Source organism: Halorubrum tebenquichense DSM 14210 (genome assembly GCF_000337415.1).
GTDB lineage: Archaea > Halobacteriota > Halobacteria > Halobacteriales > Haloferacaceae > Halorubrum > Halorubrum tebenquichense.
On the sequence record NZ_AOJD01000045.1, the window covers coordinates 56,475 to 112,488 of the forward strand.

General features: G+C 69.6%; 54 protein-coding genes and 3 tRNA genes (2 of these 57 only partly in view). 32 read left to right on the forward strand and 25 right to left on the reverse strand.

What is annotated here, in order from left to right; all coding sequences use genetic code 11:
- Nucleotides 1-790 carry the 3' portion of a phosphatase PAP2 family protein gene (locus tag C472_RS07720; protein ID WP_006629258.1) on the forward strand. 74 nt of this gene lie to the left of the window's left edge, so only the last 790 of its 864 coding nucleotides appear in the window; its start codon lies off the left edge, out of view; its stop codon occupies nt 788-790.
- Between the two features lie 46 nt (nt 791-836).
- Here C472_RS07720 and C472_RS07725 read toward each other — a convergent pair whose 3' ends face one another.
- Nucleotides 837-1,493 carry a DsbA family oxidoreductase gene (locus C472_RS07725; RefSeq protein ID WP_006629259.1) on the reverse strand — a complete coding sequence of 219 codons (657 nt, stop codon included), beginning with the start codon at nt 1,491-1,493 and terminating at the stop codon, nt 837-839.
- Nucleotides 1,494-1,637: 144 nt separating this feature from the next.
- Between C472_RS07725 and thiD the strand changes: the two genes are divergently transcribed.
- Entirely contained in the window at nt 1,638-2,474 is an 837-nt protein-coding gene (thiD, locus tag C472_RS07730; protein ID WP_006629260.1) for a bifunctional hydroxymethylpyrimidine kinase/phosphomethylpyrimidine kinase, read from the forward strand.
- Between the two features lie 367 nt (nt 2,475-2,841).
- Here the strand turns inward: thiD and C472_RS07735 are convergent, their stop codons facing one another.
- The 7 genes from C472_RS07735 to C472_RS07765 form a co-directional block, all read right to left on the reverse strand.
- Nucleotides 2,842-3,639 carry a ZIP family metal transporter gene (locus C472_RS07735; protein ID WP_006629261.1) on the reverse strand — a complete coding sequence of 266 codons (798 nt, stop codon included), beginning with the start codon at nt 3,637-3,639 and terminating at the stop codon, nt 2,842-2,844.
- Between the two features lie 252 nt (nt 3,640-3,891).
- Nucleotides 3,892-4,656: a hypothetical protein gene (locus C472_RS07740; protein ID WP_006629262.1), complete on the reverse strand. Its 765-nt coding sequence runs from the start codon at nt 4,654-4,656 to the stop codon at nt 3,892-3,894.
- Nucleotides 4,656-5,723 (reverse strand): signal peptidase I, encoded by a 1,068-nt coding sequence (locus tag C472_RS07745; RefSeq protein WP_006629263.1) that lies wholly within the window; start codon nt 5,721-5,723, stop codon nt 4,656-4,658. Before C472_RS07745 ends, C472_RS07740 begins: the two co-directional genes overlap by 1 nt.
- Nucleotides 5,723-6,865 carry a hypothetical protein gene (locus C472_RS07750; RefSeq protein ID WP_006629264.1) on the reverse strand — a complete coding sequence of 381 codons (1,143 nt, stop codon included), beginning with the start codon at nt 6,863-6,865 and terminating at the stop codon, nt 5,723-5,725. The genes C472_RS07745 and C472_RS07750 overlap by 1 nt, the downstream gene beginning before the upstream one ends.
- Entirely contained in the window at nt 6,862-7,629 is a 768-nt protein-coding gene (locus tag C472_RS07755) for a hypothetical protein (RefSeq protein WP_006629265.1), read from the reverse strand. The genes C472_RS07750 and C472_RS07755 overlap by 4 nt, the downstream gene beginning before the upstream one ends.
- Nucleotides 7,630-7,844: 215 nt before the next feature.
- Nucleotides 7,845-9,584 carry a SipW-dependent-type signal peptide-containing protein gene (locus C472_RS07760; protein ID WP_006629266.1) on the reverse strand — a complete coding sequence of 580 codons (1,740 nt, stop codon included), beginning with the start codon at nt 9,582-9,584 and terminating at the stop codon, nt 7,845-7,847.
- 93 nt (nt 9,585-9,677) lie between these two features.
- On the reverse strand, nt 9,678-10,538 hold the full coding sequence (locus C472_RS07765; RefSeq protein ID WP_006629267.1) for a SipW-dependent-type signal peptide-containing protein: 861 nt from the start codon (nt 10,536-10,538) through the stop codon (nt 9,678-9,680).
- A 392-nt stretch (nt 10,539-10,930) separates the two neighbouring features.
- On the opposite strand from C472_RS07765, the gene C472_RS07770 reads away from it, so the two are divergent.
- Nucleotides 10,931-11,461, forward strand: coding sequence for a DUF7344 domain-containing protein (locus tag C472_RS07770; RefSeq protein WP_049906430.1), 531 nt, complete (start codon nt 10,931-10,933; stop codon nt 11,459-11,461).
- A gap of 64 nt (nt 11,462-11,525) precedes the next feature.
- On the opposite strand, the gene C472_RS07775 is transcribed toward C472_RS07770, so the two are convergent.
- Entirely contained in the window at nt 11,526-12,422 is an 897-nt protein-coding gene (locus C472_RS07775; RefSeq protein ID WP_006629269.1) for a hypothetical protein, read from the reverse strand.
- Between the two features lie 225 nt (nt 12,423-12,647).
- Between C472_RS07775 and C472_RS07780 the strand changes: the two genes are divergently transcribed.
- Nucleotides 12,648-13,196 carry a DUF7344 domain-containing protein gene (locus C472_RS07780; protein WP_006629270.1) on the forward strand — a complete coding sequence of 183 codons (549 nt, stop codon included), beginning with the start codon at nt 12,648-12,650 and terminating at the stop codon, nt 13,194-13,196.
- 42 nt (nt 13,197-13,238) lie between these two features.
- On the opposite strand, the gene C472_RS07785 is transcribed toward C472_RS07780, so the two are convergent.
- Nucleotides 13,239-14,120 (reverse strand): methyl-accepting chemotaxis protein, encoded by an 882-nt coding sequence (locus C472_RS07785; RefSeq protein ID WP_006629271.1) that lies wholly within the window; start codon nt 14,118-14,120, stop codon nt 13,239-13,241.
- 216 nt (nt 14,121-14,336) lie between these two features.
- Between C472_RS07785 and C472_RS07790 the strand changes: the two genes are divergently transcribed.
- From C472_RS07790 to azf, 4 genes are all read left to right on the forward strand, one after another.
- A complete protein-coding gene (locus tag C472_RS07790; protein WP_239638704.1) occupies nt 14,337-14,750 on the forward strand; it encodes a hypothetical protein in 414 nt (137 codons plus the stop codon).
- 111 nt (nt 14,751-14,861) lie between these two features.
- Complete coding sequence (gene mutS, locus C472_RS07795; protein WP_006629273.1) at nt 14,862-17,669, forward strand: DNA mismatch repair protein MutS; 2,808 nt, start codon at nt 14,862-14,864, stop codon at nt 17,667-17,669.
- Nucleotides 17,670-17,746: 77 nt separating this feature from the next.
- The gene (locus tag C472_RS07800; protein WP_006629274.1) at nt 17,747-18,097 is read left to right on the forward strand and encodes a cell division protein SepF; all 351 of its coding nucleotides are present in this window, start codon (nt 17,747-17,749) and stop codon (nt 18,095-18,097) included.
- Nucleotides 18,098-18,239: 142 nt separating this feature from the next.
- On the forward strand, nt 18,240-19,124 hold the full coding sequence (gene azf, locus C472_RS07805) for an NAD-dependent glucose-6-phosphate dehydrogenase Azf (protein ID WP_006629275.1): 885 nt from the start codon (nt 18,240-18,242) through the stop codon (nt 19,122-19,124).
- A 32-nt stretch (nt 19,125-19,156) separates the two neighbouring features.
- Here azf and C472_RS07810 read toward each other — a convergent pair whose 3' ends face one another.
- Nucleotides 19,157-19,837 (reverse strand): hypothetical protein, encoded by a 681-nt coding sequence (locus C472_RS07810; RefSeq protein ID WP_006629276.1) that lies wholly within the window; start codon nt 19,835-19,837, stop codon nt 19,157-19,159.
- A gap of 159 nt (nt 19,838-19,996) precedes the next feature.
- Nucleotides 19,997-20,293, reverse strand: a complete 297-nt coding sequence (locus tag C472_RS17365) for a hypothetical protein (protein WP_152420618.1) — start codon at nt 20,291-20,293, stop codon at nt 19,997-19,999.
- Between the two features lie 479 nt (nt 20,294-20,772).
- On the opposite strand from C472_RS17365, the gene C472_RS07815 reads away from it, so the two are divergent.
- Nucleotides 20,773-22,608, forward strand: a complete 1,836-nt coding sequence (locus tag C472_RS07815; protein WP_006629278.1) for a cation:proton antiporter — start codon at nt 20,773-20,775, stop codon at nt 22,606-22,608.
- Nucleotides 22,609-23,260: 652 nt separating this feature from the next.
- Here C472_RS07815 and C472_RS07820 read toward each other — a convergent pair.
- Nucleotides 23,261-23,333, reverse strand: a tRNA-Arg gene (locus tag C472_RS07820).
- Nucleotides 23,334-23,583: 250 nt separating this feature from the next.
- On the opposite strand from C472_RS07820, the gene C472_RS07825 reads away from it, so the two are divergent.
- The 3 genes from C472_RS07825 to C472_RS07835 all read left to right on the forward strand — a co-directional run bounded on the left by C472_RS07825 (nt 23,584) and on the right by C472_RS07835 (nt 26,576).
- Nucleotides 23,584-25,065: a single-stranded DNA binding protein gene (locus C472_RS07825; protein ID WP_006629279.1), complete on the forward strand. Its 1,482-nt coding sequence runs from the start codon at nt 23,584-23,586 to the stop codon at nt 25,063-25,065.
- Nucleotides 25,066-25,139: 74 nt separating this feature from the next.
- On the forward strand, nt 25,140-25,571 hold the full coding sequence (locus tag C472_RS07830; RefSeq protein WP_006629280.1) for a histone family protein: 432 nt from the start codon (nt 25,140-25,142) through the stop codon (nt 25,569-25,571).
- A complete protein-coding gene (locus tag C472_RS07835; RefSeq protein ID WP_006629281.1) occupies nt 25,572-26,576 on the forward strand; it encodes a histone deacetylase family protein in 1,005 nt (334 codons plus the stop codon). It abuts the gene before it with no gap.
- Between the two features lie 201 nt (nt 26,577-26,777).
- Here C472_RS07835 and C472_RS07840 read toward each other — a convergent pair.
- Both C472_RS07840 and C472_RS07845 read right to left on the reverse strand, forming a co-directional pair.
- Nucleotides 26,778-26,850, reverse strand: a tRNA-Asp gene (locus C472_RS07840).
- A 29-nt stretch (nt 26,851-26,879) separates the two neighbouring features.
- Nucleotides 26,880-26,952 (reverse strand) — tRNA-Asp (locus tag C472_RS07845).
- 266 nt (nt 26,953-27,218) lie between these two features.
- Between C472_RS07845 and C472_RS07850 the strand changes: the two genes are divergently transcribed.
- From C472_RS07850 to C472_RS07890, 9 genes are all read left to right on the forward strand, one after another.
- Entirely contained in the window at nt 27,219-27,449 is a 231-nt protein-coding gene (locus C472_RS07850) for a DNA-directed RNA polymerase subunit H (protein WP_006629282.1), read from the forward strand.
- Entirely contained in the window at nt 27,446-29,011 is a 1,566-nt protein-coding gene (locus tag C472_RS07855) for a DNA-directed RNA polymerase subunit B'' (RefSeq protein ID WP_006629283.1), read from the forward strand. Before C472_RS07850 ends, C472_RS07855 begins: the two co-directional genes overlap by 4 nt.
- 1 nt (nt 29,012) lies before the next feature.
- Entirely contained in the window at nt 29,013-30,842 is a 1,830-nt protein-coding gene (gene rpoB, locus C472_RS07860; RefSeq protein ID WP_006629284.1) for a DNA-directed RNA polymerase subunit B, read from the forward strand.
- Nucleotides 30,843-30,848: 6 nt separating this feature from the next.
- Nucleotides 30,849-33,776 carry a DNA-directed RNA polymerase subunit A' gene (locus C472_RS07865; protein ID WP_049906434.1) on the forward strand — a complete coding sequence of 976 codons (2,928 nt, stop codon included), beginning with the start codon at nt 30,849-30,851 and terminating at the stop codon, nt 33,774-33,776.
- Nucleotides 33,769-34,983: a DNA-directed RNA polymerase subunit A'' gene (rpoA2, locus tag C472_RS07870; protein WP_006629286.1), complete on the forward strand. Its 1,215-nt coding sequence runs from the start codon at nt 33,769-33,771 to the stop codon at nt 34,981-34,983. Before C472_RS07865 ends, rpoA2 begins: the two co-directional genes overlap by 8 nt.
- Complete coding sequence (locus tag C472_RS07875; protein WP_006629287.1) at nt 34,983-35,402, forward strand: NusA-like transcription termination signal-binding factor; 420 nt, start codon at nt 34,983-34,985, stop codon at nt 35,400-35,402. The genes rpoA2 and C472_RS07875 overlap by 1 nt, the downstream gene beginning before the upstream one ends.
- 266 nt (nt 35,403-35,668) lie before the next feature.
- Complete coding sequence (locus C472_RS07880) at nt 35,669-36,097, forward strand: 30S ribosomal protein S12 (protein ID WP_004599087.1); 429 nt, start codon at nt 35,669-35,671, stop codon at nt 36,095-36,097.
- Entirely contained in the window at nt 36,094-36,747 is a 654-nt protein-coding gene (locus C472_RS07885; protein ID WP_006629288.1) for a 30S ribosomal protein S7, read from the forward strand. The genes C472_RS07880 and C472_RS07885 overlap by 4 nt, the downstream gene beginning before the upstream one ends.
- Before the next feature lie 177 nt (nt 36,748-36,924).
- On the forward strand, nt 36,925-38,232 hold the full coding sequence (locus C472_RS07890) for a dicarboxylate/amino acid:cation symporter (RefSeq protein WP_006629289.1): 1,308 nt from the start codon (nt 36,925-36,927) through the stop codon (nt 38,230-38,232).
- A gap of 50 nt (nt 38,233-38,282) precedes the next feature.
- Here C472_RS07890 and C472_RS07895 read toward each other — a convergent pair whose 3' ends face one another.
- Nucleotides 38,283-40,268, reverse strand: coding sequence for an aconitate hydratase (locus C472_RS07895; RefSeq protein ID WP_006629290.1), 1,986 nt, complete (start codon nt 40,266-40,268; stop codon nt 38,283-38,285).
- Nucleotides 40,269-40,543: 275 nt separating this feature from the next.
- Here C472_RS07895 and C472_RS07900 point away from each other — a divergent pair, with 275 nt between their 5' ends.
- Nucleotides 40,544-41,017 (forward strand): deoxyuridine 5'-triphosphate nucleotidohydrolase, encoded by a 474-nt coding sequence (locus C472_RS07900; protein ID WP_006629291.1) that lies wholly within the window; start codon nt 40,544-40,546, stop codon nt 41,015-41,017.
- A 323-nt stretch (nt 41,018-41,340) separates the two neighbouring features.
- Here C472_RS07900 and C472_RS07905 read toward each other — a convergent pair whose 3' ends face one another.
- The 3 genes from C472_RS07905 to C472_RS07915 all read right to left on the reverse strand — a co-directional run bounded on the left by C472_RS07905 (nt 41,341) and on the right by C472_RS07915 (nt 44,282).
- Nucleotides 41,341-42,705 (reverse strand): LLM class flavin-dependent oxidoreductase, encoded by a 1,365-nt coding sequence (locus tag C472_RS07905; RefSeq protein WP_049906437.1) that lies wholly within the window; start codon nt 42,703-42,705, stop codon nt 41,341-41,343.
- A gap of 174 nt (nt 42,706-42,879) precedes the next feature.
- The gene (locus C472_RS07910; RefSeq protein WP_006629293.1) at nt 42,880-43,290 is read right to left on the reverse strand and encodes a CBS domain-containing protein; all 411 of its coding nucleotides are present in this window, start codon (nt 43,288-43,290) and stop codon (nt 42,880-42,882) included.
- Nucleotides 43,291-43,325: 35 nt separating this feature from the next.
- Nucleotides 43,326-44,282, reverse strand: a complete 957-nt coding sequence (locus C472_RS07915) for a DUF5787 family protein (protein ID WP_006629294.1) — start codon at nt 44,280-44,282, stop codon at nt 43,326-43,328.
- A gap of 129 nt (nt 44,283-44,411) precedes the next feature.
- On the opposite strand from C472_RS07915, the gene C472_RS07920 reads away from it, so the two are divergent.
- The 3 genes from C472_RS07920 to C472_RS07930 all read left to right on the forward strand — a co-directional run bounded on the left by C472_RS07920 (nt 44,412) and on the right by C472_RS07930 (nt 46,378).
- A complete protein-coding gene (locus C472_RS07920) occupies nt 44,412-44,795 on the forward strand; it encodes a hypothetical protein (protein ID WP_006629295.1) in 384 nt (127 codons plus the stop codon).
- Complete coding sequence (locus C472_RS07925) at nt 44,792-45,442, forward strand: NUDIX hydrolase (protein ID WP_006629296.1); 651 nt, start codon at nt 44,792-44,794, stop codon at nt 45,440-45,442. The genes C472_RS07920 and C472_RS07925 overlap by 4 nt, the downstream gene beginning before the upstream one ends.
- Before the next feature lie 96 nt (nt 45,443-45,538).
- Nucleotides 45,539-46,378, forward strand: coding sequence for an NAD+ synthase (locus tag C472_RS07930; RefSeq protein ID WP_006629297.1), 840 nt, complete (start codon nt 45,539-45,541; stop codon nt 46,376-46,378).
- A gap of 155 nt (nt 46,379-46,533) precedes the next feature.
- On the opposite strand, the gene C472_RS07935 is transcribed toward C472_RS07930, so the two are convergent.
- Nucleotides 46,534-47,634, reverse strand: coding sequence for an anthranilate phosphoribosyltransferase (locus C472_RS07935; RefSeq protein WP_006629298.1), 1,101 nt, complete (start codon nt 47,632-47,634; stop codon nt 46,534-46,536).
- A gap of 119 nt (nt 47,635-47,753) precedes the next feature.
- Between C472_RS07935 and C472_RS07940 the strand changes: the two genes are divergently transcribed.
- The 3 genes from C472_RS07940 to ahbB all read left to right on the forward strand — a co-directional run bounded on the left by C472_RS07940 (nt 47,754) and on the right by ahbB (nt 49,825).
- Nucleotides 47,754-48,242 carry a hypothetical protein gene (locus C472_RS07940; RefSeq protein ID WP_082238245.1) on the forward strand — a complete coding sequence of 163 codons (489 nt, stop codon included), beginning with the start codon at nt 47,754-47,756 and terminating at the stop codon, nt 48,240-48,242.
- A 220-nt stretch (nt 48,243-48,462) separates the two neighbouring features.
- Nucleotides 48,463-48,615, forward strand: a complete 153-nt coding sequence (locus C472_RS17510) for a DUF7317 family protein (protein WP_162832663.1) — start codon at nt 48,463-48,465, stop codon at nt 48,613-48,615.
- 151 nt (nt 48,616-48,766) lie between these two features.
- Complete coding sequence (gene ahbB, locus C472_RS07945) at nt 48,767-49,825, forward strand: siroheme decarboxylase subunit beta (protein WP_006629301.1); 1,059 nt, start codon at nt 48,767-48,769, stop codon at nt 49,823-49,825.
- A 113-nt stretch (nt 49,826-49,938) separates the two neighbouring features.
- On the opposite strand, the gene C472_RS07950 is transcribed toward ahbB, so the two are convergent.
- The 3 genes from C472_RS07950 to C472_RS07960 all read right to left on the reverse strand — a co-directional run bounded on the left by C472_RS07950 (nt 49,939) and on the right by C472_RS07960 (nt 52,741).
- The gene (locus C472_RS07950; protein WP_006629302.1) at nt 49,939-50,124 is read right to left on the reverse strand and encodes a hypothetical protein; all 186 of its coding nucleotides are present in this window, start codon (nt 50,122-50,124) and stop codon (nt 49,939-49,941) included.
- A 212-nt stretch (nt 50,125-50,336) separates the two neighbouring features.
- Entirely contained in the window at nt 50,337-51,089 is a 753-nt protein-coding gene (locus C472_RS07955) for a bacteriorhodopsin (protein WP_006629303.1), read from the reverse strand.
- Entirely contained in the window at nt 51,086-52,741 is a 1,656-nt protein-coding gene (locus C472_RS07960; protein ID WP_049906444.1) for a methyl-accepting chemotaxis protein, read from the reverse strand. Before C472_RS07960 ends, C472_RS07955 begins: the two co-directional genes overlap by 4 nt.
- Nucleotides 52,742-52,860: 119 nt before the next feature.
- Here C472_RS07960 and C472_RS07965 point away from each other — a divergent pair, with 119 nt between their 5' ends.
- From C472_RS07965 to C472_RS07975, 3 genes are all read left to right on the forward strand, one after another.
- Nucleotides 52,861-53,667, forward strand: coding sequence for an aldo/keto reductase (locus C472_RS07965; RefSeq protein WP_006629305.1), 807 nt, complete (start codon nt 52,861-52,863; stop codon nt 53,665-53,667).
- Between the two features lie 73 nt (nt 53,668-53,740).
- Complete coding sequence (locus tag C472_RS07970; RefSeq protein ID WP_006629306.1) at nt 53,741-53,971, forward strand: hypothetical protein; 231 nt, start codon at nt 53,741-53,743, stop codon at nt 53,969-53,971.
- 129 nt (nt 53,972-54,100) lie between these two features.
- On the forward strand, nt 54,101-54,502 hold the full coding sequence (locus C472_RS07975; RefSeq protein ID WP_006629307.1) for a DUF5790 family protein: 402 nt from the start codon (nt 54,101-54,103) through the stop codon (nt 54,500-54,502).
- Between the two features lie 16 nt (nt 54,503-54,518).
- Here the strand turns inward: C472_RS07975 and C472_RS07980 are convergent, their stop codons facing one another.
- The gene (locus C472_RS07980) at nt 54,519-55,295 is read right to left on the reverse strand and encodes a creatininase family protein (RefSeq protein ID WP_006629308.1); all 777 of its coding nucleotides are present in this window, start codon (nt 55,293-55,295) and stop codon (nt 54,519-54,521) included.
- A 116-nt stretch (nt 55,296-55,411) separates the two neighbouring features.
- On the opposite strand from C472_RS07980, the gene C472_RS07985 reads away from it, so the two are divergent.
- Nucleotides 55,412-55,720 carry a DUF5789 family protein gene (locus C472_RS07985; protein WP_006629309.1) on the forward strand — a complete coding sequence of 103 codons (309 nt, stop codon included), beginning with the start codon at nt 55,412-55,414 and terminating at the stop codon, nt 55,718-55,720.
- 46 nt (nt 55,721-55,766) lie between these two features.
- On the opposite strand, the gene C472_RS07990 is transcribed toward C472_RS07985, so the two are convergent.
- Nucleotides 55,767-56,014 carry the 3' portion of an ABC transporter ATP-binding protein gene (locus C472_RS07990; RefSeq protein WP_006629310.1) on the reverse strand. Its footprint extends 1,723 nt past the window's final position, so 248 of the gene's 1,971 nt are visible here — the last part of the coding sequence; its start codon lies off the right edge, out of view; the stop codon is at nt 55,767-55,769.

The window sequence follows — 56,014 nt, forward strand, 5'->3', positions numbered from 1 at the left end:
GGTCGTCGGCCCGGCCCGACTCCGCGCGGCGTGGGGTGGGGTCCGCGCCCGGCTGTGGGACTCGCGTCGTGCGATCGCGGTCCTCTGTACCGTGTTGCTCGCCAGCGCGGTCGGAAGGTCGTGGCTGCTGGACGTCTCCAGGCTGTTCGGCGTTCAGGCGACGGCGCTCATCTACAAGCTGGAGGGCGGGTTCGTCGCGTGGGTTCAGGCGACGTTCGCCGGCCCCGCGCTGACCGCGTACTTCTCGTGGGTGTACGTGTACGGCTACGCGTTCCTCCTCGCGTTCCCGGTGGTCGCGTACCTCGCGCTCCCCCGGACGGTGACCCTGAGGCGACTGTTCGTCGCGTACGCGCTCAACTACGGGATCGGGCTGGCGCTGTACACGCTGATATTCGCCCACGGCCCGCGAAACGTGATGCCGGAAATGGTGACGCCGCTGCTGTTCGCCAACCAGCCCGACGTGATGGCGCTGACGAGCGAGGTGAACGTGAACTCGAACGTGTTCCCGTCGCTTCACACCTCGCTGGCCGTCTCCGTGGGGACGTTCGCGGTCCTGACCCGCGAGGAGTATCCGCGGTGGACGCCCGTCGGGGTCACGCTCTCGCTGTCGGTCGTCGTCGCGACGATGTACCTCGGCATCCACTGGCTCACCGACGTGATCGCCGGCTTCGCGCTCGCGTTCGGCTCCGTCTACCTCGCGCACCGGTTCGTGGAGCCCCGCGGCGAGGGCCTCTCACCGGGCGACGACGCGGGCGAACGTCCCGGCTCCGGAACCGGCGCGGACGACTGACCGGACGCCCGGCGGCCGTCGCCGTCGCCCCCCGTCCGCTCCGGCCTCAGACCCCTTCGACGAGGCGTTCGAGCTGTTCCGGCGGGACCGCGCCGCGGGCGGCGTGGCCGTCGTACGCGAACGTCGGGACGCCGGTGACCCCCTGCCGCCGCGCGGCGTCGAACAGGTCCGTCACGCGCTCCCGGAGGTCGCCGTCCGCGAGCGCCCCGTCGACGACGCCGGCGTCGAGCCCGTCGACGTCGGCCGCGATGTCGGCGAGCACGTCGCGGTCGCCGATGTCGCGCCCGTCGACCCAGAGCGCGTCGAAGACGGCCTCGTCGAACGCGAGCCACGCGTCGGGCGCGGTCTCGCGCACGCGAACCGAGACGATCTGGGCGGGCAGCGAGTCCACGTCCCCGCGGAGTTCCTCGGTCATCTCCGCGTCGTACTCCTCTTGGAGGCGGCGGACGTTCTCTCTCGCCTGCTCGTAGTACGCCTCGTCTTTGCCGTCGTCGGCGTCGTGGTCGATCTCCCCGTCCGGGCCGCGCTTGCCCGCGCGGAGGTCGAACGGGTGCCAGTCGATCTCCAGCGGCTCCTCGCGCGTCTCCTGATACTGCGCGAGCGACTGCCGCCCGAGGTAACAGAACGGACAGACGTAATCGGAGTAGATCGTGATCGCGTCGGGATCGTCGGTGCCGGATGCCGCGTCGGAGTCGGTCGCCATGCCCGCGGTACGCCGCGGAGGGGAAAAGGTCGTTCGGCGACGGCAGGCCCCGGACCCGCGCCGCCGGACGGCCGGCGAGACGCGGACCGCACGACCGCTCGCCGAACCATTACCAATTAATACAACTACATTGTACACTCGCCCATGTCCGATTACGACCCGGTTCACCCGCCGGTCGCGCTGACGGTCGCCGGCAGCGACAGCGGCGGCGGCGCGGGGATCCAGGCGGACCTGTCCGCGATGACCGCGCACGGCGTCTTCGGCACCGCGGTGGTGACCGCGACGACCGCGCAGAACACGCGGGGCGTCGAGGACGTCCACCCGGTCCCCGCCGACCACGTCGCGAGCCAGTACGCGGCTGTCGCCGACGACTTCGACGTCGCCGCGATCAAGACAGGAATGTTAGCGACCGCCGAGATCGTCGAGACGGTGACCGACGCGCTCGCGGATAGCGGCGTCCCGCTCGTCGTCGACCCCGTGATGGTCGCGGCGACCGGCGACCGGCTGCTCTCGCCAGCCGCCGAAGAGGCCTACGAGGCCCTGATCGCGGCCGCGACGCTCGCGACGCCGAACGCCGACGAGGCCGAAGTCCTGACCGACGAGCCGGTCGAGACGCCGGCCGACGCGGAGCGCGCCGGCCGGGAACTCGTCGCGCTCGGCGCGGACGCGGCGCTGGTGAAGGGCGGCCACCTCGACGGCGAGTCGGTCGACGAGGGCGTCGTCGACACGCTCGTCCGCGCGGGAGACGAGGCCGACGGCGTTGAGGTCGACCGCTTCGAGTCGCCGCGGATCGACACCGACGCCACCCACGGCTCCGGCTGCGCGCTGTCGAGCGCGATCGCGGCGCGGCTGGCCCGGGGGGAACCGCTCCGGGGCGCGGTCGAGAAGGCGGTCGGGGAGATGAGCGAGGCGGTCCGGCGCGGCTACGACGTGGGCGGGGGTCCGGGTGCGGTGAATCCGACGATGTTGGGCGGGGAGTGATGCGATCGGCCGTGCGATATCGTTTCCATTTATAAACAGACGATAGACACGGACACCACCGAAGCCCCAGTCGCGAGGCGGGCGCACGCTCGTTGCGCTCCTCGTCGCTCACTGCGTTCGCTCCTGCGGTGCTTACGTCGCCTGCGCCCGCCTCGCGACTGCCCCTTCGAGTCCACCCCGCAACAGCACCGCACCTCACGCCTCCCCAGCCTCGTCGCTGGCGGTCTCCGCTTCGCTCGACCGCCAGCGACTCCAGCGAGGGACCGAAGGTCCCTCTGGTAGCCGGCGGCTTCGCCGCCGGCGACCTCGCGCGTGCTGTCTCGCGCCCTGTCGGGCGCTCGCAGGCACGCGCCACCGCGTCGTGGATTTATAAATAAGCGAGCGGGACCATGAGCGCGACGCCGAGCGCGATCCCGCCGACGAGGACGGGCTTGCCGCCGCGCGGGAGGTCGGAGCCGGTTTCGAGCGCCTCCGGGACGAACTCCGAGAGGACGAGGTAGATCATCGCGCCGGCGGCGAAGCCGAAGCCGTACGGGAGGAACGCCCGGGCGTACCGCACGAACGCGAACGCGACGACGGCCCCGATCGGCTGCGGGAGACTGGAGAAGACGGCCCACCACACCATCTTCCACTTCGAGACGCCCATCGCCCGCAGCGGGATCGAGATGGCGGTCCCCTCCGGGACGTTGTGGATCGAGATGGCGACCGTCATGAACACCGCCAGAAGCGGCACGGTGAAGCCCAACAACATCGTCCCGCCCTCCAGCCCGAGGTCCGCGAACGAGACGCCGACCGCGATCCCCTCCGGGAAGCTGTGGACCGTCAGCACGCCGAGGATCAGGATCAGCTTCTTGAAGTCCGCCTCCGCGTACTCCCGCGGGTCGATCTCGGCGTCGGTCAACACGTCGTGCGCGAGGACGACGAGGACGACGCCCGCGAGCATCCCGACCGCGATCTCGACCGGCGTCCCCTCCGCGAGCCCCTCCTGAACGAGCCCGAACAGCGACGCCGAGATCATGATCCCAGACGCGAAGCCCCACAGCGCCACGTTCCCGCGGTCGCTGATCGTCTCGAAGAAGAAGAACGGCAGCGCGCCGATACCGGTCGCCAGCGCCGTGATCAGGCCGGCGACGAAGACGAAGAGGTAGGCGTCGAGCGCGACCATCGGTCGCGTGGGAGTTCGGCGGTGTCGGTGATAACTCCGGCGAGCGCGGCCACGGGCTGAGAACCGCGGTTTGGCCCCCCGGTCGGCGAGCTCACCCGAGCGTCCGAACGAGACTGGCGAGGAGCGCGAGAAGGAGCAACGCGACGAGCAGCAACAACGCTGTGAGCTTCGCTCCGGGCGCGTCGCAGTGCGCGTCGGACCGTACGCCGCCCCTCTCGAGACGCTCCCGCGCCCGGCTCGGCGAGGTCATGCTCACGCTTCGCGGCCGGACTCCGCCGGATCCGGTGGACGACGAACCGCGACCGCGTCGACGTCGTTCGCGTCGGGCGGAGCCGAGCTGTCGTCGGTCGCGTTCCCTGCCGGAGCCGACTCGGCCGTCTCCGTCTCGTCAGCCGGTGCGCTCGACTGATCTCTCGTCGGCTCAGCCGGTGTCGAGGCGTTCTCGTCAGCCGACGGCTGCGAGACGTTTCCGTCTGCCGGCTCAGTCGGTGTCAAGGTGTTCTCGTCAGTCGGCTCCGCCGCAGCCGAGGAGTTACTCTCCGTCGGCTCAGTCGGTACCGAGGTGTTCCCGTCTGCCGGCTCGGTCGGGACCGAAGCGTTCCCGTCCATCGGCCCAGTCGGCGTCGAGGTGTTCTCGTCTGCCGGCTCGGTCGGGACCGAAGCGTTCCCGCCAGTCGGTGGCACCGGGGCGTTCCCGTCCGTCGGTGGCATCGAGGTGTTCTCGTCCGCCGGATCTGGTGGCACCGAGGTGTTCTCGTCCGTCTCCGTGCCGTTCGCCGCTGGCGGCGTCACGTTTTCTCCCTCGGTGGCCGTCCCGTTCTCGACGGGGACGGTCGCCACGGCGAACCCGCTCCCGCTCGACTCGTTGATTTCGCGCAGTTCCCCAGGCGTCTCGAACGTCGTCGTCACGTTGGCGCTCGCCGTGAGGAGCGCGACCGTGGCTCCGCCGGCGAACGCGACGCTCCACACCAACACGGCAAGCGCGACGAGCGCGACGAACCCGCGGTTCGCGGTCATCAGTCCACCTCCCCGGCGGCATCGGGACGCACGGGCGGCGTCGACGCCGATGCCGAGTCCTTCGGGGCCGCGCGCTCCGCGTCCGCGGCGACGGCCTCCCCGTCTGCCTCATTGGTCTCCTCGGCCTCCGCGCCGGCGTCGTCCGCCTCGGTGTCTGTCTGCTTGGCCTCTGCGCCGCCCGCCGCGCCCCCGCCGTGGGCGGCGGGCGAGTCCGCTGATTCGCCCGCCGGAGCCGCCGTCGGGTCGGCCCGGTTGAGCACGCCGCTCGCCGGCACCCACGTCGCGAGCGCGCCGAACAAGAGCGTCGCGGCCGCGACCGCGGCCGCGATCGCGACGGCGCTCCGCAGCTCGAACGCGACGTACGCCGTGTACGGCGCGACCACGGCGAGCACCGCCGCCGCCCCGCCGACCGCGTCGACCGGGACGCCACCGGAGCCGCTCGCGGCGGTGCCGACGGGAACCGGATCCGCATCGACCGCTGCGACCCCCGCTGCTGTGCCGGCCTCGCCGCCGGCCGAGCCGGCCGTCGTCGAGGGGCGTTCCTCGGGCTCGTCGCGATCGCGGACGATCGACCAGACCTCGGTGGCCGCGAGCAGTCCGAAGGGGAGCAGGACGAGCGCGACGAACCCCGCGTCCGTGCCAGCGAACTGGATCACGTACCCGATGTACGGGATCGTCAGCGCCACGACGCCGACGAGGTTCCCGGCCAGGACGAGCCCCGGATCCGGCCCCTCGTTGGCGTCGCCCATCGTCTCGAACGCGAGGACGCCCCCCTCGTCGACCACGTCGATCACGCGGTGGGTCACCGGCACGTCGCTGGTGCCCCGCACGAACGTGATCACGTCTCCCTCCGCGATCGCCGTCGGATCGCGATCGGCGACGATCACGACGTCGCCCGGCGCGATGGCGGGCGTCATGCTCGCCGTAAGCACGACGAAGCTCTCGTCGGCACCGACGATCTCGGGGGCCGCGAACACCGCGAACGGCGCGATGAGCGCGATCAGCAGGACGATCCCGAGTACGTTCGCCGCGCGCTTCGTCCGTGGTGCTGTGAGTGGGTTTGTCATCAGTTCCCCTTCGTACTGCCGTTTTCGGGCTTTTCGTCGCCGTTTTCGGGCTTTTCGTCGCCGTTTTCCTCAGCCGTGTCGCCGTCGACGCTTTCATGATCGCTGGCGTCCCCGGAACGCTCGTCACTCAGCCGGTCTTCGCCGGCACAGACGAAAACGACGATATGGCTGATCCCGTATCGCTGGCCCTTGTCCGGATTCTGCGGTGCGAACAGGACCTCGCCAGTCTCCGTGACTGGCGGGTCGAGCTCGTGGCGTTCTGTTCCCTGCCCGCCCTTGATCTCGACCGCACACACGGCCGGTCCGGCGGTCCCGTCGGGGCCGCGGAGGGCGAATGCGACGCCGACGGCCTCGCCGTCGTCCTTCGTCTCGACCTCGGTGATCTCGATCTCGTACGATCCCGCGCCCGCAAGCCGGAGCGCGTCGCCCACCGCGAGCGCCGCCTCGATGTCGTCCGCCTTCCCGAGTTCGAGGCACGCTGGGCACTCTTCGGCGAACTCCTCGCAGACGACCTCCGCAAAGGGGTTCGACCCCGGCGCGTTCGCCTGCCCTTCCGAGACGTGGCGACACTGCTCGGCGTACAGCCGGAACGTCAGGTCGGTCGCCTCCCCGCCCACGTCCGGCGAGCCAGCCGGCAGGTACGGGGCCACTTCGACGACGATCGGACCCTCGTCGGGATCGAGGCAGCCGTCGTCGATTCGAATCCCGGTCGCGAGGTCGCGCTCGACCGCGGCGAGGGGACGGTAGCCGCCCGTCACCGACTCGCCGTTGACGACGACCTCGACCTCGAGGGCGTCCCCGAGCCGGTCGCCGCCCGGACAGCGAGTCGCGAGCCACACCCGCACGGGGTTCGCGGACGCGCCCACCTCGAACGTCTCGGGCCGGGGTCGCTCGTCGAACGTCGTGCGGTCGACCCGGAACGGCCCGACGGCGACGGTCCCGCTCGTGGGCTCGCCGTCCACCGTCAGCCCGACCTCGCCAGCGCCGAAGGCGTTTCCCGTGAACGCCTCCCGGTTCGAGAGGTACGCGCCCGTGCCGAGGCCGCTCGCCGTCCCGATGACGCCGACGCCGCCGATCCCGGCGAGCAGGCGGCGGCGACTCAGTCCGCTCGGGCGTCCTCCGGCGTCGTCTCCAGGAGTCATGCGCTCCCTCCGGCGGTGTCGCTCGCCGCGCTCATGTCGAACGGGTTCCCCTCTGCGGTACAGTCGTCGGCGGCGAACTCGACGTCGAAGTCGACGGCACCGCCCCGCCCGGCGTTGCCGCCCTCGGCGTCGAACTCCCACGCGAAAGTCAGGCAGCGGCGCTCGTCGGTCGTGAGACAGCCGTTACCGAGCAAGCTCGGGTGGAGTTCGATCCCCGCCGCCAGCGGGTCGCCGCTCAGCTCCGCGAGCGTCCCGGCGGCGATCAGCTCGCCGTAGCCGGCGAAGTCGCTCTCGGCCCCCGCGCACGCCCCGACCCCGAGGAGGCCGGTATCGTACCGGACCCCCAGTCGGATGCGCTCGGCGAGCGCGCGGCTCGCGGCGTCGTCGTCGAACTCGGGGGCGACCCGGAGCCACACCCGCACGCCGTTCGGCGCGGTGTCAGCCGGATCGTCGAGTCGGAGCCCGACGCTCGCGGTCCCCTCGTCGCCCGGCAGCGCGTTGTCCGTGTCGACGAGCCGTCCCCCCGCCGCCTCGACGTCGGTCTCGGCGTCGGTCGGGCTCGACCCGACGGCCGCGCCGTTCTCCGTACGCCGCCAGCCGACGAGCAGGTTCCACGGCCCGTCGGACTGCGCGTACGTGTACTCCGGATAGTCGTCCCAGCTGGCCGTCGGCCGTCCGGCCGCGGCCCCGAGGGTCACGAAGCCCACGGCTCCGACGCCCGCAAGTGCCTCCCGCCGCGTGAGTTTCGGTTCCTTCTGTGTCATTATTTGTCATTGCGGCTCCGAACGGCCGTGTCGTCGATCTCCGCTTCCTTCTCGCCTCCCCTACTCTCACCGCGGTGGTATGTATGGGGGCCCTACCCGGTCGGTCCGGTGACCGTACCCAACGGTACGACGGTCGTACCCGACCGCGGTCGCCCGATCGTCCGGCTGCCCGGTGAGGGTCGGCCGTCGGCACCGGTGCGGATTCGAAGCGCCTCTCAGGCCGCCTGAGACGGCCCGGATCCGTCGTTGTGGCGCGCCTGCTCGGTGTAGAAGCCGAGGTCGAAGGCGAGCGTGTCGCCCTGAACCACGTTGCCCACCTCGAACGGGAGCTCCCACTCGAGCGCGACGCAGTGCATCACGCCGTCGCCCGCGAACGGTTCCCGCTCGGGGTCGTCCGCGGGGTCGTCGAGTTCGTCGTACGGCGTCGCGCGGTTGCCGTCGAGCGGAACGCCGTTCCCGCCGGCGAGCGCGTCGAGGACGTTGCCGAGGCTGTCCTCCATGATGACCTTCTCTTGGCCGGTCTGGGCCGCGAGGTTACCGAACACCGAGGGAATTGCGAGCGGGTCGTCGACGTCGTTGAAGAACGCCGAGTCGCCGCCGGAGCCGCCGGCCGTGCCGGCCATCGCCTGGAGCACGCCGTCGTTCGCGCTCCCGACGGAGATGGTGTAGACGTTGGTCTCGGGCGACGGCGGCGAGGGGGAGATCGCCCCGCCGGGGGCGGCGCGGGCGCTCGCCGCGGCGTCCTGCGGCGAGGAGAACGAGGTGCCGCCGCCGCCGTTGAACGACTCGCCGTCCGAGAGGACGATGTTCCGGAACTCGACGCCGGTGCGGCCGTTCGCGTCGATCTCCGCCTGCGCGTCGTCGACGCCCTCGCCGATGTAGGTCCCCGTCGCGATGCTGTTCGCGTTCGCGAACGGGTCCGGGTCACCGTCGCCGTCGCCCGGCGTCGAGGGACTGGGACCGGTCACGACGTCCGCGAGCTTCTGCCGGAGGTCCGTCAGCGCCGCGTCGACGACGCTGAGGTCGGTCGTCAGCCCCTGGAGGATCCCCGTCCGGGGTTGGCTGTCGTCGCTGCCCTCGCCGTCGAAGTACGCCACGCCGACTTGGACGTCCGAGCCCTGCGTCTGGAGGTAGTCGACGAACTGCCGCGTGCCGAGCTCGACGAGGTCGATCTTCGTCGTCTCGGGGTACGAGGTGCCGGTCTCGATCGTGACCCCGTCGTTGCTGACGACGCCGCCGTACTGCTCGTACAGCATCGAGCCCGAGAAGTCGAGCGTGAGCATGATGTCGACCGGCTCCGCGCCGTCGTACACGTTGTCGCAGTCCTCGTCGTACCAGAGCTTCGCGTCGATGAACTCCGCGAGATTCCCCTCGTTTCCGGGGTCGACGACGGCTTCGGGGTCGGTGAGGCTGCCGCCCGACTCGCTGACGTTGCCGGCCTGTATCCAGACGTAGCCGGGATTGTCACACAGGTGTAACGAGAAGGTTATCTCGCCAGTGTCGCCGGGCTTCACGTCGGAGAACTGGACGAGCGTGTCCATCGGCTCGCCCGTGACGGGGTCCTCCCTGAACTCCGCCTCGGAGAGCGGCGGGATGTTCTCGCAGTCCAGCACCGGTATGTTCGCGCCGTTGCTGTCCTCGTCCTCCTCGTCCGGGAAGTCGCTGTACCGGAGCTGGCCGTCGGGGTTGTCCGCCGCGATCGACTGTTCGCCGTCGCCGTCGTGGTCCGGGTGCGCGTTGACGAACGCGTTCCCGTCGCCGAAGTCGTACGTCTGTTGCCAATCGACCAATAGGTCGAGTTCCCCGGCGGTGAGGGTGTTGCCCGCGAACGTCTCCGTGTCGTTGAAGTACGCCGTGGTGCCGAGTCCGGCTCCCGCGGAGGCCACGCCGACCGCGCCGAGGCCGGCCAGCAGCTTGCGCCGCGAGAGGTCGAATGTGTCGGATCTGTCTGTCATGAGTGGGTATGTCGTGTGAAGTTCGTCACCTGCCGCGGCGGTCACTGGACTACCGCCGGACGGTGCGCACTGTTCGCGCAGCCCCGGTCGGGATCAGTTCCCCGTGGAGTTGACCGGGGCCGAGTTGTTGAACGGGTCGTCGTTGTGACGGACCTGTTCGGTCTCGAAGACGAGGTCGAACGAGATGCCGTCGCCCTGAATGACGTTGCCCACCTCGAACGGGATCTCGAGCAGGAGACAGAACGAGTAGACGCCCTCGTTCACCGCGTCGTTGATCGGAAGGAGGTCGCCGTTGTCGTCCCGGATGAGGTAGCCGCCGCCGAGGATCCCGTCCGCCTCGCGGGCGTTCGTGTAGTGCGTGTCGGCGTCGACGACGCCGTCGACGTCCGAGGGCGCGTAGTCGATGTCGAGGTCGTCCGACGCGTTGTTGAACACGGGATCGAGCGTGGAGAGTCCGGCCTTGTCGCCGCTCTCGTCGTACTCCTGCCACACCGTCGTCAGGAGGAACTCGCCGAGGTCGGCGTCGTTGTCGTCGTCGCCTTCGACCTCCTGTTCGGGCTCCGGGTTCGCGCCGCCGGTCTCGTCGAAGTTCTCCGTGCGCACCTGCACGTAGCCGGGGTTGTCGCCGACCTCGATGTCGAAACAGATGATCGCCCAGTCGCCGGGCTTCACGTCGTCGACGTCGATTCCAGCGACGACTCCCGAGCTATCCGCCGTCTGAGACATCATGATCGCGCCCTGGCTCGTCCAGTACTCGTCCGCCGCGACGATGTCAGCGGAGACGCTCATGTCGAGCGTGCCCGCCTGTAGGCTGTTGCCCGCGAACGTCTCCGTGTCGTTGAAGTACGCCGTGGTACCGAGTCCCGCGCCCGCGGAGGCCACGCCGATCGCGCCGAGGCCGGCCAGCAGCTTGCGTCGCGAGAGTCCGATCTTGTCGTTGGTGTCGGGGTTCATGGTTCTGTCTCCGATTCGCTCCGCCGTCGTCGGTCGGCCGAATCGGTTACTTCCCCCTCTGAGGGACACCCACGTAGTTACGCGGAGCCACGTCACCATCGAACGTCCGATTTCACCGCGTAGAACGTCTCAAACAACTGATTGAACGTCCGGTTTGACGCGCGGTCCGGCGTCCCTACCGAGACGGGTCCGGACCGCATGGTCCCCGTACCGACGGCCCCGGATCCGACACGGACCCCGTACTTCCACTCGAAGCCCCGACACGAACCGCGTACCGTCGGGCCCGGATCGGCCGATCCGGCGGGTAGCGGACTCATACATATACCTTCGACCGGCGCACTGTGGAGCAGCACTCGGGCATCGCGGAGCGCCGCGGCCCAGGAGATCCGTCTATGAAATTCCGTACAAACGTCCTTCCGGCCGAACAGGTGTACGCGATCCTCGCGAACGAACGCCGTCGCCACGCGCTCGACGGGCTCCGGTCGACCGGCGGGACGGTCACGGTCAACGAGCTCTCGACGCTCGTCGCCGGCCGCGAGACCGGAGAGAGTCCCCCGCCGACGCGCTGCCGCGAGAGCGTGTACACGTCCCTGGTCCAGACGCACCTGCCGAAGCTGGCGGACGCGGGGGTGATCGCGTACGACCGCGAATCACAGACCATCGAGCTCTCGAAAGGCGCGCGCGACGTGGGGCTGTACACGGAGATACTCGCGCCCGGCGGCGCGACGTGGTCGGAGCTGTACCGCGCGCTCGGCCTCGCGTCGCTGCTGGTCGTCCTCGCCGCGCTCCTCGATGTCCCGGTCGTGTCGGCTGTCGACCCCGTCCTCTGGACCAGCCTCGCGCTCGGCGTCTTCGCCGCAGCCAGCAGCGCCCAGTTGTGGGTCAACCGCTCCTCGGTGTTGCGCCAGCTGCGACTCCGGTGACCCGGCTCGAAAGACAGCCCTCGCCGCGCTCCCGTTCGCTCTGCCCTCCGTCCGTCCCCCGTCGCTACTCGCTCGCGGACGCGAGCGACGCCGGCAGCCGCAGTTCGAACAGCCGCGCGTCGCAGCCCGCACAGCGCCCGGCGACCACGTCGTAGCTGGAACAGCAGGACTCGACGACCCGCTCTTCGAGCGCCACGCCCCCGTCGCAGGCGGGACACTCCTCGACGAACAGCCGGAGGGCACCGAGGATCCCGCTTCGGTCCGCGAGCGGCAGCGCCGGCCAGTCGTCCCGGGTCGCCGTCAGCACGCGGTCGGCCGCGACGTCCGCCCGGAGCGCCGGGCGCGACTCCCAGTACCCGACCCGCTCGCCGTCGGCGGACGCGGACGCCGCGCCGCCGCGCCAGTCGATCGACAGGGCGTCGCGGTCGAGCCCGGTGAGCGCTGCGAGCGCCGCGAGGTCGTCGGCGTCGGTCCGGTCCGCGCCGCGGCTCGGCTCGTCGGCCTCCACCGCCGCCCGCCACGCCGCGGCGAAGCCGGGCGCGAACCCGAAGTCGTCGCCCCCCGGCGTCTCGGCGAGGACCCCGGCGTCGAGGAGGTACGCCTCCGGTTCGACGTCGCCCACCGGACGCGCGCCTCGCCCCGCTCCGTCGGGGGCCTTGCCGAACAGCGCGAGGACGCGCTCCGGGAGGTAGCGCTTCGTGAGCTCGGGCGTTCCGGGGACGAGGTAGCCGCGGAGCCAGACCGCCGCGAGCGAGGCGAGGAAGACTCCCCCGCCGACGCCGGGACCGAGCAGCACGCCGGCGACGAGCGACGCCCCGGCGGCGATGCCGACGTTGACCGCCGTACAGGGGAGACAACGGTTCGCGCCGGTGTACTCTGACCGGCGGAGACGGTCAAGCGGCCGACGCCCGGATCGCTCCGACGGTCGGTCCGATCTCCTCGTGTCGTGTGACGTAGTCATCGTCGGACGTCCGCGCCGAACGATCGTATGTATGCGGCCCCTACCGTCCGGCAAACGACGCGGACACCGCTCGGTGGAGGCTCACACCTCGCGATGAGCCCGAATTCCGACCCCTCCCGCCGGACGCGTCTCTTCAGATATTATAGAAACTGATATGTCGGTCGGTGACAATCCACGTAGTAATTCCGCAAATGAGGCCCTTATCACGCAACAAATGAGCCCCCTATGACGCAACTCAAGCCGCCGACGCAGGTACCGAACGACGAGGAGGGGCCGTCCCGCGACGAGATATTCACCGCGTTGAGTAATCGGCGACGGCGGAACGTGATCACGTACCTGAAACGGAACGGTGACGGTGCCCGCGTCAGGGATATCGCCGAGCAGTTGGCGGCGTGGGAGAACGACCGCGGGATAAACGAGGTGACGTACAAACAGCGGAAGCGCGTCTACACCGCCCTTCACCAGTCGCACCTCCCGAAGCTGGCCGCGAGCGGGTTCATCGAGTACGAGTCCGACCGGGGAACCGTCTCGCTCACCGCGGAGAGCCGGAAGCTGGAGGTGTATCTCGAAGTGGTCTCGGACAACGAGATCCTCTGGAGCGAGTACTACGTCGGACTCGCGATCACCTGCGGGCTGCTGGCGGCGGCGGCGTGGGCCGGGACCGTCCCGTTCGCCGCGGTGTCGGGGTACGCGTACGCGACGCTCTTCGCGCTCGCGTTCGGCGCGTCCGGGCTCGCTCACCGGGCGTCGACGAAGCGGAATCGGCTGGGGTGAACGCGACGCGGGCCGCCGTCCGCCCGACCTTCGGTCCCCCGCTCACTCGACGAGCTCGCCCAGCTCGCCGATCTTCTCGGCCTGCTCCTGGTTGGCCGCCATGATGCGCTCCGCCTCGGCCGCGACGTCGTCGGCGGTGTCGGCCGCCGAGTCGACCATCGACGACACCTCCTCGGTGGAGGCGGCCTGCTGGTCGGTCGCGTCGGCCACCTCGCCGACGCCCTCGGTGGCCTCGGTGACGGCGTCGTCGATGTCGTGGAGCACGTCGACCGTCTCGTCGACGCGGTCGAGGCCCGTGCGGACCTCGTCGCTCGCCTTCTCGATCCGGTCGCTCGTCTCGTGGGTGTCCGCCTTGATCTCGTCGACCAGCTCCTCGATGTCCTCCGCGTTCCGCTGTGACTCCTCCGCGAGGTTCTTCACTTCCTCGGCGACGACCGCGAAGCCGTCGCCGGCCTCGCCCGCCCGGGCCGCCTCGATGGAGGCGTTCAGCGCGAGCATGTTCGTCTGGTCGGCGATGTCGTCGATCACGTCCACGATCTCGTCGATCCGGCCGATCCGGTCTTCGAGCCGCGAGACGGTCTCGGACACCTCGCCGTTGGCCGACTCGACCGTCTCCATCGCGTCGATCGCGTTCTCGGCGACCGCACAGCCCTCCTCGGTCAGCTCCTGCGCGTGCTCGCTCACCGTCTCGACCTCCTCGGCGCTCGCGGCGATCTCCTCGACCGTCGCCGACAGGTTCGACACCTCCTCGGAGATCCGCCGCATCGACGCCGACTGCTCCTCCGTCAGCTCGGTCACCTCGTTCGATCCCTTCGAGACGATCTTCGAGATCCGCAGAAGCTGTTCGACGGTGTCGTCGATCTCCGCCGCGATGTCCGATCCGACGGACGCGTCTCCTTCGGACCCCTCCGAGCGAGTTGCCATACGAAGAACTCACACAACTGAAAAATTAAACTGGCGACGGAAATACCACTTCTAATAATCAGGATGTGGCCGTCGGATCAAAAAGATCGCGTTAACCGTAAAAGAACGCGGGAAATGGCGCTTACCTTGAGAACATGTTCGGTTCTGTCAGACGAGATTATCTCTCGTGATACGTGGGGGCGTGCGCTTATACACCAGTCTGACACACCTGCGGACATGGCGCACGCAACGACTGTGCTTGAGGACGCGGACGTGTACACCATTGAATGGGACGAGGAGCTCGACGTCCCCGTGTTCTCGTGGGACGAGTACGCCGCGGGCGAGAAGTTCCGCGAGAGCGCCCGGCAGTGGGAATCGGTGATGGAACAGCGGGGCGTCGAGAAGTACCTGGTCAACACCGAGGCCGTGACCGCACACGAGGACGAGGACAAGCGGTGGCTCGCCGAGACGTGGGTCTCCGACCTGGTCGACATCGGTGTCCGCCGCGGCGCGGGCGTGTTCGCTGACTCCGCGATCGCCAGCATGGACATGGAAGAGGTCGAGGAGTCGATGAGTTCGGCGCATCCGGACTACGAGTTCCGCGTGTTTCCGAGCGTCGAAGAGGCGAGGGCGTGGCTTCGCGAGCAGTAACGCGACCCGACGACCGGCGTCCCACACTTTTCGCTCCTGCCACCGAGTCCTCGCCGCCGCTCGGTCCCGGACCCGCAGGGTTTTAGCCGCGCACGGCGGGAGTACGGACATATGGCAACGGGGATCGTCGGGGAGTTCCTCGATCTCAAGGCGGAGACGGACGCGGACGTCCTCGCGATGCAGTGCGGCGACTTCTACGAGTTCTTCGCGGACGACGCCGAACTGGTCGCCGACGAACTGGACCTCTCGATCTCGCAGAAGTCCTCGCACGGCTCGTCGTACCCGATGGCGGGCGTGCCGCTCTCGGAGCTGACGCCGTACGTGAACGCCTTGGTCGAGCGCGGCTACCGCGTCGCGGTCGCCGACCAGTACGAGACCGACTCCGGCGACCACGCCCGCGAGATCGTCCGCGTCGTCACGCCGGGGACCGTCCTGGAGACGAGCGACGACGACGCGCGCTACCTCGCCGCGGTGGTGCGGGAGGAGGGCGCGAGGAGCGCGGCCGGCGGTGCCGGCGACGCCGCGGACGCCGACGGCCCCTACGGGGTCGCGTTCGCCGACGTGACCACCGGGCGCTTCCTCGCCACGACGGTCGACGACGGGGGCGACCTGCGCGCCGAACTCTACCGGTTCGACCCGGCGGAGGTGCTGCCCGGCCCCGCCGTGCGCAACGACGACGGCCTGCTCGGGGCGGTCCGCGAGGAGCTCTCCGGGCGCGTGACCGCCTTCGACCCGGAGGCGTTCGCGCCGGGGCGCGCCGAACACGCGGTCCGCGAGCAGTTCGGCCGCGAGACGACCGACAGCGTCGGCCTCGACTCCGAGATCGCGGTCCGGGCCGCGGGCGCGGTCCTCTCGTACGTCGAGGAGACGGGCGCTGGCGTGTTGGCCTCGATGACCCGCCTGACGGCGTACGGTGCCGACGACCGGGTCGACGTGGACGCGACCACCCAGCGCAACCTGGAGATCACCGAGACCATGCGGGGCGACGCCGACGGGACACTCTTCGACACCGTCGACCACACCGTCACCGCCGCCGGCGGGCGGCTGCTCCGCGAGTGGCTCACGCGTCCGCGGCGCGACCGCGAGACGCTCGCGGCCCGGCTCGACGCGGTGGAGGCGCTGTCGTCCGCGGCGCTCGCGCGCGATCGCGTCCGCGAAGTGCTCGGCGACGCGTACGACCTCGAACGGCTCGCGTCGCGGACGACGAGCGGGAGCGCGGGCGCGAGAGAACTGCTCTCGGTTCGCGACACGCTCGCGCTGCTCCCGGACCTGGCGGACGCGATCGAGGGGACGCCGCTCGCCGACTCGCCCGCCGCGGCCGTGTTCGACCGCGTCGACCGCGACGGGGCTGCCGCCCTCCGCGCGGAACTCGGCGAGGCGCTCGCCGAGGACCCGCCGAAGGCGAAGACCGGCGGCGGGCTGTTGAAGCGCGGGTACGACGACGAGCTGGACGAGCTCATCGAGCGCCACGAGTCGGTGAAGTCGTGGCTCGACGGCCTCGCGGAGCGCGAGAAGCGCCGGCACGGGCTCAGCCACGTCACCGTCGACCGCAACAAGACGGACGGCTACTACGTTCAGGTCGGCAAGTCGGTCGCCGATCAGGTGCCCGAACACTACCGCGAGATCAAGACGCTGAAGAACTCGAAGCGGTTCGTCACCGACGAGCTGGCGGAGAAGGAGCGGGAGGTCCTCCGACTGGAGGAGGCCCGCGGCGAGCTGGAGTACGAGCTGTTCGAGGCGCTCCGCGAGCGCGTCGCCGAGCGCGCCGAACTGCTCCAGGACGCCGGGCGGGCGGTCGCCGAGCTCGACGCGCTCGCCTCGCTCGCGACCCACGCCGCCCGCCGCGACTGGACGCGCCCGGAGCTGACCGAGGAGCGGCGGCTCGACGTCGAGGCCGGTCGCCACCCGGTCGTCGAGGGGACGACCGACTTCGTGCCGAACGACCTCCGGCTCGACCCCGACCGCGAGTTCCTGATCGTCACCGGGCCGAACATGAGCGGGAAGTCGACGTACATGCGGCAGGCGGCGCTGATCCAGCTGCTGGCGCAGGCCGGGTCGTTCGTCCCCGCGCGCGCCGCCGAGGTCGGGCTCGTCGACGGCATCTACACCCGCGTCGGCGCGCTCGACGAGCTCGCGCAGGGGCGGTCGACGTTCATGGTCGAGATGCAGGAGCTGTCGAACATCCTCCACTCGGCGACCGAGGACTCGCTGGTCATCTTAGACGAGGTCGGCCGCGGCACCGCAACCTACGACGGCATCTCCATCGCGTGGGCGGCGACCGAGTACCTCCACAACGAGGTTCGCGCGCGGACGCTCTTCGCCACGCACTACCACGAGCTGACGACGCTCGCCGACCACCTCCCGCGCGTCGCGAACGTCCACGTCGCCGTCGACGAGCGCGACGGCGAAGTGACGTTCCTCCGAACGGTCCGCGACGGCCCGACGGACCGGTCGTACGGGGTTCACGTCGCCGACCTCGCTGGCGTCCCCGACCCCGTCGTCTCCCGCGCGGACGAGGTCCTCGACCGGCTCCGCGAGGAGAAGGCGATCGAGGCCCGCGGCGGGTCACGCGGCGGCGACGGGGCGAGCGCGAGCGACGGCGCGGCCAGCGACACGCAACAGGTCGTCTTCGACCTCTCGTCCGGATCGTTTTCCGAGGGCGAGGAGTCGTCGTCCGACGCCGCCGAGGCGACGGACGCCGGCCCGTCCGATCCCCGACCGAACCGAGACGGAACTGCTCCCGAGTCGCCGTCGGGCGGTGCCGGCGCGGTCGCGGAGGCCGCGGCGGCCGCCGAGCGCGACCGGCCCGACCCCGAGACGCGCGCCGTGATCGAGGAGCTGAGCGACGTCGACGTCGCGGAGACGGCCCCGGTGGAGCTGCTCTCCCGGGTTCAGGAGTGGCAGGAGCGGCTGGAGTGAGTCCGCTGCCGGGCGCGAGCGCGTCGGGGAGTGCGTCTGACGTAAGAACTAATGTCTGACCTCGTCGTGTGGTGTGTATGGGCATCATGAGCAAGATCCTCGGCGGGGGTGGGAGCCGCTCCGTCGACGACTACGTCGAGCTCGACACGGACGACTTCGCCGACGCGCACGCGGAGACGGGCACACAGGTACACTTCGCTGAGATCGCCGACCAGAGCGACGTCATCCCGATCAAAGACGCCGTCTACGACGGGGACTTCGTCATCGCCGACATCACCCGTCACTCCACGTCGGACCGGACGATAGAACGCGTCTACGACGAGCTCCGACAGGTGGTCCAGGAGGTCGACGGCGACATCGTCCAGAAAGGCGACGACCAGATCATCGTCACCCCGGCCGGCGTCAAGGTCTCGCGACAGAAGCTGTAGCCCGCGGTCTCACGGTCTCGTTTCCTTTCTCGTCCGACCGTCTCGTCTCGTTTCGTCCCTCGTTCCCCGCTTCTCCGGTCGGATCCGGGCGCACCGGCCGAACCGTGTCATATATGCCGTTCTCCCGCCCACGTAGAGTCGAATGGACGAGCCGGTCCTGTTGACGGGTGCCGGCGGACGGGTGGGACAGGCCATCCTCCGCGGCATCGGCGACGACTACGAGTGGCGGCTCCTCGACCGGGAACCGCTCCCGGCCGCGAAGGTGCCCGCCGGCGTCACCGACGCCGACCGGTACGTCGCCGACATCACCGACGAGCGCGCCGTCCGCGAGGCGGTCGCCGACGTCGGCGCGGTGATCCACCTCGCGGGCGACCCCCGGAAGACCGCGCCCTGGGACTCCGTCCTCCGGAACAACATCGACGGGGCGCAGGTCGTGATGCGCGCCGCCGCCGAGGCCGGCGTCGAGCGGTTCGCGTTCGCCTCCTCGAACCACGCCGTCGGCGGCTACGAGACCGAGGAGCGGACCCCGGACCTGTACCGCGAGGACGACGACTACCGGCTCGACGGCACCGAACTCCCCCGCCCCGGCAACCTCTACGGCGTCTCGAAGGCGGCCGGCGAGTCGCTCGGGCGCTTCTACCACGACGAGTACGACATGAGCGTCGTCTGCGTCCGCATCGGCAACCTCACCAAGGACCACCCGCCGCGCGAGTACGAGCGCGGGCAGGCGATGTGGCTCTCGCACCGCGACTGCGCGCACCTGTTCGACCGCTGTCTCCGAGCCGACTACGGCTACGAGGTCGTCTACGGCATCTCCGACAACGACCGCCGCTACTACTCGATCGAACGCGCCCGCGAGGCCCTCGGCTACGACCCGGCCGACAACTCCGCTGACTACACGTTCGAGGGCGAGCCCAAGCCGGACCGCGACCCGGACGGCCGCGGGGAGTACGCCGCCGACCCCGACGTGGCGGCGGACGACGCGCCCGCCGAACCGAACTTCCCCGCCGACCCGGACGACGCCTGAGCGCCCCGCGACACCGCTGCTGACGCGGCCCCTCAGAACAGCCCGTCGACGTCGCGCCGCTTCCGCTCCTCGATGGCCACGTGATCGGCCAGCCGCGCGGCCACCTGCGGCCGCGCGTCGGGCGTCCGGAGGTACGCGAACAGGAGTTCCGCGAAGCGGGTCCGCCCCGTCCCCCGCTCCGCCTCCGCGAGGTCGGCCGCGGCCGCGAGCGCCTCCGGGTCGCCCGGTTCCCCCGCCCTCGCCAGCGCCGGAGTCGCGACCCGAGCGGCGGCGAGCGAGAGCCCGTCGAACCGCGGTGCGTCGCCGTCGACGCGGATCCGCGGCGTCCGACTCGCGTCCGCGTCTTCCGGATCCGCCGCGAGCCGCTCCCCCCACTCCCGGACCGGGGCCAGCGCCGCCCCGTGCGGGTCGGAGACGCCCCCCAGCGCGGCGACGGCGGTCTCCGCGCGCACGACCGCTTCCGGGTCGCCGTCGACCGCGAGCCGCGTCGCCGCCGCGGTCGCGGCCAGTCCCCGGAGGAGTCGCTCGTCCTCGCCGCTCTCCTCGTCGGCCGACTCCGCCGTCGTCTCCCAGACGTCGCGCGCCGCGGAGAAGTTCCCCTCGTTGAACAGCGCGGCACCGGCGGTGAGCGCGGCCGGGGCGGTCGGTCGAGAGGCCGGGTTCGTGTCGTCGCGAACTCGCCCGTCGTGACTGCCGGCGTCGCGATCGGTCACGGGCCCCGGTCGGTGGCGGCGACTCATAAATGGCGAGTTCGCCTAATGGGGGCGTCAACGAGGGGCAAAGAGAGCGTCGGCGGAGCGAACAAAGTCGTCAGCGGGGTGGAGGTGGCGTCAGCGGGGCGATTGGCGGCGATCGGTGGGGCGCGCGGACTGTCAGGCCTCTCCGGCGCTCGCGTCGTCGGGCAGCCCGAGCGTCCGGCCGACCGCGTCCGGGTACCGCCGGTGGAGCGCCGCGCCGGCGACGCCGCCGAACAGCGTCGCGAACGCGACCGCGGCCGCGACCGGGAACGAGAGCGCCCCGATCGTCAACACCGGCAGCGCCGCGAAGGCGACCGCAACGCCCGGGCTGGGGAGCGGCGTGGCCGGATGCGGGCCCGCGTACGGGTGGGAGCGGACCGTGCGTCCGGGGGAACGGGCTGTGCGTCTGGAGGGATCGTGGTCTGTCGTCATCGTCGGTAGTGGATCGGCAGCGCGAGGGCGTCGCGCCGAAGGGGGTCGGTTCGGCCGCCGAGAACGGTCTCGGGGTTCACGGCGGCGGAGCGACGTCGGGAAGGGGACCGGCAGAAGACGGGGCTCGCCTCGGCGGCCGAGCCGGCCGTCCCCGCGCGGGTCACGCGGCGACGGCACCGAGGCGAGCGGCGGCCGTCCCGCGGACCCGTCTCCCGACGCTCCGGCGGGGGGCGAACGTCGGAATGGGGTCGCGGACGGTCATGGGTTCGACCCGGCGGTGAGGGACCGGCCGGGCGTGGGTTCACCGAGTACCGGAACCGAATTAATACTTCCTCGTGTGTGCGGATCAATGCCGTGGCCGGTGCGTCGCGCCGACCCGCCTCGCAAGCGAGTCGCCGCGTCGGCCCGCCGACCGCACCAGTACACTAACGAAGGCGGAGCCTGTACCCGTACTAGACGTGTCCAGTAGCCTACTGCCGGTGATCGCGATGATACTCGTGTCGGGGCTCGCGGTACAGCTCCTCGCTCACCGCCTGCGGGTGCCGAGCGTCATCTTCTACCTCGCGATCGGCGTGGTGTTGGGGCCGGAAGTGCTGGGGCTCGTCACGCTGGAGACGTTCGGCGACGGGCTGGAGATCATCGTCGGGCTCAGCGTCGCGATCATCGTCTTCGAGGGGGCGTTCGCCCTCCAGGTCGACCGGATCCGCCGGGCGTCGACGGTGTCGCTCCGGCTCGTGACGGTCAGCGCGATCGTGATGTTCCTCGGGACCGCGGCCGCGGTCCGGGCGTTCACCGACGGCACGTGGGAGGTCGCGCTGCTGATCGGCGCGCTGCTCGTGGCGACGGGGCCGACGGTCATCACCCCGATCCTCAACGTGGTCCGAGTCCGGGACCACGTCGCGACCGCGTTAGAGACGGAGGGGATCGTCAACGACGTGACCGCCGCGATCGTCGCGGTCGTGATATTCGAGACGCTGCTGCTCGACGACCTCGGCGTCCCCGCGACGGTGCTCTCCTTCCTCCAGCGGTTCGGCGTGGGGGTCGCCGCCGGGCTGCTCGCCACCGTCGTCATCTACGTGCTGCTGGACAGCGACCTCGTCCCGGAACGCGACGTTCAGGCGTCGCAGTTCCTCGTGCTGGCGGCCGCGATCGGGTCGTTCGCGGCCGCAGAGGCCGTCGCCGCGGAGGCGGGCATCGCGGCGGCGGCGACGAGCGGAATCCTCCTCGGGAACCTCGGGCTGGACAACAGAGAGGAGATCGAGTCGTTCGCACAGAACACGACCACGATCGTCCTCTCGTTCGTGTTCATCTCGCTGGCCGCCCTGATCGACGTCGAGGCGATCGCCGGGCTCGGCGTCGGCGTGGTCGCGATCGTCGCCGTCATCATACTCGTTCTGCGACCGCTGGGCGCGTTCGTCGCGACCCTCGGCGTCGAGCGGTTCACCCGCCCCGAGCGGCTGTTCATCGCGAGCGTCGGACCGCGGGGAATCATCCCGGCGAGCGTGGCGACGCTGTTCGCCATCGAACTGGAGCTGGCGGGCAGCGTCGCGGCCGGCGAACTGCTCGTCGGCACGGTGTTCGCGGTCATCTTCGCGACGGTCCTGATCGAGGCAGGGCTCGCGCGGCAGATCGGCGAGTATCTCGGAGTGTCACCAATGCGCACGATAATCATCGGCGGGGGCCGGGTCGGCCAGGCGCTCGCCACGCGACTGGAGAACAGGGGCGAGTACGTCGTCGTCGTCGAATCGGACCCGGAGGTCGTCGAACGAGCGCGTGCGGACGGGTTCACCGTCTACGAGGGCGACGGCAGCGACACGGAGACGCTCCGCGAGGCGAACATCGAGGACGCGAAGCGGCTCATCACCACGACGAGCGACGACGACATCAACCTGCTCGCGTGTCAGCTCGCTATCACCAAGTTCGATGTCGAATCCGTCTACTCCCGGGTGAACGACCCGGACAACGTCGACGCCTTCGACAGCATGGGCGTGCGGGGCATCGACGCCTCGACGGCGACCGCCGTGGCCATCGACGACGAGATCGAGCGGCCGGCGCTCACCCACTGGATGAACGAGCTCGGCGACAACCACGACGTTCAGGAGGTCGAGGTGACCTCCCAGAAGCTCGCGGGCAAGACCATCCGCGACCTCAACGCGCAGATCCCCGACGGCACGTTCGTCGCCGTCGTGAGCCGCGACGGCGAGAACCACGTTCCCACGGCCGACAGCGTCCTCGAAATCGGGGACCACGTGACGTTCATCGGCGACACCGACGCGGTCCGCCGCGCGATGGACCGGTTCCACCCGCACGACTAAACAGTTGCTTACGGGCCGACGGCGAACAGTGTCAAACCCCCGGCCGACCAATTATAAATTGTCAGTTACGGATCGCGGACAACCATCTCCGAAGCCCCAGCCGCGACGGCTCGCGCGGCTTGCTGCGTTCCTCGCTCAGTCGCTTTCGCTCCCTCGCTGCGGTACTTGCTGCGCCGTGCTTCGCCCTCACGACTGCCCCTTCGAGTCCCACCCCGCACCGCGCAGCACCACACCCCACCCCTCCCCAGCCTCGTCGCTGGCGGTCTCCGCTTCGCTCGACCGCCAGCGACTCCCTCGCGCGCTCCTCGCGCCCTTTCGGGCGCTCGAAGGCGCGCGCCACCGCGGGATCAAGTATTACGGCCGTGTCGCGTAGGACCGACACGCTGCTCGCTACCGTCGTGAGATTGTAATTAACGAAGGTCCTGACGGAGTCTCACGCGAGCGGAGCGAGCGTGAGGCACGTCAGGACCGAACGCCGCGGCTGACGAACGAAGTGAGTCAGCCGCAAAGTGAGCGTCCTGACGGAGATTTGAACTCGGAAAGACGGTCGGCCTCGCTTCGCTCGGCCGCTACGACTTTCCTGCTCAAATCTCCGCGGCGTTTTCGGACACACGCACGGCTCGCTGCGCTCGCCGTTTGGTGTGTCCGAAAACGTCCTGACGGAGATTTGAACTCCGGTCCCTGGCTCCGCAAGCCAAGAGGATAGTCCACTACCCTACCAGGACTCATCTCTACGTATCGCGGTAGAACTTAAGACCGTTACGGTCCGGCGGCCGCGTGCCTGCGGTCCACACGCATCCGCCGGCGCTGGATGAACACCTTTTGTATCGAGGGGTCCCCATGAACGCCCATGAGACGCCTTCGAGCCGCGACCGCCGCCCGCGTCGGTCGCCCCGCCGTCCGCCCGGGATCCGGCACGACCCCCGGCCAACGGCAACGCTTATGCGCAAACTCGCCGACCACGGAGGTACGCGTATGGGAGCCATAGAGGAGGTGTACGAGGACCTCGACACCGACGTCGAGTTCGAGGAGTTCGAGGCCGCGGTCGAGGACAAAGTCGAGCAGATGGGCGGGCTCGCGGACGAGGAGACCGCCGCGATGCTCATCGCGCACGAGCTGCGCGACGAGGAGGCCGACACCATCGCCGACATCGAACCGGGGATGAACGAGGTGAAGTTCCTCGGCAAGGTGACCGCCATCGGCGAGGTCCGGACGTTCGAGCGCGACGACGACGAGGCCGAGGAGGGCCGCGTCTGTAACGTCGACGTGGCGGACGCTTCCGGCTCCGTCCGGGTCGCGCTGTGGGACGACATGGCCGCGGCCGCGGAGGAGGAACTGGAAGTCGGACAGGTCCTCCGCGTCATGGGCCGCCCGAAGGAGGGGTACAGCGGCCTCGAGGTGAGCGCCGACAAGGTCGAACCCGACGAGGACGCCGAGGTCGACGTCCAGGTGCTCGACACGTACCAGGTCGAGGACCTCACGCTCGGCGCGTCCGACGTGGACCTCGTCGGACAGGTGCTCGACACCGACTCGATCCGGACGTTCGACCGCGACGACGGCAGCGAGGGGCGCGTCGCCAACCTCACCGTCGGCGACGAGACCGGTCGCGTCCGCGTCACGCTGTGGGACGGCAAGGCCGACCTCGCCGCGGAGTTCGAGGCGGGCGAGGTCGTCGAGGTTGGCGACGGCTACGTCCGCGAGCGCGACGGCGACCTGGAGCTTCACGTCGGCGACCGCGGCACGGTCGAGCGCGTCGACGAGGACGTCGAGTACGTCCCGGAGACGACCGACATCGCCGACCTCGAGATCGACCAGACGGTCGATATCGCCGGCGGCGTCATCGAGACGGACCCGAAGCGGACGTTCGACCGCGACGACGGCAGCGAGGGACAGGTCCGCAACGTCCGGATCAAAGACGAGACGGGCGAGATCCGCGTGGCCCTGTGGGGCGACAAGGCCGACCGGGACATCGACCTCGCCGACCGCGTCGTCTTCACCGACGTCGAGATCCAGGACGGCTGGCAGGACGACCTGGAGGCGTCCGCGAACTGGCGCTCGACCGTCTCCGTCCTCGACGGGGAGAGCGAGGCGGCCGCGGGCGCGACGACGGGGTCCGGCAACAGCGGGAGCGGCTCCGGCGGCGACCGGGGCGCGGACGAGACCGGGCTCGGAGCCTTCGCCGAGGACGGACAGAAGGCGGCCGCCGAGGCCGTCGCCGGCGAGTCCGGCGACGACGGAAACGGTGCGAGCGGCGGGGCTGCGGCCGCGACGACCGACCGGTCGGCCGAGGACGTCGAGTTCACCGGGACGGTGGTCCAGACGGGAGACCCCGTCGTGCTCGACGACGGGACGCAGACGAAGACCGTCGACACCGACGCGAGCCTCCGTCTCGGCGAGGAGATAACGGTCCGCGGTCCCGAGCGCGACGGCACCATCGACGCGGACGAGGTCTTCTGACGCCGCCGGCCCGGGATCCGGCGGGGATGCGGCTAACGGAAAGCGTTATACGACACACGGACGCGTCTGTGTGTATGAGTGTCGAGTTGCCGTTCGCGCCGGTCGACGGCATAATCCGGCGGAACGCGGGGGAACTCCGCGTCAGCGCGGACGCCGCCGAGGAGCTGGCCCGGCGGATCCAGTCGCACGGCGCGGAACTGGCCGTCGACGCGGCCGAGCGCGCGACCGCGGACGGTCGGAAAACGCTGATGGCGGCGGACTTCGGCGTCGAGCAGGTCGTCAGCCGCGAGGACCTCACGCTACCGGTCGCCCCCATCGATCGGATCGCTCGACTCCGGATCGACGACCGGTATCGCGTCGGCGTCGACGCGCGGATCGCGCTGGCCGACATCCTAGAGGACTACGCCAACAACGTCGCGAGCGCGGCGGCGACGCTGGCCCGCCACGCGGATCGACGAACGGTACAGGCCGAGGACATCGAGACGTACTTCGCGCTGTTCGAGTAGATGCGGTTCGGCTACAGCGAGCGGTGTCTCGAACACGACACCGGCGAGCGGCACCCGGAGAACCCGGACCGACTCCGCGCGATCCGCCGCGGGCTCACGAAGCGACACGGCGTCGAGTACGCCGAGGCCGATCCGGCCGAGAAGGTGGCCATCACGGCCGTTCACGACGCCGGCTACGTCGACGAACTGGAGTCGTTCGTGGCCGACGGCGGGGGGAGCTGGGACCCCGACACCGTCGCCAGCGACGGGACGTGGGACGCGGCGCTCACCGCCGCCGGCCTCGCGCAGTGGGCGGCCCGCGAGGCGATAGACGGGGCGAGCGGACGCCAGACGCCGTTCGCGATTGGCCGCCCGCCGGGCCACCACGCGGTCACCGGCGACGCGATGGGGTTCTGCTTTTTCAACAACGCCGCGGTCGCGGCCCAGACCGTCCTCGACGAGGGTCTCGCTGACCGCGTCGCGATCTTCGACTGGGACGTCCACCACGGGAACGGCACGCAGGACATCTTCTACGACCGCGGCGACGTGTTTTACGCCTCGATCCACGAGGACGGTCTCTACCCCGACACGGGCGCGCTCAACGAGACCGGCGAGGGGGAGGGTGAGGGGACGACGGCGAACCTCCCGCTGGCGGCCGGCGCGGGCGACGCCGACTACCTGTACGCGGTCGACGAGGCGGTCGCCCCGGCCGTCGACCGGTTCGACCCCGACCTAGTGCTCGTCTCCGCGGGCTTCGACGCGCACCGCCACGACCCCATCTCGCGGATGCGCGTCTCCTCCGAGGGGTACGCGCTGTTGACCGACCGGATCCGGACGCTCGCGAGCGACGTCGACGCCGCCGACGCGTACGTCCTCGAAGGCGGATACGGACTCGATACGCTCGCCGAGGGCGTCTCGATGGTCCACGAGACGTACGACGGACGGACTCCCGTCGACACCGACGAGGAACCGGACGAGAAGACGGAGGCGCTCGTCGCCGACCTCCGGTCGAAGTTGGACCTGTAGCTCGGAGTCGGCAGATCCCCGCTCGTCGCTGCCGCTCCTCGCTCGCGGTCGGCGTCGACAGAAACGCTCGGAGCGGGATTTGAACCCGGAGGACTTCGTTCACTTCGTTCGCTCGTCCTCAGATTCAAATCCCTTCGGCGTGGTTCCGATCGGACTCGCGGTTCGCGACGCTCACCGTTCGTCAGTTGGTCGGAACGAGAACGCCCGGAGCGGGATTTGAACCCGCGTCACGACCGTGACAGGGTCGTATGATGGGCCACTACACCATCCGGGCAAACAGCGACAGCGCCCCGAAACGGGGGACGCCCGGAGCGGGATTTGAACCCGCGTCACGACCGTGACAGGGTCGTATGATGGGCCACTACACCATCCGGGCTTGTCGCATCAGTTCGTACCCCTGTCTGGCAAATAAGGCTTGTCATCCCCGACGAGGGTGGGGGTCAGTGACAGGAACTGTCGGATCCCGGACGGCGGCAACGAGGGGTTCGTCCGATATCCTTTTGTGGGAACCTCACGTGCGTGAGAGTGTCGAACGCCCCGGACCCGTGAGCGGTGCGCAGCGGCGCTTGGTAAGTCTTATGCCGCTGGCGTGAGTATGTGTCTGTAGTATCTCGTGATAGCTTCTCCCCACCACCAGCACCCATGGTAGACGTAAGCCAACACGAACTCGTCCCGGACCACGTGCTTCTCGACGACCCCGAGGACGTCGAGGAGGTCCTGGCGGAGTACGACGTGAAGAAGACTGACTTACCGAAGATCAAACGCACGGATCCCGCGCTCCCCGACGAGGCCGAGGTCGGCGACGTGGTGAAAATCGTTCGAAACTCTCGCACGACCGACGAGGCGGTCGTGTACCGACTAGTCGTCTCATGAATAGGCAAGACCGACGCGTGGTTTCACGCGAATACTTCTCAGACGAACGGCTCGCCGAACACCACTTCCGCTCGTTCAACAACTTCCTGGACCGCGGCATGCAGGAGGTCGTCGACGAGAAGGAGACGATCGAGACCGACATCGGCGACAAGGAGGGGCAGGAGCCGGTGTACGTCGAGCTCGGCGACGTCCGGATGGTCACGCCGCGCGTCCGCGAGGCCGACGGCTCCGAGGAGCTGCTCTACCCGCAGGAGGCCCGCCTGCGGAACATCACCTACTCCGCGCCCGTGTTCATGGAGATGTCCATCGTGCGCGGCGGCGAGGACGAGCCGGAACAGGTCGTCGACACGACCGAGACCAAGGTCGGCCGGATGCCGATCATGGTCGGCTCGAACAAGTGTAACATGGCGGGCTTCTCCGACGAGGAGCTCATCGACATCGGCGAAGACCCCGTCGACCCCGGCGGCTACTTCATCGTCAACGGCTCCGAGCGCGTGCTGATGACCTCGGAGGACCTCGCGCCAAACAAGATCCTCGCCGAGTACGACTCGAAGTACGGCGACGAGATCCAGGTCGCGAAGACGTTCTCCCAGCGCCGCGGCTACCGCGCGCTGGTGCTCTGTGAGCGCAACCGCGAGGGGCTGCTCGAAGTGTCGTTCCCGTCCGTCTCGGGCTCGATCGACTTCGTGACGCTCGTCCGCGCGCTCGGACTGGAGTCGGACGAGGAGATCGTCCACCGCGTCTCGGACGACCCCGAGATAGTGAAGTTCATGTTGGAGAACTTAGAGGAGGCCGACGTCCAGACGACCGAGGGCGCAATCGAGACCCTCGGCGAGCGCGTCGCCTCCGGGCAGGGGAAGAACTACCAGCTCAAGCGGGCGAACTACGTCATCGACCGCTACCTCCTCCCGCACCTCCACGAGGAGGGCGTCGAGGAGGAGGACGTGCGGATCAACAAGGCGTACTACCTCTGCCGGATGGCCGAGGCGTGCTTCGAGCTCGCCTTGGACCGCCGCGAGGCCGACGACAAGGACCACTACGCGAACAAGCGCCTGAAGGTCTCGGGCGACCTCATGCGCGACCTGTTCCGCACCGCACTCAACAAGCTGGCGCGCGACGTGAAGTACCAGCTCGAACGCGCGAACATGCGGAACCGGCAGCTCACCGTCAACACAGTGGTCCGCTCGGACGTGCTGACCGAGCGGCTCGAACACCCGATCGCGACGGGCAACTGGGTCGGCGGGCGCTCGGGCGTCTCGCAGCTCGTCGACCGGACGGACTACATGGGCGTGCTCTCGCACCTCCGGCGGCTCCGGTCGCCGCTGTCGCGGTCGCAGCCGCACTTCGAGGCGCGGGACCTCCACGCGACCCAGTGGGGTCGCATCTGCCCCTCCGAGACCCCGGAGGGACCGAACTGCGGGCTGGTGAAGAACTTCGCGCAGGCGATGGAACTCTCTCAGACCGTCGAGGACGAACAGGGACTCAAACGAGAACTGGCGTCGATGGGTGTCGAGGGGATCCCCGGCATCGAGGGCGTCGAACGACAGACGGCGGACGACTAACATGGCACAAGCAGAACGCGAAGCGAAGGTGTACGTCAACGGGAGCCTCGTGGGCACCCACGAGAACCCGGACGAGCTCGCCGAACAGATCCGAGAGGCGCGCCGCCGCGGCGACGTGAGCGAGATGGTGAACGTCTCGGTGAAAGACCGGACCCGAGAGGTCATCGTCAACGCCGACGCGGGGCGGGCGCGACGCCCGCTCATCGTCGTCGAGAACGGCGAACCGCTCCTCGGCGACGAGGAGATCGAGGCGCTCGAACGCGGCGACGTCGAGTTCGAGGACCTCGTCGAACGCGGCTACGTCGAGTTCATCGACGCCGAGGAGGAGGAGGACATCCTCGTCGCCGTCGACGAGGAGGACGTGTCCGACGACCACACGCACCTCGAGATCGACCCACAGCTCGTGTTCGGCATCGGCGCGGGGATGATCCCGTACCCCGAGCACAACGCCTCTCCCCGCATTACGATGGGCGCGGGGATGATGAAGCAGTCGCTCGGACTCCCCTCGGCGAACTACCGGATCCGGCCGGACACGCGTCAGCACCTCCTCCACTACCCGCAGTTGGCGATGGTGAAGACGCAGACCTCCGACCAGATCAGCTTCGACAAGCGGCCGGCGGCGCAGAACTTCGTCGTCGCCGTGATGTCCTACGAGGGCTTCAACATCGAGGACGCGCTGGTAATGAACCAGGGCTCCGTCGACCGCGCGCTCACCCGCTCGCACTTCTTCCGGACCTACGAGGGCGAGGAGCGCCGGTACCCCGGCGGCCAGGAGGACCGCTTCGAGATCCCCGACCAGGACGTGCGCGGCGCTCGCGGCGAGGACGCGTACACCCACCTCGACGAGGACGGGCTCGTCAACCCCGAGACGAAGGTCGACGAGTCGTCGGTCCTGCTCGGCAAGACCAGCCCGCCGCGCTTCCTCGAAGAGCCCGACGACATGGGCGGACTCTCTCCGCAGAAGCGCCGGGAGACCTCGGTCACGATGCGCTCCGGCGAATCCGGCGTCGTCGACACGGTGACGCTGATGGAGGGCGAGGACGGCTCCAAGCTCTCGAAGGTGAAGGTGCGCGACCAGCGCGTCCCCGAACTTGGCGACAAGTTCGCGTCTCGACACGGCCAGAAGGGCGTCGTGGGCCACCTCGCGCCCCAGGAGGACATGCCGTTCACCGAGGAGGGGGTCGTCCCCGACCTCGTGATGAACCCGCACGCGCTGCCGTCGCGGATGACGGTCGGCCACGTGCTGGAGATGCTCGGCGGGAAGGTCGGCTCCCTGCGCGGCTCCCGGGTCGACGGGACGCCGTTCCAGGGCGAAGACGAGGAGGAGCTCCGCGACGGGCTGGAGGACCACGGGTTCAAGTCCTCCGGCAAGGAGGTCATGTACTCCGGCGTCACCGGCGAGAAGATCGACGCCGAGATCTTCGTCGGGACGATCTTCTACCACAAGCTGTACCACATGGTGTCGAACAAGCTCCACGCCCGCTCGCGCGGGCCGGTCCAGGTGCTCACGCGCCAGCCGACCGAGGGGCGCGCCCGCGAGGGCGGGCTGCGCGTCGGGGAGATGGAGCGCGACACGATCATCGGCCACGGCGCGTCGATGGTCCTCAACGAACGGCTGCTGGAGTCCTCCGACGCCGAGACGGTCCACGTCTCCGCGGAGACGGGGCTCGTCGCCGTCGAGGACCGCGAGCAGCGCCGCGTGTACGACCCGGTGACGGGCGACGAGGACGACATCCACGAGCTTGAGGTCAGCTACGCGTTCAAGCTGCTGCTCGACGAGATGATCGCCCTCGGCATCCGACCGAAACTCGAACTGGAGGACGCGATTTAGATGTCAATGCAAACACCGAAAGTGCTCGGCGGGATCGACTTCGGACTCATGGACCCGGAGACGTACCGGGACATGTCCGCGACGAAGGTGATCACGGCCGACACGTACGACGACGACGGCTATCCGATCGACATGGGGCTGATGGACCCGCGACTGGGCGTCATCGACCCCGGCCTGGAGTGCCGGACCTGCGGCTCCCACTCCGGCTCCTGTAACGGCCACTTCGGCCACATCGAGCTGGCCGCGCCGGTCATCCACGTGGGCTTCACGAAGCTCATCCGGCGGCTGCTCCGCTCGACGTGCCGGGAGTGCGGTCGGCTGGCCTTGGACGACGCGCAGCGCGACGAGTTCCGCGACCGCTACGAGCGGGCGAAGGAGCTCGGCGACGACGAACACGACGTGTTGAAGGCGGCCGTCCGGCAGGCCCGGAAGGCGTCGACCTGCCCGTTCTGCGGCGAGCCGCAGGCCGACATCAAACACGAGAAGCCGACGACCTACTACGAGGTCCAGGACGTGCTCTCGGGCGACTACTCCGAGCGCATCGCGGCCGCGATGCAGCCCGACGAGGAGGAGGACGACCCGGGTACCTCGCCGCAGGAGCTGGCCGAGAAGACCGACATCGCGCTCGACCGGGTCAACGACATCATGGCGGGCGAGTTCCGCCCGCGCAAGGAGGACCGCCGGGCCATCGAGACGGCGCTCGACGTTGACCTCACGGAGGAGGACATGAACAAGCTGATGCCCTCGGACATCCGCGACTGGTTCGAGGACATCCCGGACGAGGACCTCGAGGTCCTCGGCATCGACTCCGAGCACTCCCGCCCGGAGTGGATGATCCTGACGGTGCTGCCGGTGCCGCCGGTCACCACCCGCCCCTCGATCACGCTCGACAACGGGCAGCGCTCCGAGGACGACCTCACGCACAAGCTGGTCGACATCATCCGGATCAACCAGCGGTTCATGGAGAACCGCGAGGCCGGTGCCCCGCAGTTGATCATCGAGGACCTCTGGGAGCTGCTCCAGTACCACGTCACCACGTTCGTCGACAACGAGATCAGCGGGACGCCGCCGGCGCGACACCGCTCCGGCCGCCCCCTTAAGACCCTCAGCCAGCGGCTGAAGGGCAAGGAGGGTCGCTTCCGCGGATCGCTGTCCGGGAAGCGCGTGAACTTCTCCGCCCGGACCGTCATCTCGCCGGACCCGACGCTGTCGCTGAACGAGGTCGGCGTCCCGGACCGGGTCGCCAAGGAGATGACCCAGACGCTCAACGTCACCGAGCGCAACGTCGACGAGGCGCGCCAGTACGTCCGGAACGGGCCGGAGGCCCACCCCGGGGCCAACTACGTGCGCCGCCCCGACGGCCGCCGGCTGAAGGTGACCGAGAAGAACTGCGAGGAACTCGCTGAGAAGGTCGAGCCGGACTGGGAGGTCAACCGCCACCTCGTGGACGGCGACATCGTGATCTTCAACCGGCAGCCCTCGCTGCACCGGATGTCCATCATGGCCCACGAGGTCGTGGTGATGCCGTACAAGACGTTCCGGCTCAACACCGTCGTCTGTCCGCCGTACAACGCCGACTTCGACGGCGACGAGATGAACATGCACGCGCTCCAGAACGAGGAGGCCCGCGCCGAGGCGCGCGTCCTCATGCGCGTCCAAGAGCAGATCCTGAGCCCCCGCTTCGGCGGGAACATCATCGGCGCGATCCAGGACCACATCTCCGGGACCTACCTGCTCACCAACTCGAACCCCGAGTTCTCGGAGACGCAGGCGCTCGACCTGCTGCGCGCGACCCGCGTCGACGAGCTGCCCGAGGCGGACGGCGTCGACGACGAGGGCCAGGAGTTCTGGACCGGTCGGACGCTGTTCTCGGAGCTGCTCCCCGACGACCTGGACCTCTCGTTCACCTCCTCGGCGGGCGACGACGTCGTCATTGAGGACGGCCAGCTAATCCGCGGCACCATCGACGAGGACGCGGTCGGCGCGTTCGGCGGCGAGGTCGTCGACACGCTCACGAAGGAGTACGGCGAGACGCGCTCGCGCGTGTTCATCAACGAGATCGCGTCGCTGGCGATGCGCGCGATCATGAACTTCGGGTTCTCGATCGGGATCGACGACGAGTCGATCCCCCCGGAGGCCGAAGAGCAGGTCGACGACGCCATCGAGAGCGCCTACGACCGCGTTCAGGAGCTGATCGCGACCTACGAGGCCGGCGAGCTGGAGTCGCTCCCCGGCCGCGGCGTCGACGAGACGCTGGAGATGAAGATCATGCAGACGCTCGGGAAGGCCCGCGACTCCGCCGGCGAGATCGCCGACCAGCACTTCGGCGACGACAACCCGGCGGTCGTGATGGCCCGCTCGGGCGCGCGTGGCTCGATGCTGAACCTGACGCAGATGGCCGGCTCCGTCGGCCAGCAGGCGGTCCGCGGCGAGCGGATCAACCGCGGCTACGAGGACCGGACGCTCTCGCACTACCGGCCGAACGACCTCTCCTCGGAGGCGCACGGCTTCGTGGAGAACTCCTACCGCGGCGGGCTCACTCCCGAGGAGTTCTTCTTCCACGCGATGGGCGGCCGCGAGGGGCTGGTCGACACGGCGGTCCGGACCTCCAAGTCCGGCTACCTCCAGCGCCGGCTCATCAACGCGCTCTCCGAGTTGGAGGCGCAGTACGACGGCACGGTCCGGGACACCTCGGGTCGGATCGTCCAGTTCGAGTTCGGCGAGGACGGCACTTCGCCCGTGAAGGTCTCCTCCGGCGAGGAGGACGGGATCGACGTCGACGGGATCGTCGACCGCGTCGTCGACGCCGAGTTCGAGTCCGGCGAGGAGAAAGAGCGCTTCCTCGGCGAGCGCGAGCCGCCGACGAACCTCTCGGAGCACGCCGGGCCGGGCCTGAACAAGGCCGGCGAGCTGGAGGTGGAGTCGGATGACTGACTACGAGCACGTCACCGACGACATGGAGGCGGTCGTCGAGGCGACCGAACTCCCCCGCCGCCTCAAGACGAAGGTGTACGAGGCGCTCGACCGCAAGGCCGAGGAGACCGGCGAGGTCACCATCGAGCAGGCGACCGACGTCGTCGAGGGCGTCCGGAACCGCTACGAGCAGACGCGGGTCGACCCCCTCGACCCCGTCGGCACCGTCTCGGCGCAGTCGATCGGCGAACCGGGGACGCAGATGACGATGAACACGTTCCACTACGCCGGCGTCGCCGAGATCGACGTCACGCAGGGGCTCCCGCGGCTCATCGAGCTGGTGGACGCCCGGAAGACGCCGGACACGCCGATGATGACGGTGCACCTCGAAGACGAGTACGCGACCGACCGCGAGAAGGCCCACGAGGTCGTCTGGTCGATCGAGGCGACGCGCATCCTCGCGCTCGGCGACGTGTCGACGAACGTCGCGGACATGCTGGTCCGGATCGACTTGAATGACGACACGCTCTTGGAGCGGTGGCCCACCCACTCGAACCCCTCCGAGATCGCGGAGATCATCGCTGAGACGATCGAGGACGCGCTCGGCGTGAACGCCCGGCAGTCGGGCACCGTGATCGAGTTCGGTCCCAACGAGCCGAGCTACCGCGAGCTGCTCCAGCTCGTCGAGCGGCTCCGGGAGATCGTGTTCAAGGGGATCGAGGAGATCGAACGCGTCGTCATCCGCAAAGAGGAGATCGACGGCGACGAGGAGTTCGTCCTCTACACCGAGGGGTCGGCGTTCGGCGACACCCTCGCGATCGAGGGCGTCGACGCCTCCCGGTCGACGTGTAACAACATCCACGAGATCTACCGGAACCTCGGCGTCGAGGCGGCCCGCGAGACGATCATCGACGAGACGAAGAACACGCTCGAAGAGCAGGGGCTCGACGACGTGAACGTCCGGCACCTCATGCTCGTCGCGGACATCATGACGAACAACGGCGAGATCGAGTCGATCGGCCGGCACGGCATCTCCGGCAACAAGGACTCGGTGCTCGCGCGAGCGGCGTTCGAGGTGACGGTGAACCACCTGCTCGACGCCGCGATCCACGGCGAGTACGACGAGCTCGACGGCGTCATCGAGAACGTCATCGCCGGCAAACCCATCTCGATGGGGACCGGCGACGTCGACCTCCGGATGGGGTCGCGCGTCGTGAGCGACGACTAATGTACGTCGAGCTCTCCGACGAGGCGCGGCGGTACATCGGTCGGTTCGACGAGCTGACCGGCGTCACGCCGACCGACTGCCTCGTGGAGGGCGACCGCCTCGTGTTCGTGGTGCCCGCCGGCGAGATGGCGGCCGCGATCGGGCAGGGCGGCGAGACCGTCGCGGAGGCCGAACGCCGGCTCGCGAAGTCGATCGAACTGGTCGAGGACGCGGACACGGCCGAGGCGTTCGTCGCGAGCACGCTCGCCCCGGCGGCCGTCAACGCCGTCACCATCTCCGAGCAGAACGACCGCGTGGCGTACGTCGAGGTGCCCGAGGCCGACCGCGGCGTCGCAATCGGCGCGGACGGCGCGAACATCGAGACCGCCCGTCGGCTCGCCGAGCGGCACTACGACGTCGACGACGTCCAGTTGACCTGACGCGCGTCGTTCGGCTGACTCGACCGGCGTCCCGTTCCCCCGCCGCCCGCGACAGCGGCGGGCGTCCCGGGAACTGACCTCTTCAGGCAGACCGCACGAACGACGACGTCTCGCGTCAGCTTATCGGCTCAGCGTTGTTTTGCGTCCGTCGTTCGATCCGCGAAACGCCCTCAGATTCCGCAAGCGGTGCCTCTCGACCGATCTGAGGGCGTTTCGCGGCGGAGAAAGACGACGCTTAAGTAGCTCCGTTCGGAAGTAGACGTACGATGGCGAACGGCAAGTACGCGGCCCGTAAGCTCAAAAAGGACCGGCAGAAGCGGCGCTGGTCCGACTCCGAGTACGCTCGGCGAGAGCGCGGGCTCAAAAAGAAGTCCGACCCCCTGGAGGGTGCCCCGCAGGCGCGCGGCATCGTCCTAGAGAAGGTCGGCATCGAGGCAAAGCAGCCGAACTCGGCGATCCGAAAGTGCGTCCGGGTTCAGCTCATCAAAAACGGGAAGCAGGTCACCGCGTTCTGTCCCGGTGACGGCGCGATTTCCTTCATCGACGAACACGACGAGGTCACGATCGCCGGGATCGGCGGCGCGAAGGGTCGCGCGATGGGCGACCTCTCCGGCGTCAACTACAAGGTCGAGAAGGTCAACGGCGTGTCGATGATCGAACTGGTTCGCGGCAACGCGGAGAAACCGGTCAGATGAGCGGTGAGGAGACCGAGGCGGCGTCCGACGAGGACGTCGCCGCCGACGAGCCGGACCCGGACGCGCCCGCGTCCAGCGAGGCCGCAAACGAGAACGCCACGCTGTTCGGCGTCTGGGACGTCACCGAGATCGCCTACGAGGACCCCTCCACGAAGCGGTACATGACGGTGACGCCCATCGCGCACACGATGGGCCGCCACGCGTCAAAGCAGTTCAAAAAGTCCGAAATCTCGCTGGTCGAGCGGCTGATCAACCGCCTGATGCAGACCGACGAGAACACGGGCAAGAAGCAGCAGGCGACCCGGATCGTCCGTGACGCCTTCGACATCGTCCACGAGCGGACCGAGGAGAACCCGGTCCAGATCCTCGTGACGGCCGTCGAGAACGCCGCGCCCCGCGAGGAGACCGTCCGCCTGAAGTACGGCGGCATCTCCGTCCCGAAGGCGGTCGACGTCGCGCCTCAGCGCCGCGTCGATCAGGCGCTGCTTTTCATCTCCGACGGCGTCGCCAGCGCGACGTACAAGTCGACGACCTCCGCCGCCGAGGCGCTCGCGAACGAGCTGGTCGCCGCCGCCGACTACGACGTCGAGGGCTCCTACTCCATCTCGCAGAAGGAGGAGCGCGAACGCGTCGCCGCCGCGGCCCGCTGACGTCGGACCGACCGACGGGCCGTTTCGCTCCGATTCGCTACACCGACCACCCACGGGTCCGTCGCGACCGCCTCGCGAGGCGTCCCGAGAGTCTCGACCGTTCCCGTCACCGCTCGCGGCGAACGTTTCGGATCCCAGATACTTACTTACCGCTGGTACAGAGACACGTTCACGGGTATGGCTAACGCACTCACGCGGTCGTGGCACCGGTATCGCGCGGTACCGATCGTCTACCGGATCGGGCTGGCCTTCGTGCTCGGCTCGCTCGTCGGACTCGCGGTGGGGCAGCCCGCGACGGCGCTCCAGCCGCTCGGCGACCTGTTCGTGAACCTCCTGAGCATGCTGATCGTCCCCATCGTCGTGTTCACCCTCCTGATGGGGGCGCGCCGGCTCTCGCCGAGCAACCTCGGCAAGATCGGCGGGCAGGTGGTGGGGCTGTACGCGCTCACCTCGGCCGCGGCGGTCGGGTTCGGGCTGCTGGTCGCGAACCTCGTCGATCCGGGGGTCAACCTCGAACTGGGCGACGCGGAGGCACAGACCGCGGAGGCCCCCGACATCGTCGAGGTGATCTTAGGGATCGTCCCCGAAAACCCGATCGGCGCGATGGCCGCCGGCGACATCCTCCCGACCATCTTCTTCGTCATCGTGTTCGGCATCGCGCTGGCGCTCGTCGAGCAGTCCACCGACTCGCCTGACATCCGGAACGGGGTCGAGTCGTTCTACGACCTCGCGGAGGCCGGGGCCGAGGCGATGTTCAAGGTGGTCTGGGGCGTGATGGAGTACGGCGTAATCGGCGTGTTCGCCCTGATGGCGGCGGTGTTCGGCGAGGCCGGCGTCGACGCCATCGTCCCGTTCGCGCTGCTCATCGCGGCGCTCGCGATCGCCGTGGTCGCTCACATCGCGGTCGTCCACCTCGCCGTCCTCGTGCGGCTGCTCGCCGGCCAGTCGCCGGTCGCGTTCCTCACGGGCGGCCGCGACGCGCTCATCACCGCCTTATCGATCCGTTCTTCGTCCGGGACGCTGCCCGTGACGATGGCGAACGCCGACGACAACTTCCACATCGACGAGGGGGTGTACAGCTTCTCGCTGCCGCTCGGCGCGACGATCAACATGGACGGTACCGCGCTGTATCAGGGCGTCGCGGCCGTCTTCGCCGCCAACCTCGTCGGCGTCCAACTGACGCTGGCCGAGCAGGCGACCGTCGTCCTCGTCGCGGTGCTGGCGAGCGTCGGCGCGGCCGGCGTCCCGGGGACCGGCCTCATCATGCTGACGCTGGTGTTGACGCAGCTCGGACTCCCGCTCGAAGTCGTCGGCTTCGTCGCCGGCGTCGACCCGATACTGGACCGGCTGCGGACGATGACGAACATCAGCGGCGACCTCGCGGTGACGACGGTCGTCGCCAAGTGGAACGACGCGGTCGACTTCACGCGGGGCGCGTGGGTCGGCGAGAGCGGTGACCCCGGCGTCGCCGCTGGCGACGACTGAAAAAACGGGAAAATCGGATTTCGCTCGGGCGGTCGGCGTCGACTGCGGACTCAGTCGTCGGCCGGGGCCGCGCCGGAGCCGCCGTCCGCGTGCTGCTGTTTGACCCACGAGAGCTTGCCGCCGGCCGCGAGGATGTCGCGCTCGCGCTCGGAGGCGTCGAGGTCGGCGGTGAACTCCCACTCGCCGTTGACGCTCACGGTGAACTCTTCCTGCCCGGAGCGGACGCCCGCGGGCACGTCGTCGACGATCGCGAGGTCGTCGCCCTGGTCGATCCGCTCGTACGTCTCCTCGTCGATCGCCAGCGGGACGATCCCGAAGTTGAACAGGTTCGCCTTGTGGATGCGGGCGAAGCTCTGTGCGAAGACCGCCTCGATGCCAAGGTACATCGGACAGAGGGCGGCGTGCTCGCGCGAGGAGCCCTGACCGTAGTTCTCGCCGGCCACGAGGACGCCGCCGTCGGCGTTGAGCGCGCGCTCGGCGAACGTGTCGTCGACGCGCGAGAGCGTGAACTCGGAGAGCTTCTCGATGTTCGAGCGGAACTTCAGGATGTCCGCCGTCGCCGGGATGATGTGGTCGGTGGTGATGTTGTCCTCCATCTTGAGGAGGGCCTCACCGCCGTCCACGTCGATGTCGTCTTTCAGCGGCACGTCGCCGATGTTCGGGCCCTTGACCAGGCCGTCGTCGATCGCCTCGTCGGGCGAGATGATGTCGGAGTCGTCCTCGCCCATGCCGGGGCCGTACTTCGTCCCCATCTCCAGGCCGGGGGCCTCGAGGTCGCCGAGCTCGTCCGCGAGGTCGCGCGGGTCGACGATTTCGCCGGTGATGGCCGCCGCGGTGGCGACCTCGGGCGAGCAGAGGAAGACGGAGTCGTCCTCGATGCCGGAGCGACCCTCGAAGTTGCGGTTGAAGGTGCGCAGCGAGACGGAGTCGGAGGCGGGCACGTGACCGATGCCGATACACGCGCCGCAGGTCGCCTCGGAGAAGTTGACGCCGGCCGCCATCATCTCCGCGGTCCAGCCCTCGCGGGCCAGCATCTCGGACGCCTGCTTCGAACCGGGCGCGACGATCATCTCGGTCTGTTTGGCGACCTCGCGGTCCTCCAGCATCTTCGCGCTGGGGAGGATGTCCTCGTAGGCACCGTTGGTACAGGAGCCGACGATGACCTGCTCGACGTCAGTTCCCTCGTACTCGCTGACGGGGGCGACGTTGTCGGGCATCGAGGGCGCGGCCACGAGCGGTTCGAGCTCGGTTAAGTCGACCTCGACGGTCTCCGCGTACTCCGCGTCGTCGTCGGGCTGGAGGTCGACGTACTCCTCCTCGCGGTCCTGGCGCGCGAGCCAGTCTTTCGTCTTCTCGTCGGTCGCGAAGATCGAAGAGGTCGCGCCCAGCTCGGTGCCGAGGTTCGTGATCGTAGTGCGCTCGGGGATCGAGAGCTTCTCGGCTCCCGGTCCGGTGTACTCGAAGATCTTGCCCACGCCGCCCTTGACGGTCAGCTCGCCGAGGAGGTGAAGCGCGATGTCCTTGGCGGTCGCCCACTCGGGGAGCTCGCCTTCGAGGTGGACGTTGACGACCTCAGGCATCTCGACGTAGTAGGGGCCGCCGCCCATCGCGACGGCGATGTCGAGGCCGCCCGCGCCGATCGCGAGCTGGCCGAGGCCGCCGGGCGTCGGCGTGTGCGAGTCGGAGCCGAGCAGCGTCTTGCCGGGCGCGGCGAAGTTCTCCTTGTGGACCTGGTGGCAGATCCCGTTGCCGGGGCGGGAGAAGTACGCGCCGTACGTGCCCGCCGCCGAGCGGAGGAACCGGTGGTCGTCGGTGTTCTTGAAGTCGAACTGGTACGTCTGGTGGTCGCAGTACTGCGCGGCCAGCTCTGTCTGGACCTCGTCCAGATCGAGCGCCTCGAACTGCAGCCACACCATCGTCCCGGTCGTGTCCTGCGTCAGCACTTGATCGATCTCGATGCCGATCTCCTCGCCGGGCGTCAGCTCGCCCTCGACGAGATGCTCATCGAGGATCTTCTCTGTAATCGTTTGTCCCATATCACGCGAAGATGGCTCTCCCGTGGATATAAAACCCGCGAGTTTCCCGAAGATCGACCGTGTTAGATCCTCTGATGCGGCAACGATCGCTGTGATCTCCGCGTGGTACCATTCACCGTGAAATACGTACTCGTGCCGACTGTTTTAGGTCATTAAACGCCTGAAACGTCTGTTTTCGGGCGCTTTAGCGGTCCCGGTGATACCGGCCGGTTCGACCGCGATCGCCCCGGACCGCGGGCGACATCGTTTAGGTTCGCCCGTGGTTCCGAACGCGCATGTTCGACTCGGGAGCCGCGGTCGCGGCGGCGCTGGAGGCGGCCGGTGCCGACCTTGACGACGCGCAGCGACAGCCGAACGGCGTCGACCTCACCGTCGACGCCGTGTTCGAACCGACGGAACCGGGGTTCGTCGGACGCGACGAGAAACGGGTGGCCGAACGGCGCGAACTGGAGCCGGAAGAGGGTCGGTACCGACTCGACCGGGGGACCTACGTCGTCCGGTACGGCGAACCGGTGCGGATTCCGGAGGAGCGCATCGGCTTCGTCCTCCCGCGCTCGACGCTCCTCCGGAACGCCTGTACCCTCGACACCGCCGTCTGGGACGCGGGCTACGAGGGCGTCGGCGAGGGGCGACTCGACGCGGGGCACGCGATCGAGATCGAGCCGGGCGCGCGGATCGCGCAGCTGGTGCTCGCCGAGGCCGACCACCACGGGACTTACGACGGCGTGTATCAGGGCGAACGGCTCTGACGGCCCGGATCCGGTACTACGGACGCTACACTACCGGCACACAGATACGACGCCGCACGTGCGAGCCGCTCAGGGTGTAAAGGAACGAACGGCACGCCCGTGCCGGGAAAAGGTGGCACGGGCGTGCCGTTCTGTAGGTCCCCGCTGACGCTTCGGCCCTCCAAGCGAAGCGTCACCTGATACAAGCGGCGGTAGCCACTTAAGCGTGCCGGGGCCGGCAGCACCGTCGTATTAGCTGACGGCGTGCCGTTCACGACAGTTCGCTAACGGGAGTCGAACGCCGGCGCTGTCGGGTCCGGGCGGGAGGCCGCGTCGCGCTCGCGTTACTGCCGGGCGGGGTGGTCCGCGCGGAGCCGCGACTGCCCCTCGCCGAGGAGCCGCTCGCGGAGCGTCTCGCCCGCGGGCTCCGCGTCCGCCGGGGGGACGAGGCCGCGCTCGCGGAGTTCCGGGACGACGAGGTCGACGAAGTCGACGAGCGAGTCGGGGCGGACGACCTCCTTGACGTTGAACCCGTGGACGCCGACCTCCTCGCGCCAGCGCTGGAGCTCGTCGGCGACCTGTTCGGGCGTCCCGACGACCTTCGGCGAGGTCGTGCCGAGCCCGCAGAACTCCGCGACCTCGCGGACCGTCCACTCGCGGTCGGGCTGGGCCTTCGTGAACGCGTTCATCGTCCCCTGGATCGCGTCCGTCTCGATGTGTTCGACCTTCTGGTCGGGCTCCAGTTCGGACAGGTCCATGTCGAGGAAGCCCGACAGGAGCGCGAGCGTCGCCTCGACGTCGACGTGGCGCTTGTACTCCTCGTACTTCGCCTCCGCGAGCGCCTCCGTCTCGCCGACGACCGGCACGACGCCGATGAAGAACTTCAGGCTCTCCGGGTCGCGGCCGGCGTCGGCCGCCCGCGACTTCACGTCGTCCATGTACTCGACGACGCCCTCCTCAGTCGGCTGGCTGGCGAAGACGGCCTCGGCGTTGCGCGCGGCGAAGTCGCGGCCGTAGTCCGAGGATCCGGCCTGGTAGACGACCGGGGTGCGCTGGGGCGACGGCTCGGAGCCGTGCGGGCCGGGCACCGAGAAGTGGTCGCCCTCGTGGTCGATCGCGTGGACCTTCTCCGGGTCGGCGTACTGGCCCGCCTCGCGGTCGACCTCGACCGCGTCGTCCTCCCAGGAGTCCTCCCACAGCTCGTAACAGACGTCGAGGAACTCGTCGGCGCGGTCGTACCGGGTCTCCTTGTCCATCCGCTCGTCGAGTCCGAGATTCTCCGCGGCCGACTCCAGGTACGAGGTGACCACGTTGATCGCGATCCGCCCGTCGGTGAGGTGATCCAGCGTCGAGAACTCCCGCGCGAGCTGGTAGGGGTGGTTGTAGGTCGTCGAGCGCGTCACCGCGAAGCCGAGGTCCTCCGTGACCTCCGCCATCGCGGGCACGACGAGCTGCGGGTCGTTCGCGGGCGTCTGGACCGCCTTCTCGACGGCCGTCCCGCGGTCGTCGCCGTACACGTCGTAGACCCCGCGCACGTCCGCGAAGAACACGGCGTCGAAGCCGCCCCGCTCGGCGGTGCGCGCGACCTCCGTCCAGTACTCGCGGTCGGCGTAGTCCGCCGACCGGTCGCCGGGATACCGCCACGACCCGGGCGAGACGTGCTCGACCGAGGTCATGGTGAAGAGGTTGAGATGCAGGTGATCAGACACGGGCACCCGTACGCGTTCCGTGGTAATACGACCACAGAAAGTGGCGTCACTTGTCGCGGTCGCGGACGCGGGCGGTCCGCGTGGCGGAGTCGTCGCGGGTCGCGGGGGAGTCGGTGCGCGGTCGCGGACGCGGGCGGTCAGCGGGCGGTCGACCGGGGGCCGGAGCCGAGCGCGCTACGCCGAGACCGACTCGGGCGAGGAGACGTACGCGGCGAAGTCGGAGGTGGTGATGATGCCGATGGGCGCGTCGCCGTCGACGACCGGCACGTGGTGGAAGCCGTGTTCGAGCATCGTCGCGGCGACCGCCGACACGTCGTCCTGCGCGCTCGCCGTGATCGGGTCCGCCGTCATGTACCGATCGACCGTCGTCTCGGCCTTCGGTTGGCTCTTCGCGACGATGTCGACGAAGTCCGTCGAGGTGAGGATCCCCGCGAGCGACCCGTCGTCCTCGTCGACGACGAGGACGGAGCTGATATCGTTCTCGAGCAGCACGGCGGCCGCGTCCTCGACCAGGGTGTCCGGCGTCACCGTGTGGAGGTCCGTCGACATCAGTCGCGCCACGAAGACGTCTTCGATCTCGTCCATACCCGAAAACACCCGCCCTCGGCGTATAAGCGTTCTCACAGAAACCGTGAGAGCCCCGACTGCCGGCGCGGGCCGTCGCCGTCGGGGGCGGCGACCCACGCGGTCCGCTCGTCTCGCAGGCGCTCCAGCGCCGCGTCAGGCGGGTCCGCCGGCTCGAAGGCGGGACAGCCGCGCCCGCACTCGCGGCCGGGGTCGACCACGCGGTCGAACTCCGCACACCGCGGCCGGCCGTCGCCGGTCGCCTCCCCGTGTGCGCACGCCGGCGGGTCGGGCCGCCACCCCTTCCCGTACGCGCGCTCGGCGACCCGGCGACGCTTGCGGGCCTTCGCCCCCGACTCGACGAGCGCGACGTCCGTGCGCGAGGGGCGCTCGTCGCGTATCTCGACCCCCGGCGCGTCCGGGTCGAGCGGCGTCGGCTCGCGGACCACCTCCCGGTCGCCCGTCTCGGGGTCGAACCGCCAGACGCCGACCGCGTCCGGGATCCGGTTGAGGTGCGCGCGGGTGACGTAGGAGGCGGTCGCGAGGACGACGCGGTCGAACAGGCCGAGCGCGGCGTCGTACCGCAGTTGCGCCTCCAGGTCGCCCGGCCGCCCGAGGTCCGGCTTGTTCTCGACGGCGACCAGCTCCCCGACCCAGTCGTCCGGGTAGCGCGCGGTCGCCCGCACGACCGGCCGACCGTCCCGGCGCTCCCGTTCGAGGTAGCCGACCTCGACCGCGCGCTCGACGACGGCCGCGGCCCGGTCCGGCGGGAGGTCGAACGCCTCCGCGACGGGGACCGCCTCGCCCGGCCCCACCGCGGCCTCGATGGCGGGGTCCGGGATCCGCTCGGCGGCGATCGCGGCGCGGGCGTCGAACCCCGGCCCGGGCGACAGCAGACAGACGTCGACGATGCGGGTCCCGGGCGTCTCGACGCCCGCGCCGAGCTGCCGGGCGACGACCCGGTCGGGGGATTCGAGCGCGGCGCACAGCGCCAGCTCGAACCGGTACTCCATGCGAGGGCAAGGGACGCGGCGGGCTAAAGCGCGTCGGCGGTCGCCGTCGGCCCTCCGCCCTCACTCGCCCCGGCGGACGGCGTCACCCCCGGTCGAAACCGGTATTCCCCGCCGGCCCCTACGACGACCATGCGCCGGGTCACCCGGAATCTCCTCATTGCCATCGCCCTGGTCGTCGTCGCGCTGCTCGCGCTCGGCGCGCTGCCGAGCTACCTCGGGAGCGGCGACCCCTACTACCTCACCGTTGAGCCGATCGAGACGAACGGCACCGTGGCCGACGTGAACAACGTCTCCGACCGCCGGTATCCGTACCTGGTCGGCGCGATAGAGAGCGCCGACGGGCGTTCCGAGGGCTACCAGACCGGTCCCTACGGGATGAAGGAGTGGTTCACCCACACGCCGTTCGACGAGATCGACGCCGTGACCAAACAGAACCCCACCGCCGCGACCGAGAGCGGCGTGCGGGTGAGTCGCGACGGACAGGTCTACCGCGCGGAGGTGGTCCGCCCGTGACGGACCGCGGAAGTGACGACGGTGCGGGCGACGGCGGTCGCGTCGACGCCCGAGAGGCCGCCACGGACCTCCGCGAGCTCCCCGCGTTCGCCGACGGGCGGAACCACTCGCTGCCGGGCGAGCCGGAGTGGCCGGTGAAGGAGGTCGTCGTCGAGTACGACGAGGGCTGGTTCGTCGGCGGCTACGACCGCGTCGAGCAGCCCGACGGGACCGAGAAGCGGTACTACTGGGCGGAGCTGTCGCCCGCGACGGTCGTCATCGCGGTCGCCGACGACCGGGTGCTGTTCGTCGAGCAGTACCGCCCGACGGTGCGGAACACCCAACTGGAACTGCCGGCGGGGATCGTCGAATCGGGCGAGTCCTACACCGAGGCGGGCGCGCGCGAACTCGCCGAGGAGACCGGGTTCGAGCCGGACTCGACCTCGCTGCTCCAGGAGGTGTGGTGTTCGACGGGCGTGTTGCGTCACACGCGCGGCTACGTGTTCGCCGAGGGGCTGACTCCGGTCGACGTCGACCACGACAGCAACGAGTTCCTTGCGCCGCGGTCGGTCCCGGTCGACGAGGCGCTGGAGATCGCGCGCGAACCGCCGACGAACGACGCGACGCTGGAGGGACTGCTGCTGGCCGAGCGAGAAGGGCTCGTATAACTGCGCCCGGCATCCGCCCGCCCGAGAAACCCGACGTACGTCCAGTTCCCCGCGTCGACCGGGAGGAATTAGGCGTCTCGGCCCGTTGATACTCCCATGAGCCAGACCTCGGAACAGTCGGTGTTGCTGTCGGACGACCCCCCGCTCGACCTCCGCCTCTCGGACGAGGAGTTGGAGGCGACCCGCGAGCGCATCGTCTCGTTCATCCGCGACGTGGTCGACGACGCGGGCGCGACGGGCGCTGTCCTCGGCCTCTCCGGCGGCATCGACTCGACGCTCACCGCGCACCTCGCGGTCGAGGCGCTCGGCGAGGACGGCCTCCACGGGCTCACGATGCCCTCGGCGGTGAACGACGCGGACGTGATGAGCGACGCCGAGCGCGTCGCTCACGACCTCGGGATCGAGTACGACGTGGTCGAGATCCAGCCCATCGCGGAGGCGTTCTTCGACGCGGTCCCGGAGGCCGCGGACGACCGCACGGCCGCCGGGAACGTGTACGTCCGCACCCGCGCCGTGCTGAACTACTTCGTCGCGAACTCGGAGGACCGGGTGGTCCTCGGGACCGGGAACCGCGCCGAGGCGATGACGGGCTACTACACGAAGTACGGCGACCAGGCGGTCGACTGTAACCCCATCGGGAACTGCTACAAACAGCAGGTGCGCCAGCTGGCCGCCCACGTCGGCGTCCCGCGCGACCTCGTGATGCAGGAGCCGACCGCGGGCATGTGGGAGGGCCAGACGGACGCCGAGGAGATGGGGCTCGACTACGACACCGTCGACGCAATCCTCGCGGTCCACGTCGACGGCGGCCTCTCGCGGGCGGCGACGGTCCGCGAGCTGGACGTCCCCGAAGAAGCGGTCGACCGCGTGGTCGACCTCCACGAGCGCAGCGCCCACAAGCGGGCGATGCCGCCGGCCCCCGAACGCGACTTATAAAAAAACCGACTCCGCCTCGACGAGTATTTATAAAGAACTGATGCGGTGGCGCGTGCCTGCGAGCGGCCGACAGGCCGCGACCCGCCAGGCCGGGGCTTTGGAGGTGTCAGCGCGGGATTTTCGAACACAAAGGGATTTCCGGTCCCCGACGACTCTCAGAACTCGCGCATCGCTTCGAGCACGTCGTGCGCCGAGCCGTCGTCGATCGCTTCGCGGGCCAGTTCCAGTCCCTCCTCGATGGAGTCGGCGTCCTCGCCAGCGTAGATCCGGAGCGCGGCGTTGACGGCGACGGCGTCCGCGAACGCGCCGTCGCGTTCGCCGGCCAGCACCTCCTCGGTGATCGCGGCGGAGTCGGCGGCGACGTCGTCGACCGCGAGGTCGTCCTCTTCGAGGTCCATCCCGTACTCCGCGGTCTCGATCTCGAAGTCGGTGAAGCTCGCGCCCTCGGACCCGGCGTCGTCGCCGTCACCGTCGTCCGCCGCGTTCCACTCGGCGACCTTCGTGTAGCCGGGGCGCACGTCGTCGTACCCCTCCATCCCCTGGAACATCAGGACGCGGTCGAGGTCGTGGAACTCGCTTTCAACGAACGTGTCGACCACCTTCTTCGCGAACGCGAGGTGGTAGAAGGAGCCGAGGTGCGTGGATGCGCCGGCCGGGTTCGCCAGCGTCTCGACCGTGTTGACGAACGACCGGACGCCCATCATGTCGCGGCGCTCGAACAGGTCGTCGATCGCGGGGTTGAACGCGGGCTGGTAGTAGAAGCCGAAGCCGGTCTCGTCGACCATGTCGGCCGAGTCCGACGGCGTCAGCTCGGTGTGGACGCCGAGCTCGTCGAGGACGTGCTTGTACGAGTCCTGCTTCTGCGTCGGGACGCGGTCGCCCGAGTGGACGACGACCGGCGTGCCCGCGGCGGCCGCGACGGCCCCGGCCGCGACGCCTAAGATTGCGGTCCGACCCTTCCCGTCGTAGTTCGCGCCGCAGTCGACGGGGTCGGCGTCGGGCTCGGCGTACTCGACGCGGTCGCACATCACGTCGACGTACGCGCCCAGCTCCTCTGCCGTGTTCCGCTTCCAGCGGTTCGCGAGCCAGAACGCCCCGAGCGTCGTCGGATCGGGTTCGCCGGCGAGGATGCGCTCGAACGCCTCCGTCGCCTGCGCGCGGGTGAGGTCGTCGGCCGACTTGTGGCCGGAGCCGCAGACCTCGGTCATCAGCCGTTTGAGGGGCCAGTCGCCGAACTCCTGAGTCGCCTGAGCCATACGCTCCGTTCGGCCTTCCCGACGAAAAGTCCCCCGCTCGGCTCCCGAGCGCTGGGAAGGGAGGGCGGTCGAGACGAGGCCACCCAAGACACTTACCGGCCCGCGACGCCGGACGCACCGTGAGCGATCGAACGTTGAGCGCCGGGAGCCGAACACCCTCCGCCGAGCGGCAGCGTCGACCGACGAGGCGAACCGTCCTCGTCGGTTCCGGGCTCGCGGTGAGCGGCCTCTCCGGCTGTCTCGGCGGCGCGTTCCGCGACGAGTCGCCGACGGCGACCGTGTCGGCGCGCTCGACCGAGCGGGTCGACGACCCCGAACACGACGGGAGCGTCGCGGTTGAGGACGATACCGCCCGGATCGAAGGCAGGTTCGCCGCACCGGTCGACTGCGTCTCGCTCGATCTGCGGGTGTTGACGTCGTCGCCGGAGGAGGCGACCGCCATCGTGGAGATCGCGGCCGCGGAGACCAGAGGCGGCTGTAACGGCCCCGCGGCCGTCGAGTACGAGGGCGAGGTCGCGCTCACGTTCTCGATTCGGGACCTCACCCTGAACCATATTCTCGACGACGAGGACCGAGTCACCGTCGCGCGCTACGAACGAGACGGGTGACGCTCGCGCTCCGCCCGCGCCCCGCGCGAGCAGCGAAACGGAACGGCGGGGCCGTTCTCGCGGTATCTGTGGTAACAGTCCGCAAACAGAAAAAGAACGAACGTGTATTTCTGACAGTAAAATTGTTTGATAACATAGTTCTATCGCACTCAAATTCTGTAACCAGTTCTAAATTGCGTCAGAGTTATATGTATGTCCATGCTTTTGGTGATTGTACCCGATGACGTCCAAATCCGTGTCCACGGCGCTCACGCTGTACCGTTCCCGTACATTGACGCTCGAACAGGCCGCGACCGTCGGCGGCTGCTCGACGGCGCAGCTGGAGGAGAGCGCCCGGGCGTTCGCGCCGACGCCCGCCGCCGGCGACGACTGACTCCCCGCGCACCGTCGGCGACCGGTACGGCCCCCGCTGACGACCGGCCGCTCCTCTCCGCCGACGCTCGCCCGCTCCGAGTCGTCCTCCGACCTCCCCGCCTCTCGCTCGCTCCGAAACCGCTACCTACGCCCGACCCCAAGGGTACACAATGAGTCTGGACGCGGACTGGCGAGCCGACGTCGACGCGGTCGACGCGGCCCTCATCGACGAGTACCAGAGCGGCTTTCCCGTCGAGTCGTACCCGTTCGAGCGGGTCGCCCGCGAGGTCGCGGCCGAGACGGGGGTCGACCTCGACGCCGACGCCGTCCTCGACCGCGTCCGCGACCTCCGCGAGCGCGGCGTGTTCCGCCGGTTCGGCGCGGTCCTCAACCCGCCGGTCATCGGCTCCTCGACGCTCGCGGCGGTGCGCGCGCCCGAGGACCGCTTCGACGAGGTCGCCGAGGTCATCAACGGCTACCGGCAGGTGAACCACAACTACCGCCGCGACCACGAGTGGAACCAGTGGTTCGTCGTCACCGCCGGCTCCCGCGGGCGGCGCGACGCGATCCTCGCGGAGATCGAGGAGCGCACCGGCTGCGAGGTGCTGGCGCTCCCGATGCTCACGGACTACTATATCGACCTGGAGTTCCCCGTCGTCAACGGCGACCGGTTCGCGCGGGAGTCGCTGGAGGAGACGGACGTCTCCGCCACCCGCATCTCCGAGAACGCCCGCGGCGACCTGAGCGCGCTGGAGGCCGACCTCCTCTTAGCGATTCAGGACGGCTTCCCGCTGTCGGCGACTCCCTACGCCGACGTGGCGGCGGCAATCGACGCCGACGTCGACGACGTCCTCGCCGCGGTCGAGCGACTGCTCGCGGACGGCTGTATCAAGCGGATCGGCTGTATCGTCAACCACGTCGTCACCGGCTTCACGAACAACTGTATGGTGGTCTGGGACGTGCCCGACGACGAACTCGACGAACGCGGCGAGGCGGTCGGGAGCCTCCCGTACGTCACTCTCTGTTACCACCGGCCGCGCCGCCCCGACCAGGACTGGGAGTACAACCTGTTCACGATGATCCACGGCCGCGAGGCGGACGCGGTCGACGCGAAGATCGACGAACTGGCGGCCGAGCACCTCCCCTTCTCACACGAGCGGCTCTACTCGACGGAGACGCTGAAACAGACCGGCGCGCGGTACGAGGACCTCGTCGCCGACGCGGAATAAGTGGGCCCGGATCCGTTGAATTCCGACTTCCGGACACTTCGCCGTTCGGAACGGCAGGCAGATCGCGAGTGCGAACTGAGCGCTGGATCTCTTCCCAATTTCAGCTGAGGTCCTCATCCGCGGACGAGTGGCGTCGCAAACGCGTACAGACAAGCGGTTAGGCTGATGACGGAGAAAACGGGCGCTACCCGGTCCCCGTCGATAACGAAACCAGCCGTGAGGACGGAGAGCGCCACGGCGACGAGGGCTATGCCGATGAAACGGAGGTGTACAAGGATCTCCTCTTGTTCGCGGGACATGGACGGGATAGAGATCGACTCGGAATCAGTTTTGTGGAACAGAAAACGTTCATCCGGCACACTTGACTCGGACGTCACAGCATAGTTCGGTTCTTCGTCGGTCTCTGTGTCTCGTCCGGCGAACCCGTATCGAGCGACTGAGGCCTTACTGTATCGGGTGTTGTGGGCCTCAACAACGCCGGAGTAACTCGAAAAACGGCCTCGGCTTCCGCTCAGTCGTCGCTCGGCTCCGCGACGGCCGCGCCCGACGACTCGACCGCCGCCGCGCCGCTCGCCTCGCCGAGGCCGAGTCGGTCGAGCGCGTCCGCGCCCGCGACGGCGACCGCGACGAACCCGACCTTGGAGACCACGTCGAGGTAGACGAACACGAGCATCTCCGTCGCGGGCGTCAGGATTCCGAACCCGGTCGGGGCGAGCAGCCACACCACGGGGTACAGCGTCCACAGGACCACGGTGATGTTCCGGAGCGTCCCGAAGACGGCGCGAACCCGGTCGCACTCCGCCGACGCCGACCGCGGCAGCGTGACGAGCAGGCCGTACACCAGCGCGGCGTAGGCCGCGCCGGCGACGCCGAACGCGACCCACGAGACCGTCCCGGTCGTCGCGGCCGCGACGACCCCGCCGGCGATGATCACCACGTCGACCGCGATCAGCCCGCCGAGCACCCTGCGCGGCGGTCGCGCGAGGAGCCCGAGATAGAGGATCAGGAGCGGCGTCGTCACGAGCCAGTCGAGGTACCGCGCCGCCTCGATCTCCCCGCTGGGGGTCGAGGCGACGCCGAACCCGAGCGCCATCGCCAAGTACGCCAGCGCCGCGACGCCGGTGACCCCGGCGAGGGTGGCGTAGTGACGCGCGTGGGAGTCGCCGTCCCCCGACCCCGCGAGCCAGCGCCACAGCGGGGGCACGGTGCCCGCCCCCATGGTCAAAGCGCCGATCCACGCCCAGAGGGCGGTGTCGGCGATCATCTCGACGCACCCCCGTCGGCGTCGTCGCCGTTCGGCGCGCCGCCGCCGAAGTAGAACTCGCCCCCGTCGGAGACGACGGTCTCGGCCCCGGTCGCGGCGTCGCCGTCGCCCGGCCCCGAGAGGCCGCCCTCGGCGGTGTCGAACGAGAACCCGTCGACGGCGCTCCTGAGCGCCCGCGCCCGCTCCGAGAGCGACCCGGCGGCGGTCTCGACGGCCCCGAGCGTCTCCTCCTGTTCGTCGACCGCGCCGGTCACGTCGCCCGCCGCGCTCGCCGTCTGGGCGCTGATCGCGGAGACGTCCTCGACGTGACCGACGACCGCGTCGACGGAGTCCGCCTGCGTCTCGGTCGCGTCGGTGATCTCGGCCATGCTCCTGTCGGTCCGCTCCGAGGCCTCCGCGAGCCGTTCGAGCGCGTCGATCGACGTCTCGACGGTGTCGACCCCGGCGGAGATCCGTTCCTCGGTGCGAGCCATCGCGGCCGCGCCGGTCTCGGCGCGCTCCTGGACCGCGTGGATCCGGGCCTCGATCTCGCTCGCGGACTTCTGGGTCTCCTCCGCGAGCGACTTCACCTCCTCGGCGACGACCGCGAAGCCGGCCCCGTCGGCACCGGAGCGGGCCGCCTCGATCGACGCGTTCAGCGCCAGCAGGTTCGTCTGCTCCGCGATCTCCGAGATGGTGTCGACCACCTCGCCGATCTCCTCAACCTCCTCGGCCAGCGCCTCGACCTCCGCGGTCGTCTCCGCGGTCGTCTCCTCGACCGCGTCCATCTCGTCGAGCGCCTCCTCGGCCGCCTCGCGGCCCTCGTCGCCGACCGCGGCCGCGTGTTCGGCGGTCTCCGCGACGTCGGTGACCGTCGAGGCCACCTCCTCCGCGGAGGAGGCGAGGCTCTCGGCCTCGTCCGTCGCCGCCCGGAGGTCGTCGCGCTGGGTCCGCGCACCCTCCGCGATCTCCGAAACCGCCTCGGAGACGGTTCCGGTCGTCGCCCGCAGGCTGTCGGTGCGGTCGTCGACCCGCCCGGCCACGTCGGCGGTGTCCTCCGCGACGGTCGCGACCGAGGCGACGGTTCCCTCAAGCTCTTCGGCCATCTCGTTGAACGCGGTCCCGACCCGAGCCATCGCCTCGTTGTCGCTCGCCGGGTCGACCCGCCGCGTCAGGTCGCCGTCGGCGAGCGCGCGCATCGCGGTCTCGTACTCCGTCGCCTTCCGCTCTACCGTCTCGGCGCGCGCGTCGGCCTCTCGTCGCGCTTCCTCGGCCTCCTCGCGCGCCCGTTCCGCGTCGTCGATCTCCGAACGCAGCGAGCCGCGCATCTCGTCGAACGCGCCGAACAGGCGGCCGATCTCGTCTGGCCGGCCGGACTCCAACTCGACCGCGAGGTCGCCGTCGGCCATCCGATCGGCCTTCCCGGTGAGCTGCCGGAGCGCGATGACCGTGTTCGAGCCGACGGTGACGCCGATGAGCGCCAGCCCGATCACCGTCAGTAGCGACATGCCGACGAGCCCCGAGCGGACCTCCGCCCCGGCCGGACCGAGCTCCGTCGCCCTGAGATATACGACCGCCCCGTACGCCACCGAAACCCCCGTGACCGCGACCAGCGACAGCGCGAGCCGTGTGCCGTAGCTGGACCGAACTCTCTCGACCGGTCCCTTGTCCATGATGTACCCGTCCGGAACCATCCGACCGGTATAATCGCTCGCCGTCAGCAATCACTCGTGATAATCGATCGGCCGCCGGGACGGTCGGATTTTTCCGGCCGCCGGGGGAACGGTCGGGCATGGCAGACGCCTTCGACCGACTCGGCTACGGGACGTACAAGCTGGCGGACGGCGAGGAGTGCGCCGAGGGGGTCGCTCACGCGGTCGACACCGGCTACCGCCACGTCGACACCGCGCAGGGATACGACAACGAGGCCTCGGTCGGCGACGGGATCGACCGGAGCGGCGTCGACCGCGACGACCTGTTCGTCGCGACGAAGCTCTCGACGGACAACCTCTCGTACGACGACGCGGTCGAGACCGCGCGCGCCAGCCGCGACCGGCTCGGCGTCGACTCGATCGACCTGCTGTACGTCCACTGGCCGATCAACAGCTACGACCCCGCGGAGACGCTGCCCGCGCTCGACGACCTCGTCGACGACGGCGTGATAGACCGGATCGGCCTCTCGAACTTCGAGCCGGACCAGCTCGACGAGGCGATCGACCGCCTCGACCACGACCTGTTCGCCCACCAAGTCGAGTGTCACCCGCTCCTCCAGCAGGAGACGCTCCGCGAGTACGCCGTCGAGCACGACCACTGGCTCGTCGCCTACTCGCCGATCGCGCGCAACCGCGTCGCCGACGTCGACGCGCTCCGGGAGATCGCCGACGCGCACGACGCGACCCCGGCGCAAGTGAGCCTCGCGTGGCTGCTCTCGAAGGAGCGCGTCGCGCCCATCCCGAAGGCGGCCGACGTCGGCCACGTCGCGGACAACTGGGCCGCCCGCGAGATCGACCTGACGGCCGACCAGATCGCCCGGATCGACGCGCTCGACCGCGGCGAACGCGTCGTGGACTTCGAGGAGGCCCCGTGGAACGCGGCCTGACCTCCGGAGCGCTCAATACCGGTATTGTCCCCTCATAGTCGGTTTAACGGACCCTCCGACCCAACGCTCGACCGTGCCGGACCCGAACCTCGACCCCGACGCCGCCCGGACCCGCGACGCCCGCCCCGCGGCCGACGTCGCTGACGCCGAGGGGGAGTCCGGCCCCCGCGACTGCCCGGCCCTCCCCGCGGCGACGCCGGACGCCGACGCGGTGTTCGAGCGGCTCCGGACGCTCGCCGTCGTCGCCGGTTTCCTCGGTCTCCTCCTGACGCTGATCGCGGCGGAACTGCTCGTCCGGATCTGAGCCGCGCCATCGCCCGAACCGAAACTGAACGCGAGATGCCTCGATCCGGGGACCAAGTCCGCCCTCCCCGCGGGTTTCACTTCCGCTTTCGGGCGCGTTTTTAAAAGGTGCGGGCACGACACTCCGCACATGGCCCAGTCCACGTTCGACGACGACGACCTGTTCGGCGAGGCGGCCGCGGAGACGCGCGCGGAGGTCGAGGAACACCTCGCCGCGGCGCGCGAGGAGCTCCCGGACCCGGACGCGGTGTGGGAGACGGACGCGGACAACGTGCTCGGCGCGCTCAACGGGCTGAAGTCCGCGCTCGACGCCGGCGACGCGGTCGACAGCGTGCGCTCGGCGAAGAAGGCGTACGTCCTCGGCGAGCGCGCCGACGCCTTCGACGACGCCGAGGACCTCGAAGCGGAGATTGAGGAGCTCGAATCGCTCGTCGGCGACATCGAGAGCGCCGCCGACGAGGTGGCCTCGCTCACGGGCACGGTCCCCGCGATCCGCGGAGCGCTTCAGGACGCGGCCGACGACGACGAGTAGCCCTTCGCGGCCCTTTTCACTCCGCGTCTCGCTCGACGACCGCCGCCGCCAACTCCGCGAGCGCGTCGCTCGCCCGGCCGAGCAGGAGTTCCCCGCGCTCCGCGTCGCCGTCCCGCGGGTCGCCGACGACGCCGTTGTCGGTGAACTCGTCGGCGTCGTGCGCGAGGTTCACGCCCGAGACCCACTCGCCCCACCGGTCGGCCGCGCCCGCGCCCGCCTCGTCGACGCGCTCCTCGCGGACCAGGCCCGGATTCGTCGCGCGCAGCAGCGCCGTCTCCAGCGGTCCCGCGTGGCCCATGTCGCTCGCGTGGTCGCCGACCGCCTCGAACCACGTGAACGCGACCCCGTAGCCGCCGTGGTCGGGATCCCGCGAGAACCGGCGGGCGACCTCCGCGAGCGCCTCAACGTTCCCCCCGTGCCCGTTGACGGACACGACGCGGTCGACGCCGTGCGCGACCAGCGACTCGGCCGACTCCCGGACGTACGCGCGGAACGTCTCCGGCGAGACCCACATCGTCCCGTCGAACGCGCGGTGTTCCTCGGCGACGCCGACCGGGACCGGCGGAGCGACCGCGACCTCGCCGCGGTCGGCGGGCGAGCTTACGCCTGACTCGCCGCTCTCCTCGCCCCGCTCGTACGCGTCGGCCCCGGCCTCGGCGACGGCGACGGCGTTCAGCGTGTCGGTGCCGAGCGGCGCGTGCGGGCCGTGCTGTTCCGTGCTGCCGACCGGGAGGAACGCGACGTCGACGTCGGCGTCGCGCGCGTCGGTCCAAGTGACCTCGCTGAGGCGCATACGGACACGTCGGCACCCGCCGTCGTATAGCCGACGGTCACGCTCCGCCCGCCGCTTCGGGCGTCGCAACGCGGTCGACCCCCGGTATTATCCCGGTCCCCGCCGATCGCGATTGTATGGCCAATGACAACACGGAACTCGGTTCGGAGGGGCCGACCCGGGCTCCGAACGTGTCGTTCGGCCCGCTGAAGCGGGCGCTTCGCGAGCATCGATATCCGGTGACGGCCGCGGAGCTGATAGAGCAGTACGGCGGCGCTGAACTGGAGACCCGGACGGCGACCGAACGGTTCGCTCGCCTGCTCGAAGACTGCGAGGAGACGCAGTTCCGGGAGCCGTCGGACGTCCGCGAGGCCGTCCTCGACGCGCTCGGCTACGACGACGCGTCCCCGGATATTGCGCCGGACGACTGGACCTCGCTCCGGTGACGCCTCGGTCAGGCTCTCGGGGCGGCTGGGTCGGCGGCGCTCCCGATCAGTCGTCGTCGGTCTCTGCGTCCTCGACGATCCGCGCCGTGCGCTCCTGCGCCCGGTCGATGAACTCCTGTGGCAGCTCGTCGATCTCGCCCGCCTGAACGCCCCAGAGGTGCGCGTACAGCCCGTCGTTGTCGAGCAGTTCCTCGTGGGTGCCCCGCTCCGCGATCCTCCCGCCCTCCAGCACGAGGATGGTGTCCGCGTCCTTGATCGTCGAGAGCCGGTGGGCGATCGCGAACGTCGTCCGGT

Bases quoted from the DNA above. Each gene is read 5' to 3' on its own strand.
- C472_RS07725 (WP_006629259.1), bottom strand. From the start codon at position 1,493: ATGGCGACCGACTCCGACGCGGCATCCGGCACCGACGATCCCGACGCG.
- thiD (WP_006629260.1), top strand. From the start codon at position 1,638: ATGTCCGATTACGACCCGGTTCACCCGCCGGTCGCGCTGACGGTCGCC.
- C472_RS07735 (WP_006629261.1), bottom strand. From the start codon at position 3,639: ATGGTCGCGCTCGACGCCTACCTCTTCGTCTTCGTCGCCGGCCTGATC.
- C472_RS07740 (WP_006629262.1), bottom strand. From the start codon at position 4,656: ATGACCGCGAACCGCGGGTTCGTCGCGCTCGTCGCGCTTGCCGTGTTG.
- C472_RS07745 (WP_006629263.1), bottom strand. From the start codon at position 5,723: ATGACAAACCCACTCACAGCACCACGGACGAAGCGCGCGGCGAACGTA.
- C472_RS07750 (WP_006629264.1), bottom strand. From the start codon at position 6,865: ATGACTCCTGGAGACGACGCCGGAGGACGCCCGAGCGGACTGAGTCGC.
- C472_RS07755 (WP_006629265.1), bottom strand. From the start codon at position 7,629: ATGACACAGAAGGAACCGAAACTCACGCGGCGGGAGGCACTTGCGGGC.
- C472_RS07760 (WP_006629266.1), bottom strand. From the start codon at position 9,584: ATGACAGACAGATCCGACACATTCGACCTCTCGCGGCGCAAGCTGCTG.
- C472_RS07765 (WP_006629267.1), bottom strand. From the start codon at position 10,538: ATGAACCCCGACACCAACGACAAGATCGGACTCTCGCGACGCAAGCTG.
- C472_RS07770 (WP_049906430.1), top strand. From the start codon at position 10,931: ATGAAATTCCGTACAAACGTCCTTCCGGCCGAACAGGTGTACGCGATC.
- C472_RS07775 (WP_006629269.1), bottom strand. From the start codon at position 12,422: ATGACTACGTCACACGACACGAGGAGATCGGACCGACCGTCGGAGCGA.
- C472_RS07780 (WP_006629270.1), top strand. From the start codon at position 12,648: ATGACGCAACTCAAGCCGCCGACGCAGGTACCGAACGACGAGGAGGGG.
- C472_RS07785 (WP_006629271.1), bottom strand. From the start codon at position 14,120: ATGGCAACTCGCTCGGAGGGGTCCGAAGGAGACGCGTCCGTCGGATCG.
- C472_RS07790 (WP_239638704.1), top strand. From the start codon at position 14,337: ATGGCGCACGCAACGACTGTGCTTGAGGACGCGGACGTGTACACCATT.
- mutS (WP_006629273.1), top strand. From the start codon at position 14,862: ATGGCAACGGGGATCGTCGGGGAGTTCCTCGATCTCAAGGCGGAGACG.
- C472_RS07800 (WP_006629274.1), top strand. From the start codon at position 17,747: ATGGGCATCATGAGCAAGATCCTCGGCGGGGGTGGGAGCCGCTCCGTC.
- azf (WP_006629275.1), top strand. From the start codon at position 18,240: ATGGACGAGCCGGTCCTGTTGACGGGTGCCGGCGGACGGGTGGGACAG.
- C472_RS17365 (WP_152420618.1), bottom strand. From the start codon at position 20,293: ATGACGACAGACCACGATCCCTCCAGACGCACAGCCCGTTCCCCCGGA.
- C472_RS07825 (WP_006629279.1), top strand. From the start codon at position 23,584: ATGGGAGCCATAGAGGAGGTGTACGAGGACCTCGACACCGACGTCGAG.
- C472_RS07830 (WP_006629280.1), top strand. From the start codon at position 25,140: ATGAGTGTCGAGTTGCCGTTCGCGCCGGTCGACGGCATAATCCGGCGG.
- C472_RS07835 (WP_006629281.1), top strand. From the start codon at position 25,572: ATGCGGTTCGGCTACAGCGAGCGGTGTCTCGAACACGACACCGGCGAG.
- C472_RS07850 (WP_006629282.1), top strand. From the start codon at position 27,219: ATGGTAGACGTAAGCCAACACGAACTCGTCCCGGACCACGTGCTTCTC.
- C472_RS07855 (WP_006629283.1), top strand. From the start codon at position 27,446: ATGAATAGGCAAGACCGACGCGTGGTTTCACGCGAATACTTCTCAGAC.
- rpoB (WP_006629284.1), top strand. From the start codon at position 29,013: ATGGCACAAGCAGAACGCGAAGCGAAGGTGTACGTCAACGGGAGCCTC.
- C472_RS07865 (WP_049906434.1), top strand. From the start codon at position 30,849: ATGCAAACACCGAAAGTGCTCGGCGGGATCGACTTCGGACTCATGGAC.
- rpoA2 (WP_006629286.1), top strand. From the start codon at position 33,769: ATGACTGACTACGAGCACGTCACCGACGACATGGAGGCGGTCGTCGAG.
- C472_RS07875 (WP_006629287.1), top strand. From the start codon at position 34,983: ATGTACGTCGAGCTCTCCGACGAGGCGCGGCGGTACATCGGTCGGTTC.
- C472_RS07880 (WP_004599087.1), top strand. From the start codon at position 35,669: ATGGCGAACGGCAAGTACGCGGCCCGTAAGCTCAAAAAGGACCGGCAG.
- C472_RS07885 (WP_006629288.1), top strand. From the start codon at position 36,094: ATGAGCGGTGAGGAGACCGAGGCGGCGTCCGACGAGGACGTCGCCGCC.
- C472_RS07890 (WP_006629289.1), top strand. From the start codon at position 36,925: ATGGCTAACGCACTCACGCGGTCGTGGCACCGGTATCGCGCGGTACCG.
- C472_RS07895 (WP_006629290.1), bottom strand. From the start codon at position 40,268: ATGGGACAAACGATTACAGAGAAGATCCTCGATGAGCATCTCGTCGAG.
- C472_RS07900 (WP_006629291.1), top strand. From the start codon at position 40,544: ATGTTCGACTCGGGAGCCGCGGTCGCGGCGGCGCTGGAGGCGGCCGGT.
- C472_RS07910 (WP_006629293.1), bottom strand. From the start codon at position 43,290: ATGGACGAGATCGAAGACGTCTTCGTGGCGCGACTGATGTCGACGGAC.
- C472_RS07915 (WP_006629294.1), bottom strand. From the start codon at position 44,282: ATGGAGTACCGGTTCGAGCTGGCGCTGTGCGCCGCGCTCGAATCCCCC.
- C472_RS07920 (WP_006629295.1), top strand. From the start codon at position 44,412: ATGCGCCGGGTCACCCGGAATCTCCTCATTGCCATCGCCCTGGTCGTC.
- C472_RS07930 (WP_006629297.1), top strand. From the start codon at position 45,539: ATGAGCCAGACCTCGGAACAGTCGGTGTTGCTGTCGGACGACCCCCCG.
- C472_RS07935 (WP_006629298.1), bottom strand. From the start codon at position 47,634: ATGGCTCAGGCGACTCAGGAGTTCGGCGACTGGCCCCTCAAACGGCTG.
- C472_RS17510 (WP_162832663.1), top strand. From the start codon at position 48,463: ATGACGTCCAAATCCGTGTCCACGGCGCTCACGCTGTACCGTTCCCGT.
- ahbB (WP_006629301.1), top strand. From the start codon at position 48,767: ATGAGTCTGGACGCGGACTGGCGAGCCGACGTCGACGCGGTCGACGCG.
- C472_RS07950 (WP_006629302.1), bottom strand. From the start codon at position 50,124: ATGTCCCGCGAACAAGAGGAGATCCTTGTACACCTCCGTTTCATCGGC.
- C472_RS07955 (WP_006629303.1), bottom strand. From the start codon at position 51,089: ATGATCGCCGACACCGCCCTCTGGGCGTGGATCGGCGCTTTGACCATG.
- C472_RS07960 (WP_049906444.1), bottom strand. From the start codon at position 52,741: ATGGACAAGGGACCGGTCGAGAGAGTTCGGTCCAGCTACGGCACACGG.
- C472_RS07965 (WP_006629305.1), top strand. From the start codon at position 52,861: ATGGCAGACGCCTTCGACCGACTCGGCTACGGGACGTACAAGCTGGCG.
- C472_RS07975 (WP_006629307.1), top strand. From the start codon at position 54,101: ATGGCCCAGTCCACGTTCGACGACGACGACCTGTTCGGCGAGGCGGCC.
- C472_RS07980 (WP_006629308.1), bottom strand. From the start codon at position 55,295: ATGCGCCTCAGCGAGGTCACTTGGACCGACGCGCGCGACGCCGACGTC.
- C472_RS07985 (WP_006629309.1), top strand. From the start codon at position 55,412: ATGGCCAATGACAACACGGAACTCGGTTCGGAGGGGCCGACCCGGGCT.